This window comes from Pseudomonas sp. OE 28.3 (genome assembly GCF_014268205.2).
Classification (GTDB): domain Bacteria; phylum Pseudomonadota; class Gammaproteobacteria; order Pseudomonadales; family Pseudomonadaceae; genus Aquipseudomonas; species Aquipseudomonas edaphica.
Window position 1 is genome coordinate 4,006,589 of the sequence record NZ_CP077082.1, and the last position, 57,671, is coordinate 4,064,259.

At 59.0% G+C, this 57,671-nt stretch carries 53 protein-coding genes and 1 pseudogene (2 of these 54 running past the window's edge); 35 read left to right on the forward strand and 19 right to left on the reverse strand.

Going from position 1 to position 57,671, the window contains the following annotated elements:
* A protein-coding gene (locus tag HU759_RS17735) for a glucose/quinate/shikimate family membrane-bound PQQ-dependent dehydrogenase (RefSeq protein ID WP_138450606.1) crosses the window boundary here: on the forward strand, nt 1–860 show its end. It extends 1,549 nt beyond the left edge of the window; only the last 860 of its 2,409 coding nucleotides appear in the window; its start codon lies off the left edge, out of view; it ends in the stop codon at nt 858–860.
* 72 nt (nt 861–932) lie between these two features.
* Entirely contained in the window at nt 933–2,198 is a 1,266-nt protein-coding gene (locus tag HU759_RS17740) for a carbohydrate porin (protein ID WP_169988323.1), read from the forward strand.
* Between the two features lie 116 nt (nt 2,199–2,314).
* Here HU759_RS17740 and HU759_RS17745 read toward each other — a convergent pair whose 3' ends face one another.
* Nucleotides 2,315–3,496: a XylR family transcriptional regulator gene (locus tag HU759_RS17745; RefSeq protein WP_186617597.1), complete on the reverse strand. Its 1,182-nt coding sequence runs from the start codon at nt 3,494–3,496 to the stop codon at nt 2,315–2,317.
* 139 nt (nt 3,497–3,635) lie between these two features.
* On the opposite strand from HU759_RS17745, the gene xylA reads away from it, so the two are divergent.
* The 4 genes from xylA (at nt 3,636) to HU759_RS17765 (ending at nt 8,866) form a co-directional block, all read left to right on the forward strand.
* Nucleotides 3,636–4,952: a xylose isomerase gene (xylA, locus tag HU759_RS17750; RefSeq protein ID WP_186617599.1), complete on the forward strand. Its 1,317-nt coding sequence runs from the start codon at nt 3,636–3,638 to the stop codon at nt 4,950–4,952.
* 225 nt (nt 4,953–5,177) lie between these two features.
* Nucleotides 5,178–6,179, forward strand: a complete 1,002-nt coding sequence (xylF, locus tag HU759_RS17755; RefSeq protein WP_017136530.1) for a D-xylose ABC transporter substrate-binding protein — start codon at nt 5,178–5,180, stop codon at nt 6,177–6,179.
* Between the two features lie 5 nt (nt 6,180–6,184).
* Nucleotides 6,185–7,729 (forward strand): D-xylose ABC transporter ATP-binding protein, encoded by a 1,545-nt coding sequence (gene xylG / locus HU759_RS17760; RefSeq protein WP_186617601.1) that lies wholly within the window; start codon nt 6,185–6,187, stop codon nt 7,727–7,729.
* Nucleotides 7,730–8,866 (forward strand): sugar ABC transporter permease, encoded by a 1,137-nt coding sequence (locus HU759_RS17765; RefSeq protein WP_017136532.1) that lies wholly within the window; start codon nt 7,730–7,732, stop codon nt 8,864–8,866.
* A gap of 197 nt (nt 8,867–9,063) precedes the next feature.
* On the opposite strand, the gene HU759_RS17770 is transcribed toward HU759_RS17765, so the two are convergent.
* Nucleotides 9,064–11,628, reverse strand: coding sequence for a hypothetical protein (locus tag HU759_RS17770; protein WP_186617603.1), 2,565 nt, complete (start codon nt 11,626–11,628; stop codon nt 9,064–9,066).
* A 336-nt stretch (nt 11,629–11,964) separates the two neighbouring features.
* On the opposite strand from HU759_RS17770, the gene HU759_RS17775 reads away from it, so the two are divergent.
* Complete coding sequence (locus HU759_RS17775) at nt 11,965–12,276, forward strand: hypothetical protein (protein WP_186354781.1); 312 nt, start codon at nt 11,965–11,967, stop codon at nt 12,274–12,276.
* A 123-nt stretch (nt 12,277–12,399) separates the two neighbouring features.
* Here the strand turns inward: HU759_RS17775 and HU759_RS17780 are convergent, their stop codons facing one another.
* The gene (locus HU759_RS17780; RefSeq protein ID WP_169988316.1) at nt 12,400–13,899 is read right to left on the reverse strand and encodes a CoA-acylating methylmalonate-semialdehyde dehydrogenase; all 1,500 of its coding nucleotides are present in this window, start codon (nt 13,897–13,899) and stop codon (nt 12,400–12,402) included.
* 109 nt (nt 13,900–14,008) lie between these two features.
* Between HU759_RS17780 and HU759_RS17785 the strand changes: the two genes are divergently transcribed.
* The 16 genes from HU759_RS17785 (at nt 14,009) to HU759_RS17860 (ending at nt 33,129) form a co-directional block, all read left to right on the forward strand.
* Nucleotides 14,009–14,947 carry a LysR family transcriptional regulator gene (locus HU759_RS17785; RefSeq protein ID WP_170040176.1) on the forward strand — a complete coding sequence of 313 codons (939 nt, stop codon included), beginning with the start codon at nt 14,009–14,011 and terminating at the stop codon, nt 14,945–14,947.
* 152 nt (nt 14,948–15,099) lie between these two features.
* Complete coding sequence (locus tag HU759_RS17790; protein WP_170040178.1) at nt 15,100–15,366, forward strand: acyl-CoA-binding protein; 267 nt, start codon at nt 15,100–15,102, stop codon at nt 15,364–15,366.
* A gap of 607 nt (nt 15,367–15,973) precedes the next feature.
* Nucleotides 15,974–16,282, forward strand: a complete 309-nt coding sequence (locus HU759_RS17795; protein ID WP_217858122.1) for a hypothetical protein — start codon at nt 15,974–15,976, stop codon at nt 16,280–16,282.
* 399 nt (nt 16,283–16,681) lie between these two features.
* Nucleotides 16,682–16,990, forward strand: coding sequence for a hypothetical protein (locus HU759_RS17800; protein ID WP_069787254.1), 309 nt, complete (start codon nt 16,682–16,684; stop codon nt 16,988–16,990).
* Nucleotides 16,991–17,502: 512 nt separating this feature from the next.
* On the forward strand, nt 17,503–19,368 hold the full coding sequence (locus HU759_RS17805; RefSeq protein ID WP_186617605.1) for a 3-dehydroquinate synthase: 1,866 nt from the start codon (nt 17,503–17,505) through the stop codon (nt 19,366–19,368).
* A 5-nt stretch (nt 19,369–19,373) separates the two neighbouring features.
* Nucleotides 19,374–20,243, forward strand: coding sequence for a UbiA family prenyltransferase (locus HU759_RS17810; RefSeq protein WP_186617701.1), 870 nt, complete (start codon nt 19,374–19,376; stop codon nt 20,241–20,243).
* A complete protein-coding gene (locus HU759_RS17815; protein ID WP_186617607.1) occupies nt 20,240–20,923 on the forward strand; it encodes an EboA domain-containing protein in 684 nt (227 codons plus the stop codon). The genes HU759_RS17810 and HU759_RS17815 overlap by 4 nt, the downstream gene beginning before the upstream one ends.
* A 32-nt stretch (nt 20,924–20,955) precedes the next feature.
* Nucleotides 20,956–21,840 (forward strand): TatD family hydrolase, encoded by an 885-nt coding sequence (locus tag HU759_RS17820; RefSeq protein WP_170040186.1) that lies wholly within the window; start codon nt 20,956–20,958, stop codon nt 21,838–21,840.
* Nucleotides 21,837–23,057, forward strand: a complete 1,221-nt coding sequence (gene eboE, locus HU759_RS17825; RefSeq protein WP_017136540.1) for a metabolite traffic protein EboE — start codon at nt 21,837–21,839, stop codon at nt 23,055–23,057. Before HU759_RS17820 ends, eboE begins: the two co-directional genes overlap by 4 nt.
* The gene (locus tag HU759_RS17830) at nt 23,047–24,483 is read left to right on the forward strand and encodes a nucleotide pyrophosphatase/phosphodiesterase family protein (protein ID WP_170040235.1); all 1,437 of its coding nucleotides are present in this window, start codon (nt 23,047–23,049) and stop codon (nt 24,481–24,483) included. Before eboE ends, HU759_RS17830 begins: the two co-directional genes overlap by 11 nt.
* Nucleotides 24,462–25,601 (forward strand): hypothetical protein, encoded by a 1,140-nt coding sequence (locus HU759_RS17835; protein WP_170040188.1) that lies wholly within the window; start codon nt 24,462–24,464, stop codon nt 25,599–25,601. Before HU759_RS17830 ends, HU759_RS17835 begins: the two co-directional genes overlap by 22 nt.
* Before the next feature lie 10 nt (nt 25,602–25,611).
* A complete protein-coding gene (locus tag HU759_RS17840; protein WP_099547922.1) occupies nt 25,612–27,975 on the forward strand; it encodes a hypothetical protein in 2,364 nt (787 codons plus the stop codon).
* 59 nt (nt 27,976–28,034) lie between these two features.
* Nucleotides 28,035–28,958, forward strand: a complete 924-nt coding sequence (locus tag HU759_RS17845; RefSeq protein ID WP_170040190.1) for a hypothetical protein — start codon at nt 28,035–28,037, stop codon at nt 28,956–28,958.
* A gap of 11 nt (nt 28,959–28,969) precedes the next feature.
* A complete protein-coding gene (locus HU759_RS17850) occupies nt 28,970–30,256 on the forward strand; it encodes a hypothetical protein (RefSeq protein ID WP_177035053.1) in 1,287 nt (428 codons plus the stop codon).
* A 3-nt stretch (nt 30,257–30,259) separates the two neighbouring features.
* A complete protein-coding gene (locus HU759_RS17855; RefSeq protein ID WP_186617610.1) occupies nt 30,260–32,068 on the forward strand; it encodes a hypothetical protein in 1,809 nt (602 codons plus the stop codon).
* An 11-nt stretch (nt 32,069–32,079) separates the two neighbouring features.
* Complete coding sequence (locus HU759_RS17860) at nt 32,080–33,129, forward strand: hypothetical protein (RefSeq protein WP_170040194.1); 1,050 nt, start codon at nt 32,080–32,082, stop codon at nt 33,127–33,129.
* A 260-nt stretch (nt 33,130–33,389) separates the two neighbouring features.
* Here HU759_RS17860 and HU759_RS17865 read toward each other — a convergent pair whose 3' ends face one another.
* Complete coding sequence (locus HU759_RS17865) at nt 33,390–33,686, reverse strand: putative quinol monooxygenase (RefSeq protein WP_099547926.1); 297 nt, start codon at nt 33,684–33,686, stop codon at nt 33,390–33,392.
* 403 nt (nt 33,687–34,089) lie between these two features.
* Here HU759_RS17865 and HU759_RS17870 point away from each other — a divergent pair, with 403 nt between their 5' ends.
* The 3 genes from HU759_RS17870 (at nt 34,090) to HU759_RS17880 (ending at nt 36,708) form a co-directional block, all read left to right on the forward strand.
* Entirely contained in the window at nt 34,090–34,470 is a 381-nt protein-coding gene (locus tag HU759_RS17870) for a DUF1090 family protein (RefSeq protein ID WP_169988296.1), read from the forward strand.
* A gap of 178 nt (nt 34,471–34,648) precedes the next feature.
* Complete coding sequence (locus HU759_RS17875) at nt 34,649–35,014, forward strand: hypothetical protein (protein WP_017136551.1); 366 nt, start codon at nt 34,649–34,651, stop codon at nt 35,012–35,014.
* Nucleotides 35,015–35,262: 248 nt separating this feature from the next.
* On the forward strand, nt 35,263–36,708 hold the full coding sequence (locus HU759_RS17880) for a serralysin family metalloprotease (RefSeq protein WP_170040196.1): 1,446 nt from the start codon (nt 35,263–35,265) through the stop codon (nt 36,706–36,708).
* A 678-nt stretch (nt 36,709–37,386) separates the two neighbouring features.
* Here HU759_RS17880 and HU759_RS17885 read toward each other — a convergent pair.
* Entirely contained in the window at nt 37,387–37,809 is a 423-nt protein-coding gene (locus HU759_RS17885) for an RDD family protein (RefSeq protein WP_017136552.1), read from the reverse strand.
* A 228-nt stretch (nt 37,810–38,037) separates the two neighbouring features.
* On the opposite strand from HU759_RS17885, the gene HU759_RS17890 reads away from it, so the two are divergent.
* From HU759_RS17890 to HU759_RS17915, 7 genes and pseudogenes are all read left to right on the forward strand, one after another.
* On the forward strand, nt 38,038–38,469 hold the full coding sequence (locus HU759_RS17890; protein WP_017136553.1) for a hypothetical protein: 432 nt from the start codon (nt 38,038–38,040) through the stop codon (nt 38,467–38,469).
* Between the two features lie 110 nt (nt 38,470–38,579).
* The gene (locus tag HU759_RS17895) at nt 38,580–38,906 is read left to right on the forward strand and encodes a DUF2388 domain-containing protein (protein ID WP_138452158.1); all 327 of its coding nucleotides are present in this window, start codon (nt 38,580–38,582) and stop codon (nt 38,904–38,906) included.
* Between the two features lie 217 nt (nt 38,907–39,123).
* Nucleotides 39,124–39,534 carry a VOC family protein gene (locus HU759_RS17900; RefSeq protein WP_170040198.1) on the forward strand — a complete coding sequence of 137 codons (411 nt, stop codon included), beginning with the start codon at nt 39,124–39,126 and terminating at the stop codon, nt 39,532–39,534.
* A gap of 991 nt (nt 39,535–40,525) precedes the next feature.
* A complete protein-coding gene (locus HU759_RS17905; RefSeq protein ID WP_017136558.1) occupies nt 40,526–41,086 on the forward strand; it encodes a fasciclin domain-containing protein in 561 nt (186 codons plus the stop codon).
* A 145-nt stretch (nt 41,087–41,231) separates the two neighbouring features.
* A pseudogene (locus HU759_RS30045) lies at nt 41,232–41,408 on the forward strand (integrase); the annotation flags it as partial.
* A gap of 384 nt (nt 41,409–41,792) precedes the next feature.
* Nucleotides 41,793–42,002, forward strand: coding sequence for a hypothetical protein (locus HU759_RS17910; RefSeq protein WP_099489483.1), 210 nt, complete (start codon nt 41,793–41,795; stop codon nt 42,000–42,002).
* A gap of 79 nt (nt 42,003–42,081) precedes the next feature.
* The gene (locus HU759_RS17915) at nt 42,082–42,441 is read left to right on the forward strand and encodes a hypothetical protein (RefSeq protein WP_186617612.1); all 360 of its coding nucleotides are present in this window, start codon (nt 42,082–42,084) and stop codon (nt 42,439–42,441) included.
* Here HU759_RS17915 and HU759_RS17920 read toward each other — a convergent pair.
* From HU759_RS17920 to HU759_RS17950, 7 genes are all read right to left on the reverse strand, one after another.
* Nucleotides 42,422–42,952, reverse strand: coding sequence for a lysis system i-spanin subunit Rz (locus HU759_RS17920; RefSeq protein WP_186617614.1), 531 nt, complete (start codon nt 42,950–42,952; stop codon nt 42,422–42,424). The genes HU759_RS17915 and HU759_RS17920 overlap by 20 nt on opposite strands.
* On the reverse strand, nt 42,949–43,482 hold the full coding sequence (locus HU759_RS17925; RefSeq protein ID WP_186617616.1) for a glycoside hydrolase family 19 protein: 534 nt from the start codon (nt 43,480–43,482) through the stop codon (nt 42,949–42,951). Before HU759_RS17925 ends, HU759_RS17920 begins: the two co-directional genes overlap by 4 nt.
* A 57-nt stretch (nt 43,483–43,539) precedes the next feature.
* Complete coding sequence (locus tag HU759_RS17930; protein WP_186617619.1) at nt 43,540–44,094, reverse strand: tail fiber assembly protein; 555 nt, start codon at nt 44,092–44,094, stop codon at nt 43,540–43,542.
* Entirely contained in the window at nt 44,095–44,829 is a 735-nt protein-coding gene (locus tag HU759_RS29895) for a hypothetical protein (RefSeq protein WP_225932997.1), read from the reverse strand.
* 57 nt (nt 44,830–44,886) lie between these two features.
* Entirely contained in the window at nt 44,887–45,519 is a 633-nt protein-coding gene (locus HU759_RS17940) for a hypothetical protein (protein WP_186617621.1), read from the reverse strand.
* Nucleotides 45,520–45,847: 328 nt separating this feature from the next.
* A complete protein-coding gene (locus HU759_RS17945; protein ID WP_186617622.1) occupies nt 45,848–49,411 on the reverse strand; it encodes a phage tail protein in 3,564 nt (1,187 codons plus the stop codon).
* 58 nt (nt 49,412–49,469) lie between these two features.
* Nucleotides 49,470–50,057 (reverse strand): tail assembly protein, encoded by a 588-nt coding sequence (locus HU759_RS17950; protein ID WP_078825112.1) that lies wholly within the window; start codon nt 50,055–50,057, stop codon nt 49,470–49,472.
* 535 nt (nt 50,058–50,592) lie between these two features.
* On the opposite strand from HU759_RS17950, the gene HU759_RS17955 reads away from it, so the two are divergent.
* Both HU759_RS17955 and HU759_RS17960 read left to right on the forward strand, forming a co-directional pair.
* Nucleotides 50,593–50,910, forward strand: coding sequence for a hypothetical protein (locus HU759_RS17955; RefSeq protein ID WP_186617624.1), 318 nt, complete (start codon nt 50,593–50,595; stop codon nt 50,908–50,910).
* A gap of 81 nt (nt 50,911–50,991) precedes the next feature.
* Nucleotides 50,992–51,231 carry a hypothetical protein gene (locus tag HU759_RS17960; RefSeq protein WP_186617625.1) on the forward strand — a complete coding sequence of 80 codons (240 nt, stop codon included), beginning with the start codon at nt 50,992–50,994 and terminating at the stop codon, nt 51,229–51,231.
* 133 nt (nt 51,232–51,364) lie between these two features.
* Here the strand turns inward: HU759_RS17960 and HU759_RS17965 are convergent, their stop codons facing one another.
* The 7 genes in view from HU759_RS17965 to HU759_RS17995 are tightly spaced (at most 47 nt apart) and all read right to left on the reverse strand, a layout consistent with a single transcriptional unit that may run on beyond the window.
* Nucleotides 51,365–52,162 carry a C40 family peptidase gene (locus HU759_RS17965; protein WP_186617626.1) on the reverse strand — a complete coding sequence of 266 codons (798 nt, stop codon included), beginning with the start codon at nt 52,160–52,162 and terminating at the stop codon, nt 51,365–51,367.
* 2 nt (nt 52,163–52,164) lie between these two features.
* A complete protein-coding gene (locus HU759_RS17970; RefSeq protein ID WP_186617627.1) occupies nt 52,165–52,917 on the reverse strand; it encodes a phage minor tail protein L in 753 nt (250 codons plus the stop codon).
* Between the two features lie 11 nt (nt 52,918–52,928).
* Nucleotides 52,929–53,267 carry a phage tail protein gene (locus tag HU759_RS17975; RefSeq protein WP_138453577.1) on the reverse strand — a complete coding sequence of 113 codons (339 nt, stop codon included), beginning with the start codon at nt 53,265–53,267 and terminating at the stop codon, nt 52,929–52,931.
* Nucleotides 53,267–56,341 carry a phage tail tape measure protein gene (locus HU759_RS17980; RefSeq protein WP_186617628.1) on the reverse strand — a complete coding sequence of 1,025 codons (3,075 nt, stop codon included), beginning with the start codon at nt 56,339–56,341 and terminating at the stop codon, nt 53,267–53,269. Before HU759_RS17980 ends, HU759_RS17975 begins: the two co-directional genes overlap by 1 nt.
* Before the next feature lie 27 nt (nt 56,342–56,368).
* Complete coding sequence (locus HU759_RS17985; RefSeq protein WP_186617629.1) at nt 56,369–56,641, reverse strand: DUF1799 domain-containing protein; 273 nt, start codon at nt 56,639–56,641, stop codon at nt 56,369–56,371.
* 47 nt (nt 56,642–56,688) lie between these two features.
* The gene (locus HU759_RS17990) at nt 56,689–57,069 is read right to left on the reverse strand and encodes a phage tail assembly chaperone (protein ID WP_053256732.1); all 381 of its coding nucleotides are present in this window, start codon (nt 57,067–57,069) and stop codon (nt 56,689–56,691) included.
* A gap of 3 nt (nt 57,070–57,072) precedes the next feature.
* Nucleotides 57,073–57,671 carry the 3' portion of a phage tail protein gene (locus HU759_RS17995; protein ID WP_186617630.1) on the reverse strand. Its footprint extends 58 nt past the window's final position, so the window shows 599 of its 657 coding nt (coding positions 59–657); its start codon lies off the right edge, out of view; it ends in the stop codon at nt 57,073–57,075.

Consider the following 57,671-nt stretch of genomic DNA (forward strand, 5'->3'; position numbering starts at 1 on the left):
CGCTGACCGACGTGAAGGAAGTACCGGTCAAGGCCGCCAACATCCCCAACGAGCCTTACTCGCTGACCCAGCCTAAATCGGTGGGCATGCCGCAGATCGGCGCGCAGACGCTGACCGAATCGGACATGTGGGGCGCCACGCCGTTCGACCAATTGCTGTGCCGTATCGACTTCAAGGGCATGCGCTACGAAGGCCTGTACACCGCGCCGGGCACCGACAAATCGCTGAGCTTCCCGGGTTCTTTGGGCGGCATGAACTGGGGCAGTATTTCCACCGACCCGGTGCACGGCTTTATCTTCGTCAATGACATGCGCCTGGGCCTGTGGATCCAGATGGTGCCGTCGCAGAACAAGGCCCAGGCCGCGTCCGGTGGTGAAGCGCTGAACACCGGCATGGGCGCCGTGCCGCTCAAGGGCACGCCGTATGCGGTGAACAAAAACCGCTTCCTGTCCGTGGCTGGCATCCCGTGCCAGGCACCGCCGTTCGGCACCCTGACGGCCATCGACATGAAGACTCAGCAGATCGCCTGGCAAGTGCCGGTGGGCACTGTTGAGGACACCGGCCCGCTGGGCATCCGCATGCACCTGCCGATCAAGGTCGGCCTGCCGACGCTGGGCGGCACCTTGTCGACCCAGGGCGGGCTGATTTTTATCGCCGGCACCCAGGACTTCTACCTGCGCGCCTTCAACAGCGGCAACGGTGATGAAGTCTGGAAAGCCCGCCTGCCAGTGGGCAGCCAGGGCGGCCCGATGACCTATGTGTCGCCAAAAACCGGCAAGCAGTACATCGTCATCACCGCCGGCGGTGCTCGCCAGTCCACTGACCGTGGCGACTACGTAATCGCCTACGCCCTGCCGTAACGCCCCTCTGTTCGCGCGGTGCTCTCCTGCACCGCGCGCGCCTTTCTATACATGCCGTTTGGAAGACCCCGCATGACCCTCACTTCTCCTATGCCCTTCGGCCGCCTGGCGCTGGGCCTGGCTTTGGCTGCCGCCCTGCCCGTTCAAGCCGACGACACTACCCTGACCGGCGACTGGGGCGGCCTGCGCCGTGAACTCGACGAGCAAGGCATCCGCTTCACCGGCGACTACAGCGGCGAGACCGCCTACAACGCCGACGGCGGTCAACACCGCTCGGCGCGCTACTCGCAAAACATCAAGCTCGGTGTGCAGTTCGACCTCGGCAAGCTCTACGGCTTCACCAACGGCGACCGCATTCAGCTGACCATCAACGACCGGCGCGGCAACAGCGCCTCCGAAGACCTGGTAGGCAACCGCCTGCCGATCCAGGAAAACTATGGCGGCCTCTACACCCGCCTTACCGAGCTGAGCTACGAGCGCACGCTGTTCACGCCCGCGCTGAACATCAAGCTCGGTTACATGGCGATGGGCAACGACCTCGGCGGCCTCGACAGCGGCATCCTGTGCAACTTCATGAACGCCGGTTTCTGCGGGCACCCGCTGAACATGTCCGGCGGCAGCGGCTGGACCAACTACCCGAATGCACGCCTGGGTGCGCGGGTGAAATACGATTTTTCGCCAAACTGGCAGCTGCGTGTGGCGGCATTCAATGTCGACCCCGACAGCAACGGCAACTCCAGCCGCGCCTGGCGCCTGGACCCCAAACACACCACCGGCACCGTAGTGCCGATCGAGCTGGTGTACAAACACGCGGGCACGCTGCCGGGTGAGTACAAGCTGGGTTATTACTACGACAGCTCCGATGTGAAGCGCATTGGCAGCAACAAAGACGTGAACGGTCGCGGCGGTCACTACCTGCTGATCGACCAGGCCGTCTGGGCCTCCAGCACATCCGCAGGCCGTGTGCTGCACGCTTTCGGCCAATACTCGGCCGCCAGCGAAGCCGCCTCGCCGTTCAGCAAGTGGTATGGCGCGGGCGTGGTGCTGTACAAGCCGTTTGAAGGCCGCCCACGCGACACAATCGCCTTGGGTTATGGCCGTGCGGTGCCCAACCCACGCAGCCGTGACGTGCAGGAGTTGGCGGCGTTCAATGCGGGGACGGACTACCCCAACCTGAACAATGCCGAGCAATTGATCGAACTCAGTTATGGCTACCAGGCCACGCCGTGGCTGACGCTGCGCCCGGATGTGCAATACATCATCGAGCCTGGGGCGTTTTCCGGTGAGAGCATCGATAACGCGCTGGTACTGGGGTTGCAGGTCAAAGCCGTATTCTAAAAGCCTGAACACCGTCGAAAATGTGGGAGCTGGCTTGCCTGCGATAGCGCAGTGTCAGTCAGAACACCTGGCGCTGACACACCGTAATCGCAGGCAAGCCAGCTCCCACAGTTGTTCTACGGTGTACTTGCGCCATGCTGGTACTCGCGCGGCGTACAGCCAAACTCTCGCCGAAACACTGTATGCAGGTACTGCGCCGATTTGAAGCCGCAACCCTGGGCAATGTCGGCGATCGCCAGCGCGTGGTTTTCCAGGCTTTTGGCCGCCGCCGCAAGTTTGAAGCGCAGAATCTCGTCATGCACGCTGCACCCACGCACCTTGCGAAAGTGCGACTCCAGGGATGAACGCGACACCCCCACATACGCCGCCACCTGCGCGGTCTTGATGCCCTGGCAGGCGTATTGGCGAATAAACAGCAACGCCTGCATCACATACGGATTGCCCAAAGGTTGATGCAGGCTGGAGGCCTGCACATTGATTGCATCCGGCGGCACCAAAATCTGCGTGCCCGCGCAGGGTTTGCCGTGCAGCATCTGGTGCAGCAACGCGGCGGCCGTGCGGCCCATGGTTTCGGTACCCTGGATGACCGAGCTGAGCGGCACGCGCGTAAGGGTGCGGGTCAGCGGGTCGTTGTCGATGCCGATCAACGCGACCTGTTCCGGCACGGCGATGCCGGCAGTGAGGCAGGCTTGCAGCAATTGCCGGGCGCGGGCGTCGGTGACGGCGATGATGCCGATGGGCTTGGGCAAGGCTTGCAGCCAGGCGATTTGCTGCTCCACCGCGCTGTCCCACAGCGGCGCACTGGTGCCCAGCCCACGGTAAACCTCAACCTGCAAACCATCGCGTTGCATCAGGCGGCGAAAGGCTTTCTCGCGCTCCTGCGCCCAGCGGTTGGCCTGGGCTTCGGGCAGGCTGAAGCAGGCAAAGCGGGTCAGCCCCGCCTCAATCAAATGTTCGTACGCCAACTTGATCAGTGCATGGTTATCGGTGGCCACATAGGGAATGCCCTTGGGGTAGGCGCGTGCATCCTGATAGGAGCCGCCCACTGCCACCACCGGCAAATGAATATCGGCCAGCGCCTCACCGATCAGCGGGTCATCGAAGTCGGCAATGATGCCGTCGCCCTGCCAGCGCTCGATGCCTCTTAAACGGCACAAAAAGTCTTCCTCCAGGAACAAGTCCCAGGACACACGCGTGCTGCTCAGGTAATTGCCGATGCCGGTAATGATGCCGCGATCGTAGATTTTGCTGCCGTTGAACAACAGGGCAATGCGGTGCACGGGCGGTAGGGTTTTCATTGTTTTTATCCTGGGGCCGGTCGCTACAGACTAGCCCTGGCTGGTCAAAATCGCACTACGTCTTGGTGATTTTCATAATCGGCAGTCCCGATGCCGTTGCTAGTATCGGGGCACCACCAAGAACAATAAGGAAAACACCATGCCGTACTTCCCAGGTGTCGAGAAGGTTCGCTTCGAAGGCCCCAGCAGCGACGCCCCTCTCGCCTTTCGCCATTACAATGCCAACAAACTGATCCTCGGCAAGCCCATGCGTGAACACCTGCGCATGGCCGCCTGCTACTGGCACACCTTCGTGTGGCCGGGGGCGGACATGTTCGGCATGGGCACCTTCAAGCGCCCGTGGCAGCGCAGCGGCGAGCCGATGGACGTGGCCATCGGCAAGGCTGAAGCGGCGTTCGAGTTTTTCTCCAAGCTGGGCATTGATTACTACAGCTTTCACGACACCGATGTGGCACCCGAAGGCAGCTCGCTCAAGGAATACCGCAACCACTTCGCGCAGATGGTCGACCACCTGGAGCGCCACCAGGAACAGACCGGCATCCAGTTGCTGTGGGGCACCGCCAACTGTTTCAGCAACCCGCGTTTTGCCGCTGGCGCCGCCAGCAACCCGGACCCGGAGGTATTCGCCTACGCGGCCGCTCAAGTGTTCAGCGCGATGAACGCCACCCAACGCCTCAAAGGTGCCAACTACGTGCTGTGGGGCGGTCGCGAAGGCTATGAAACCCTGCTCAACACCGACCTCAAGCGCGAGCGCGAACAACTCGGGCGTTTTATGCGCATGGTGGTGGAGCACAAGTACAAGATCGGCTTTAAGGGTGACCTGCTGATCGAACCCAAGCCCCAGGAGCCGACCAAACACCAGTACGATTACGACAGCGCCACGGTGTTCGGCTTCCTGCATGAGTTCGGCCTGGAACACGAGATAAAAGTGAATATCGAGGCCAACCACGCCACCCTGGCCGGGCACAGTTTTCACCATGAAATTGCCACCGCCGTGTCCCTGGGGATTTTCGGCAGCATCGACGCCAACCGCGGCGACCCGCAGAACGGCTGGGACACCGACCAATTCCCCAACAGTGTCGAGGAGATGACCCTGGCCACCTATGAAATCCTCAAGGCCGGGGGCTTCAAGAACGGCGGCTACAATTTTGATTCCAAGGTGCGCCGCCAAAGCCTGGATGAGGTTGACCTGTTCCACGGGCATGTCGCCGCCATGGATGTGCTGGCCCTGTCTCTGGAGCGTGCGGCGGCCATGGTGCAAAACGACCGATTGCAGCAGTTCAAGGACCAGCGTTATGCCGGCTGGCAGCAGCCCTTGGGCCAGGCGGTGCTGGCCGGTGAGTTCAGCCTGGCATCGTTGGCCGAGCACGCGTTTGCCCATGAGCTGAACCCGCAGGCTGTGAGCGGCCGTCAGGAGATGCTCGAAGGCGTGGTCAACCGGTTTATCTACACCTGACCGCCTGCTGATTTTGTGGCGAGCGGGCTTGCCCCGCGTTGGGGCGCGAAGCGGCCCCTGTTACTGGCAACTCGGTTTTAACAGATACACCGCATCGCCTGGTTTCAGGGCCGCTTCGCAGCCCAACGCGGGGCAAGCCCGCTCGCCACACAAGCCCGCTCGCCACAGGTACGGTACATTCATCAAATCAGTGTCTTTCCAACAACAATAAAAGGACGCACCACCATGAAAGCATTCAAACGTACCCTGCTCGCCACTGCCCTGGCTCTGCTCGCCCTGCCGGTGATGGCCGACTCGGCCCACCCGAAAATCGGCTTTTCCATCGACGACCTGCGCCTGGAGCGCTGGTCCCGCGACCGCGATTACTTTGTCGCCGCGGCCGAAAAGCTCGACGCCAAGGTGTTTGTGCAGTCGGCCGATGCCAACGAGCAGAAGCAAATCTCGCAGATCGAAAACCTCATCTCTCGCGGCGTTGACGTGATCGTCATCGTGCCGTTCAACGCCACCGTGCTGACCAACGCCGTCGCCGAAGCCAAGAAGGCCGGGATCAAGGTGGTGTCCTATGACCGCCTGATCCTCAACGCCGACATTGACGCCTACATTTCCTTCGATAACGAAAAAGTCGGCGAGATGCAGGCCAACGGCGTGCTGCAAGCGGCGCCCAAGGGCAACTACTTTTTGCTCGGCGGCGCGCCCACCGACAACAACGCCAAAGTGCTGCGCGAAGGCCAGATGAAGGTGCTGCAACCGGCCATCGACAAGGGCGATATCAAGATTGTCGGCCAGCAATGGGTCAAGGAATGGAACCCCACCGAGGCCCTGAGCATCGTCGAAAACGCCCTGACCCGAAACGACAACAAGATCGATGCCATTGTGGCCTCCAACGATGCTACCGCCGGCGGCGCGATCCAGGCCCTGGCTGCGCAGAAGCTGGCGGGCAAGGTGCCGATTTCCGGCCAGGACGCCGACCTCGCCGCCGTCAAGCGCGTGATCGACGGCACCCAGACCATGACCGTGTACAAGCCTCTCAAGCTGATCGCCACCGAAGCCGCGAAGCTCTCGGTACAGCTTGCGCGTAATGAAAAACCTACCTATAGCTCGCAATACGATAATGGCAGCAAAAAAGTCGACACCATCCTGCTCACGCCAACCCCGCTGACCAAGGCCAATATCGACCTGTTGGAGAAGGATGGTTTCTATACCAAAGAGCAGATTGCCGGGCAGTGACCGCCATGGCCGACTACTTGCTGCAAATGGACGGCATCGTCAAAACGTTTGGCGGTGTCAACGCTCTGAACGGCATCGATATCAAGGTACGGCCGGGGGAATGCGTCGGCCTGTGCGGTGAAAACGGTGCCGGCAAATCCACCTTGATGAAGGTGCTGTCGGCGGTCTATCCGTATGGCACCTGGGAAGGGGAAATACTCTGGGACGGGCAGCCACTCAAGGCCCATTCCATCAGCGAAACCGAGGCCGCCGGCATCGTTATCATTCACCAGGAACTGACCCTGGTGCCGGACTTGTCGGTGGCCGAAAACATCTTCATGGGCCACGAATTGACCCTGCCCGGCGGGCGCATGAACTACCCGGCCATGCTGCAGCGCGCCGAAGCGCTGATGCGCGAACTCAAGGTGCCGGACATTAATGTGGCGCTGCCGGTGTCGCAATACGGCGGCGGTTACCAGCAACTGGTGGAAATCGCCAAGGCGCTGAACAAACAGGCGCGCCTGTTGATCCTCGACGAGCCCTCCTCGGCACTGACCCGTTCGGAAATCGAGGTGCTGCTCGACATTATCCGAGGCCTCAAGGCCAAGGGCGTGGCCTGCGTGTACATCTCTCACAAGCTCGATGAAGTGGCGGCCGTGTGCGACACCATCGCAGTGATTCGCGATGGCAAGCACATCGCGACCACGGCCATGGCCGACATGGATATCGCGCAGATCATCACGCAGATGGTCGGCCGCGAGATGAGCAACCTTTACCCCACCGAGCCCCATGCAGTCGGTGAGGTGATTTTCGAGGCGCGCAACGTCACCTGCTATGACGTCGACAACCCCAAGCGCAAACGCGTGGACGATGTTTCTTTCGTGCTCAAGCGCGGGGAAATCCTCGGCATTGCCGGGCTGGTCGGTGCCGGGCGCACGGAACTGGTGTCGGCCTTGTTCGGCGCCTACCCCGGCCGCTACAGCGCCGAAGTGTGGCTGGACGGCCAACTGATCGACACGCGCACGCCGCTCAAATCGATCCGCGCCGGGCTGTGCATGGTGCCCGAAGACCGCAAGCGCCAAGGCATCATTCCTGACTTCGGCGTGGGCCAGAACATCACCCTGGCGGTGCTCGACCGCTACGCGCATATGACCCGCATCGACGCCGAGGCCGAGCTTGGCAGCATCGACCAGCAAATCGCGCGCCTGCACCTCAAGACCGCCAGCCCGTTTTTGCCGATCACCAGCCTGTCCGGTGGCAACCAGCAAAAGGCCGTGCTGGCGAAAATGCTCATGGCCAAGCCCCGCGTGCTGATCCTCGACGAGCCCACACGCGGCGTGGATGTGGGCGCCAAGTATGAGATCTACAAACTGATGGGCGCGCTGGCCGCCGAGGGCGTATCGATCATCATGGTCTCCTCGGAACTGGCCGAAGTGCTGGGGGTTTCCAACCGCGTGCTAGTGATTGGCGACGGCCAGTTGCGTGGAGACTTCATCAACCAGGGGCTCACCCAGGAACAGGTGCTCGCCGCTGCGCTCAGCCAACACAATAAGAATGGGAAAACCGCGTAGATGAACCAGGTCAAACACCTTTTTACCCGCTACAAAATGCTCGCCCTGGTGATCGCAGTGGCGATCATCTGGGTGTTTTTCAGTTGGCAGACCGAAGGCGGCTTTCTCACGCCGCGCAACCTGTCCAACCTGCTGCGGCAGATGTCGATCACCGGGATCCTGGCGTGCGGCATGGTGCTGGTGATCATCAGCGGCGAGATCGATTTGTCGGTGGGTTCACTGCTGGGGTTATTGGGCGGGCTGGCGGCGATTCTGGACGTGGTCTACCACATTCCGCTGCTCGCCAACCTGAGCCTGGTGGCGCTGTGCGGTTTGATGATCGGCCTGGCCAACGGCTACATGACCGCCTACCTGCGCATCCCCTCGTTCATTGTCGGCCTGGGCGGCATGTTGGCGTTTCGCGGGATTTTGCTCGGCATTACCGGCGGTACCACCATTGCGCCGGTGTCGCCGTCGCTGGTGTATGTGGGCCAGGGGTATTTGCCGCATGCCGTCGGTGTGGGGCTGGGCGTGTTGCTGTTTGCCTTGACCCTGTTCCTGACCTGGAAGCAACGGCGCAACCGCGCACTGCATGGCCTGGCGGCGCATTCGTTGGTGCGTGACCTGTTACGCGTGGCTGTGATCGGCGCAGTGCTGGCCGGGTTCGTCACCACCCTCAACAGTTACGACGGCATCCCCGTGCCGGTGTTGCTGTTGCTGGTGCTGCTCGGCGTGTTCAGCTACGTCACCAGCCAGACCGTGTTCGGCCGTCGCGTTTACGCGGTGGGCAGCAATATGGAAGCCACACGCCTGTCGGGCATCAACGTGCAGGCGGTAAAACTGTGGATCTTCGGCATCATGGGCGTGATGTGCGCCCTCGCCGGCCTCGTCAACACCGCGCGCCTGGCTGCGGGTTCGCCGTCGGCGGGCAATATGGGCGAACTGGATGCGATTGCCGCGTGTTTTATCGGCGGCACCTCCATGCGCGGCGGCTCGGGCACGGTGTATGGCGCGTTGCTCGGCGCGCTGGTGATTACCAGCCTGGATAACGGCATGTCGATGCTGGACGTGGACAGCTACTGGCAGATGATTGTGAAGGGCAGCATTCTGGTGCTGGCGGTGTGGGTGGATGTGAGTACGCGGACGGGGCGCCGCTGAGGGGCTCGCAAGTACGGGCAAGCGCCAATGTGGGAGCTGGCTTGCCTGCGATGGCGGTGTAAAAGTGCCAGCCAGTTAGCTGACACTCCGCTATCGCAAGCAAGCCAGTGACCTTTATGGATCGACGGCTTACTTGAGTGACGTGAACACAGGCACCGACGCCGCCGCAGTGTGCGTGGCTACTGCGCTGTTAGCGTTCAAGCAATGCTGCTCCCGTCAAAAAGGCTATACGTATACTCGGGAACCTTCGAGGGCTTGGACAGGTAGACAAATAACTTATTGTCCGCCTCTTGGACAGCCAGGACTTGCATAGGCTCACCTGGTGCTACGGCGACATGGTCAGGCAAAAAGCTGGTGGATAAGTTCTTTTTGGGTAGCGACTCATCAAACACATACACAACCTGTTGAGTGGCGTTACCGCGTTCCTCTGCTTCCTCCGTGGCCCAACTTTCCCATTCAGTGGCATTACGGACGGTCGCCGAAGCAGACTGTACACCCGAGTCTTTAAACACCTGACCTACGCCATTCTTGATCTTTTCAGCGCCCTCTGGCGTGACGAAAGCAGAACGATAGGCTTTGCCTTCGAAACTGTTTAACTCATCGAATTCTTCAAGGAACATATCCAGCTCAACGGTGCGTTCACCCGTTCGCAACGATTCATTGATAGCATTGCTATCCTTATCTATATATTCCCCCACCTCGTCATAATCTTCTGCGTTACTTTCGCTAATGAGCTTCGTCAGTGTGTCTGCAAAGGTTTGGCGTTGTGCTTGGGTAACGGGTGCTGCTGCGTTGCTTTGCTCAGTAATAACAGCGTCCAGCGCTTCACTTGCCTGGGCATATTCCAATGGAATGAACGCTGACTCGACGCCACCACCCACAACGCTCCTGAGTTGCCAAACGCCCGCCTCATCGGGCTTCGCGATAATGCCACTGCTCACCCACTTCGATGGATCAACCGGGTCTGGATTACGCAACAAATAATGCACGCCATCCCCACCATCAGGCGTGTCAGCGACAAAGTACTTTTGCCCTCTAAACTCAATTTCGCGCATCTGCGCAAAGGTTGCAGGTGCGTCAGTAGTTGGGTTTACTGTCGGCGGTGATTCAACAACTACTTCAGCGGTATTTTGCGAAGCGCTGGGGGTTCGCATCAGTTCCAAGTCGCTTTCCGAAGAGTCCGGACTCCATGTGTAATTTTTGCCGGGCGCTGAGACCTCAGAGACGTTGGCTACCCCACGCAGTCCCTCACTCAGCGCAACCTCGTGCGCCAGTTGTAAGCTTGAAATCACCGCTGCGGCAGTGCCGCCAAGGCGATCGGATGACGTCTTGCCATAGATGGAGTCATGGATACCAAAGACGATATTGCCCGCGTTACCGACACCAGGCAGATAACCGAAGGTATTGCCCCAAAGGTCTTTTGCGGCCTTCCAGTTTTGCTGCGAGGAACCAAACACTTGAGTTTGGTCGGACCACACCGCGTTTTTAGCATTCACCTCCTGGTAGTGAGCGGCAATACCGGTATCCAGGTTGCCGTATTTCAACCGATATCCGCTGTCGCGCGACTCGGTGTAATTAAATGTCTCCCACACGGGCACAGCCTCATCTTTAACGAGGCTTCGATAGCCAGGGTAGGTGGCATGGTTGCCTGCAATTAAATTATCCAGCACATCGCCCGCCTTGGGCCAATGCGCATCTTGGGTGCCTTGCCTGTCGCCGGCATTGAAACTGCGCAGCAAATGATTACGGTTTTTTTTAGCCCAACCGGCAAAGTCCCGATCGTCCCATATTTCGGTGACCCCGCCATTCTTCAAATCGATCATCACACCCTTATGGGGTCTGCTTTCCACATTGCCTTTAAACTCTAAGAATGGAACAAAGGCATACCCTGCCAATGGGTAGCCATAAATATTCGGCACAATGACCTGCCCGTTCCTGCGTAACGTGCGCCCCACGGCCGTTTGAGCGGCTTCGCTTAACTGCTCGAAACCTTCCTTGTCATTGGCCAGGCTTTGCAAGGTGCCCCGTACGGCATAGGCGTCAGCTTTGCCTGAACGCTGCGCCAATGCTCCCGTCGTGTCGCGCATGGGCTGGGATATCTCAAGCTCCCAATGACGCTGAAGTTTGTTGCCCATCGACTCCAGATCCGCGACCTTGCTTCTGTCCTGGGGCTCAATATGCATAGATTGGACGTTGACCGTGCCGCCTCGCTCGACTTTATCGTGCGCAAGCGCACCGGCGGCAATTTCCCACGCAAAGTAGGTACGTATATTTTGATTGGTCACATGGGAGGCCCCGTTAAGCTCCCTTACTGACGAGGTGAACGTTACGTTGATTTTTTCATGAGGGTCATAGCCTGCGGCCAGCAACCCACCACTGAAGTAGCCCGCCGGTTCGAGAAATTGGCGAGCCTGCTGGAATTTGACGTTGCGTTCGCCATCGCTGCCATTTTCTATATTGTTGATCGCCGCAACGACACGATCAGCATAGGCATCGATTCGCCGCATACGCTCAGGTAGCTTATAGGCCGCAGTGGGCGCAGTGGGCGCAGTAACGTGGGTTGCACCATAAATGAGCGACTTGTTAAAAATATCTTGTGACAGGGGAGCAGCGGTCGTTTCTGGCTTAAAACTGAGAGAGATACCAATGCCGCCTGCTGTGAAACCAACTGTTTGAACATTACCAGAGCCCTGCGTACCGGCCTCTGGTTCAAGAGCAACCGTTATCGCAGATTGTATAAGTGGAAACATATTTAAACTCATATCAGGATACTCCTTTCAGAATATTTACCCCCCCAAAACATTGAGCATGAACGTGAATTAAACAACTATCACTCTCTGTTCAAATCATATGAAGTTGGGAGCCAGTCCCGGGTGTACTTTTGCCCCTTTGGCATTATTTCCACACCAGCAATCAGATGAGTCGTACCGAAGAATGAACGAGTTCCTTCGATAGAAGTCACGTTTGTTACCTGCTGTTTTTGCACCGCACAGCGTGGAAGTTGAACAGGACAGGCTATCGGTGCACTTGACTGTTGAACGCTCGGTGGGTGGCCTGTCGTCATGCTTTGTAAAGGGCCAGCAAGACGTGTCGGTTCCTTGATCAGACAGGTACTAAACGATGAAAAAATTGTCCCCGACCCACCTGACAATTCCGCCAAAGACCGCGCCGCCTTCAACCGCGCCATCGACCATTACCTACCCACCCCCGGCGTTCACAGTGTTATCGAAGACCTGAGCTTCGAAGATGCCCTGCTCGACAGCGCTTCGGCCACCACGCTCAATTGCAGTGAAATGCTCGCCAGCCCCGAACGGGCGAAGATTCTGGCGGTGTGGCATTTGCTCGAGCTGGCGAGGACTACGGTGGATCGCTCCATTGAGTGCCTGAAGCCCGCCAAGGCTATGGCTTAAATGCGGTAAAAAAATGTGGGAGCTGGCTTGCCAGCGATGGCGGTGTATCAGCCAGAACATCTGGTGCTGATATCGCTATCGCAGGCAAGCCAGCTCCCACATGTGAACTGCGGTGTATTTAAGTTACTTGGACACCGGCATCGCAAACTCAGCGCCCTGCTCAATGCTCTCCGACCAGCGCTGCATGATCGACTTCTGCTTGGTGTAAAAACGCACACCTTCCGTGCCGTAGGCATGCATGTCGCCAAACAGACTCTTCTTCCAGCCACCAAAGCCGTGCCAGGCCATCGGCACCGGAATCGGCACGTTGATGCCGACCATGCCCACTTCGATGCGCCGGGCGAATTCGCGGGCGATGTTGCCGTCGCGGGTGAAGCAGCTGACGCCGTTGCCGAACTCGTGGTCGTTGACCAGCTTGATCGCCTCGGCAAAGTCATTCACGCGCACGCAGGCCAGCACCGGGCCGAAGATTTCTTCGCGGTAGATGCTCATGTCTTGGGTAACGTGGTCGAACAAGGTCGCACCGAGCCAGAAGCCGTTTTCCAAGCCTGCCTCGGTTGGCACGTAATCACGCCCGTCGAGCAGCAATTGCGCGCCGGCTTGCACGCCTTGTTCGATGTAGCCGCTGATGCGTTCCAATGCGGCGCGGGACACGATCGGGCCCATTTCAGCCTTCAAATCGCGGCCGTCGGTGATGCGCAATTGCTTGGCACGCTCGGTCAAGCAAGCGATGACTTTGTCACCCACATCGCCTACCAACACGGCGACGGAAATCGCCATGCAGCGCTCGCCGGCACTGCCGTAGGCGGCGCCCATCAGCGCATCCACGGTTTTTTCGATGTCGGCGTCGGGCATCACCACCATGTGGTTTTTCGCGCCGCCCAGGCCTTGTACGCGCTTGCCGTTGCGCGCGCCGGTTTCGTAGATGTATTGCGCAATCGGCGTGGAGCCGACAAAGCTCATGGCCTTGACGTCCGGGTGTTCGAGCAGTGCATCCACCGATTCCTTGTCGCCCTGCACCACGTTGAACACGCCTTTGGGCAGGCCGGCTTCACGCAGCAGTTCGGCCATGAACAGCGAGGCGCTCGGGTCGGTCGGGCTTGGCTTGAGGATAAAGGTGTTGCCGGCCGCAATGGCGATCGGGTACATCCACATCGGCACCATCACCGGGAAGTTGAACGGCGTGACGCCGGCAACCACGCCCAGCGGCTGGCGCATCGTCCAGTTGTCCATACCACGGGAAACCTGGTCGGAATGCTCGCCCTTGAGCAGGTTGGGAATGCCGCAGGCGAATTCCAGAATATCGATGCCACGGTCAACTTCACCCTGGGCATCGGTAAAGACTTTGCCGTGCTCGGCGACGATGATGCGCGCCAGGTCGTCCTTGCGTTCACGCAGCAGGTGCAGGTACTCGAACAAAACGCGAGCGCGGCGGATCGGCGGCGTGTCGGCCCAACTGGCAAACGCGGCCTGGGCAGCGGCGACGGCTTCACCGACGGTCTGGCGGCTGGCCAGCGCCACGCGGCCGGTGATTTCGCCGGTGGCTGGGTTGTAGACGTCCTGATAGCGATCATCGCGGCTCACGCGTTGGTCGTTGATGTAGTGCTCGATCGTACTGGTCATGGCAGGTGATCCCAGGTGGGTAGCGTTGAGGCACACGATAGGCTTTCAGTTTGTTCCAAACCAGAGCAGAATCCTGAACTTATTGTCCTTGTGAGCGAACAATAGAACCATGGAAAAATCCGAGATCGAAGGGCTGTGGACCCATATTCACTGGTTGTCGGTGCTCGAAGAGCAAGGCACCTACACCGCCGCCGCAGCGCGTCTGGGGGTGAGCAAGTCGGCCGTCAGCCAGCGCATCTCGGACCTGGAAAAGGCCACCGGCACCCGCCTGGTCACCCGCACCACGCGCAGTGTGCGGCTTACCGATGCGGGGCTGTCGTTGACCCGCGAAGTGCGCAGCGCCTACGAACATATCGCCCGCAGTTTCTCGTCGGTGCGCGACTCGGCCGGAGAGATTCGCGGGCTGGTGCGCCTCACCGCGCCGGTGGCGTTTGCCCGGCAGCAGTTGGTGCCGCATCTGTCGGAATTCCTGCAGCAATACCCGCAAGTGCGTATTCAACTGGACGTGTCGGATGCCCTGAGTTCACTGACAGCCGAAGGTTACGACCTGGCGGTGCGCCACGGTTTCCAGGTGCCAGAAACCCACGTGGCCTGGAAGTTGTGCGACACCGGCTCGGTGCTGGTCGCCACCCAGGACTACCTGCAGCGCCACGGCGAACCCCGCGAGCCCAACGACCTCAGTGCCCACAACTGCCTCTACTACCCACGCGGCGCCGACCAGCCGGCCTGGACATTCGAGCGCGGCGGCAAAAAAGTCGAACGCGTCACCGTGCCCATCGCCGGCAGTTTTTCCACCAACAACAGCGAAGCCCTGCGCGACTCGGCGCTCAACCACCTGGGCATCGCCCTGCTCCCGGACTTCAGCGCACAGGCGGCGCTGGCCAGCGGCACGTTGGTGCAAGTGCTCAAGGGCTGGACACTCAAGGGCGCGTTTGCCGATGAGATTTACTTGATCCGCCCGTATTCGCCCCATGTGCCGAAGTCGGTGAGTGCGTTGGTGGGGTACCTGAAGGAGAAACTGTCGAGTGGGTTTCGGTTTGTGGGATGAGGCGAGGTTGTGCGAATAAATCAGCGCCATTAAGCGTGGCGCTTATAGCCAACAGGTATTGATAACTGTGAATTATACCAGGCGTATTGTTTATGCCTGGCACTTACTATTTGTAGCGCACACCTAACCCGGTTTAATACCTTGGAGGCACCATGAGCATTGCAGATTTCGACTCAGCAGTGGAAGCGGTCACACGGTTATCAAAACGACCAGCCGACGATGAACTTCTTGAACTGTATGGGTTACACAAACAATCCACACAGGGTGACAATAACTCTGCAAGGCCTGGCTTCACTGATTTTGCAGGAAAAGCTAAATGGGAAGCTTGGAACAAACTAAAAGGTACGTCACAACGTGAGGCCCAAAATAGGTATATCGAATTAGCGAATAGCCTGATCAACCGAGAGAGCACCTCATAAGGGTCGGCCACCACACTCAATGGCAGTGAAATGCTCGCCAGCCCCGAACGGGCGAAGATTCTGGCGGTGTGGCATTTGCTGGAGCTTGCCCGCACCACGGTGGATCGCTCTATCGAGTGCCTGAAACCTGCAAAAGCAATGGCTTAAACACGGTCAAAAATGTGGGAGCTGGCTTGCCTGCGATAGCGGTGTATCAGACAGAAAATTAGGTGCAGATATACCGCTATCGCAGGCAAGCCAGCTCCCACATTGGATCGTGTGGCTGCTGCTCCGTGTGGCTGATCAGTCAGTGGCCTTTCGACATGGTTTGTAAAGGGCCAGCAAGGCGCGTCGCTTTTAATTGCAGGACGTTTCCTAGACAATCCCTGCCGCCTTGTGCCTGTTGGAATCGATGGCTAGTCTGCGATCCGTCACTGCTCATCAGTGATCGGGTTTAGCAGCCTGACTTCAATAGGTACACGGTTCACCGCTGCGTTTATGGTGGCTGTGCGTGGGGCACCTTCGGGTGCGCTGGTTTTCCTATTGACCGGTCTGCTAACCCGCGTACAGCTACCACCCTCGTTTAGCAGCGTTGGTGATAGCTCTCTGGTTCAATAGGAGTTACACCATGAAAAAAGTCGTCCCCGACCCACCCCGCAATTGCGCCAAAGACCGCGCCGCCTTCAACCGCGCCCTCGACCATTACCTGCCCACCCCCGGCGTTCACAGCGTGATCGAAGACCTGAGCTTTGAAGACGCCCTGCTCTACATCGCCAGCCTGCTCGACAGCGCTTCGGCCACCACACTCAATTGCAGTGAAATGCTCGCCAGCCCCGAACGCGCGAAGATCCTGGCGGTGTGGCATTTGCTGGAGCTGGCCCGCACCAGGGTGGATCGCTCTATCGAGTGCCTGAAACCCGCAAAAGCAATGGCTTAAACACGGTCAAAAATGTGGGAGCAGGCAAGCCAGCTCCCACATTGGATCGTGTGGCTGCTGCTCCGTGTGGCTGATCAGTCAGTGGCCTTTCGACATGGTTTGTAAAGGGCCAGCAAGGCGCGTCGCTTTTAATTGCAGGACGTTTCCTAGACAATCCCTGCCGCCTTGTGCCTGTTGGAATCGATGGCTAGTCTGCGATCCGTCACTGCTCATCAGTGATCGGGTTTAGCAGCCTGACTTCAATAGGTACACGGTTCACCGCTGCGTTTATGGTGGCTGTGCGTGGGGCACCTTCGGGTGCGCTGGTTTTCCTATTGACCGGTCTGCTAACCCGCGTACAGCTACCACCCTCGTTTAGCAGCGTTGGTGATAGCTCTCTGGTTCAATAGGAGTTACACCATGAAAAAAGTCGTCCCCGACCCACCCCGCAATTGCGCCAAAGACCGCGCCGCCTTCAACCGCGCCCTCGACCATTACCTGCCCACCCCCGGCGTTCACAGCGTGATCGAAGACCTGAGCTTTGAAGACGCGTTGCTCTACACCGCCAGCCTGCTCGACAGCGCTTCGGCCACCACACTCAATTGCAGTGAAATGCTCGCCAGCCCCGAACGGGCGAAGATTCTGGCGGTGTGGCATTTGCTCGAGCTGGCCCGCACCACGGTGGATCGCTCTATCGAGTGCCTGAAACCCACCAAGGCAATGGCTTAAACGCGGTAAAAAAATGTGGGAGCTGGCTTGCCTGCGATGGCGGTATATCTGCACCTGATTTTCTAACTTATACACCGCTATCGCAGGCAAGCCAGCTCCCACAATTGACCATCGTCGCACCCACTAAACGGAATAGTTCTCGACAACTACGCGCACATAAACTTGTTATAGCCAGCCGCAATAATTAACCAAACAAACCCCACCGTTATGTAATCAACTTGTTACTTTCAAAGCCCCTCACCAACAGCTTCTTGACGCAGACAAAAAAGCCATACAACTAATTGTAAATATTGAATAATCATCGCCACTCCTGCTCCACTCAAGCGCCCTTTTTAAACTCCCGCCCGCACAAACTTGCAAAACAACCACAACCGGCTAAGTTCATGAATACCGTGAAAGCCATCAGCCATTACGCACAAAACCTGCCAGCCAGGTGAGGGGTTTTATTGCTCTAAAAACGGCGCAAACACAGACACGGAACTTAAGTCTCAATACTCAAAAGGGATGCTTTGATGAAGCGCAGCCGGCGGTATCGTGCATGCTCGAAAAAGGCGCCAGCCGAACACTTTTGGCTGTCATTGGTGTGCTTTTCTGCGCTGGTGATTGCCAGCTTTCTGTTGTTTGAACAACAGATCCAAGACTTCCTGATTCACCTCAACCTGTACCAACCGTCCTCGCCTGCCCAGGCGTTCAACCTGGCACTGCTGCTGGTCGCCCTGCTCGCGCTGGACGTGGTGCTGCCGGTGCCGTCGAGCATGGTGGCGTTGCTGGCGGTGGCCATGCTCGGCAGCGTTGGCGGTTACCTGGTGATTTTTATCGGTCTGTGCCTGGGTGCAGGCTTGGGGTATGCGTTGGGCGCCGGTTATTTTCGTTTGCTGTCCGGCCGCCTTGGCTTGCATCAGCGCTCGCCCGGGCAGTTGGCGTACCGCTTGGGCACGCTGTCGTTGATTTGCCTGCGCGGTGTACCGGTGCTGGCGGAAACCTCGGTGGTGGCCGCCGGGATGCAGCGCTACCCGCTGCGGGCCTTTTTGCTGATCACCACTTTGGCCAATGCCGGCCTGGCGCTGGCCTACACGGCCATCGGCACCTTCCTGATCGAGCAGAATTCATTGCTGGTCACGGTGCTGGCCAGCATGGTGTTGCCGCTGGCGTTTGTGGCGATCTACAGCCTGCTCAAACGCAAGCCAAGTGGGGATCAGCCTCTGCGTGGGCGGTTCACGGTCGCTTATGACTACCCGGTGATCTTCACCGACCACCTGTTCGACCCGCACAACCCATGCTTGCACCAGGAACTCACCGCAGCGCACAGCAGCCCGGTGACAGTGATGGTGTTCGCCGACGAGCAACTGCTGCACAGCGCGCCCGCGTTGCGCGACCAGATCGACGCCTACTTCGCGGCCCATGCCGATCTGCAGTTGCTCGCCGCGCCCATCGCCGTACCGGCCGGTGAATTGAGTAAAACCTCAGAGGTGTTGCAGCAGCTCTACAGCGACATGCTGCAACACGGCCTGGACCGGCATTGCTACGTGCTCGCCCTGGGCGGCGGCGCGGTGCTGGATTCGTTGGGTTACGCCTGCGCGACCTTCCACCGCGGCATCCGGCTGATCCGCATCCCCAGCACAGTGCTGGCCCAGAACGATGCCGGTATCGGCGTCAAAAACGGCATCAATGCCTTTGGCCAGAAGAACCTGCTCGGCGCGTTCTACCCCGCCACCGCCGTGATCAACGACTTCCAGTTGCTCACCAGCCTCACCCACCGCGACCAGATCGCCGGGCTGGCCGAAGCGGTGAAAGTGGCGCTGATCAAGGACGCCGCGTTCTTCGAGTGGATGGAAGCCAATGCCAGCGCCCTCGCCCACTTCGACCACGCGGCCAGCCGCTACGCGATTCGCCGTTGCGCCGAGCTGCACCTGGGGCATATCACCGGCGCCGGTGACCCGTTCGAGCGCGGTAACGGCCGCCCGCTGGATTATGGGCATTGGGCCGCGCACAAACTGGAAAACCTTAGCCACCACCGGCTGCGCCATGGTGAAGCCGTCGCAGTGGGCATGGCGCTGGATGGGCTTTACGCAAACGCACTGGGCCTGTTGAGCGATTCCGAAACTGAGCGGGTGATGAGCCTGCTGCACACGTTGGGCTTCAACCTGTGCCCGCCGGAACTGAGTGTGACCGACGCACAGGGCCGCTCACCGCTGTTGCTCGGCCTGGAGGAATTTCGCCAGCACTTGGGCGGGCAACTGTCGATCCCCATGCTCACCTGCATCGGCCAATCGGTGGACCTGCATGCAATCGACAGCGCAAAAATGCAAACGGCGCTGCAACGGCTGGCGGCCCACAGCAGCCCGGCACTGGCGGCCACCGAGGGCTACGCGCGATGAGCCCGATGAAAACCTGGATGACCCTCGGCCGCGTGTCCAACCTGCCGACGGTGTGGACCAACACCCTGGCCGCCGCCCTGCTCGCCAGCAGTGCCGGGGCCTTGGCGCCGCCCTCCTCGCTGGTGTGGGTGCTGCTGTTGACCACCTTGTCGCTGCTGTACCTGGCCGGCATGTTCTTGAATGACCTGCTGGATGCCGACTGGGACGAACAACACCACAACCCGCGCCCCATTACCCTGGGACTTGCCAGCCGTCAACAAGTCGGCCTGGCCACAACCTTGCTGCTGGTACTCGCGGCAGCGGCGGTGCTGGGCCTGAGCCGCTTGATCGACACGCCGCATTGGTTGCTCGGCGGCGTGGTGCTGCTGGTGGGCTGCATCTTCGGCTACAACCTGCTGCACAAAAAATATGCGCACAGCGTGTGGCTGATGGGCGCCTGCCGCTCGGCGCTGTACCTCACCGCCGCCGCCAGCCTGGCGGTGCCGCCGGAGCCGATCTGGCTCTGCGCGATGCTGCTTGGCGTGTACATCAGCGGCCTGACCTACCTGGCCCGCCAGGAGCACCGCAACCAACTGATCAGCCGCCTGCCGCTGCTGTTGATGCTCAGCCCGCTGGCCCTGGCGCTCTACTCCAACAACCTGTGGTTCTGGCCGGTATTGCTGCTGTGGCTGGGCTGGTTGGGCTGGCATTACTGGAAACACCTGGCCCACCCGCAACAGCGCCAGGTGCGCGCGTTTATCGGCGCAGGTTTGGCCGCGCTGCCGTTGTTCGATGCACTGGTGCTGGCGGTGGCCAATCAGCCATTGGGCAGCCTGGTGTGTGTGCTGGTGTTTTTCCTGCTTCCCCACTTTCAGCGTTGGATCAAGCCGACATGAACATGCGCCCGGATAACCTCGCCGACCTTCGCTTGAGCCTCACCCAACGGCTGGATGCCACGCAGCTGCATTGGTGGTTGCAGGCACATGCAAAGCTTGAAGAACAACCGCATGCTTCCACGGCGGCGCTGCTGTGCGGCCAGTGCAAACGCCAGTTGCCTGCCGCCGTTGTCGCGCCAGCCCGGGCACTGGTGGTGGCCAAGGCGCTGGAACACACGCCGGCAGACTATCAACTGCCGCTGCTGCGCCAACTGTTCCTGTGGGGCGATGACCAGGAAAAAATCGCCCTGCTCAGCGCCCTCGACTGGCTCGACCGCGACGGGATGTGCCTGGAACTGGCGTTGCAGGCCGGGCGCACCAGCAACCCGCAGGTGTTTGCCGCGCTCGCCCTCGACACCGCCTACCCGTCACGTCATTACCCGGAACGCGCCTTTCACCAACTGGTGCTCAAGGCGCTCGGTATGGGCCTCGACATCGGGCGCCTGGTGAACCTGGCGCAACACCACAGCGTGACCCTCAACCAGCTCGCCCTCGACCTGCTCGACGAACAGCTCGCGGCCTCACGCACCGTGTCCCCAGGCTTACCCAAAGCGATCGCCTTTGACCTGCTCAGCCCGGCGCAACTACAGCGCTTGCGCGGCCTGCGCCTGCCGCCCGAATGGCACGCCTACCTGAACTGATGCACATCGCCTTCCCTTGACGAGGATTCACCATGCTCAAGTACTTCGATCCGCATATCCATATGGTCAGCCGCACCACCGACGACTACCAGAACATGGCCGCCGCCGGCATCACCGGGGTGATTGAACCGGCATTCTGGCAAGGCCAGGCGCGCACCAGCCTGGGCAGTTTCGTCGACTATTTCGACACGCTGCTGGGTTGGGAACGCTTTCGCGCGAGCATGTTCGGCATCCACCACTTCTGCACCATCGGCCTGAACCCCAAGGAGGCCAATGACCTGTCGATTGCCAATGAAGTGCTGGAGATTCTGCCGCGTTACCTGGTCAAGGATGGCGTGGTGGCGGTGGGTGAAATCGGCTACGACGACATCACTCCCGAAGAGGACCGCTTCCTCGCCGCGCAACTGGAACTGGCCAAGCAATTCAACCTGCCGGTGCTGGTGCACACGCCGCACCGTGACAAGATCGGCGGCACCAAACGCACCCTCGCCGTCATCCGCGAAGTGGGGATTGCCGAACACCTGGTGATCATCGACCACCTCAACGAACTGACCTTGCCGCTGGTGCTCGACAGCGAGTGCTGGCGCGGCCATTCGATCTACCCCAACACCAAGATGTCGGAGCAGCGCATGGTCGCGTTGCTGCAGGAATACGGCACCGAAAAAATGGTGGTCAACAGCGCGGCGGACTGGGGCATCAGCGACCCGCTCAAGGTGCCCAAGACCGGCCAGGCGATGCTCGCGGCCGGGTTCAGTGCAGCCCAGGTGGAACAGGTGCTGTTCCATAACCCGGTGGACTTTTTTGCCCAGAGCGGCCAACTCGACAAGGCCCTGGTGAGCACGCCGCTGCCCATCGACCAACGCAAGCAATGGCAAGAAAACTCGGCCCTGCGTGGCCAGGACCCGGTGGTCAAATGAGCGCCGCCAAGGGCTGGGCGGCCAGCCAGATCGGCTATTGCAGCAATGTACACCCGGCACGCGACCTGGCCGGGCTGCGCGCCTCCATCACCGAGCATTTTCAGGGCGTGCGCACCTTGCGCGGGCTGGCCCAACAAGACAGCGGCCTGTGGATCTGCGCCCAGGCGGCGGCGCAATTACAGCACGCCCCGGCGCGCACGCAGTTTGTGCAGTTACTCAAGCAAAGCGGCGTGCGCCTGACCTCACTGAACGGTTTTCCCTATGGCGACTTCCACCAGGGCGCGGTGAAGGCCGAGGTGTATTTGCCCAGTTGGGCCGACCCGCAACGGCTGGCTTACAGCCTGGACCTGGCGCGCATCCTTGCCCACGCCCTGCCCGACGATTGCCGCCAAGGGGTAATTTCCACGGTGCCGCTGGGCTATGCCGCAACCTGGAGCAAAGCGCGGCAACTGCGCGCCGATGAACACCTCAGCCAACTCACAGCCGCACTTGCCACGCTGCACCACAAAACCGGCAAGAAAATTGTGTTCTGCCTGGAGATGGAGCCCGACTGTGTGCTGGAAAACACCGAGCAGACCCTCGCATTCTTCCAGCACCGGCAGGCCATGGACCCGAACCATGCCTACCTGGCGCTGTGTTTTGATGTGTGCCACCAAGCGGTGATGTTCGAGGATTGTTATCAATCCCTGGAACGGCTGCGTGCCGCCGGCGTGCCGGTGGGCAAGGTCCAGCTGTCCAATGCGATGATCTGCCACTTGCCGCCCGACGATGCCGTTCGGCGCGAAGCCGTGCTCGACACCCTCGCAAGCTTTGCCGAAGCCACCTACCTGCACCAGGTCAAGGCACTCGATGCACAGGGCCGTCGCGTGGCCTGGGCCGATCTGCCGGCGGCATTGCAAGGTTGCACCGGGTTCAACGAACTGCGCATTCACTTCCATATCCCGCTGTTCAGCGAACACTTGCTGTTGCCCGAGCTGCGCGGCAGCCAGGCGGCCCTGGCCCAGACCTTCGACTACCTGGCCGCCCACACTGAGTTCCGCCCGGTGCTGGAGGTGGAAACCTACAGCTGGGGCGTGTTGCCCGCGCAACTGCGGCCCACCACGCAACAGGCGCAGCTGGAAGGCATCGCCGCCGAGCTGCGTTGGGTCGAGAGCCAATTGCGCCAGCGCAACCTGCTGCAAACCCTGATGCAGGAGGCGTATGCCGATGCGCTCTGAGCAACCGCTGCTGCTGATCAATGTGGTCGGGCTGACGCCGTCGCTGCTGGGCGAGGCGACGCCGCAGATCAACGCGCTGCTCAAGACCGCCAAGATGGCCAGCCTGCAACCGGTGTTCCCTGCCGTGACGTCCACGGTGCAGGCCTCGATCCTCACCGGCGCGCCGCCGTCGCAGCATGGGATCGTCGGTAATGGCTGGTACTTTCGCGACCAGGCCGAAGTGCGTTTCTGGCTGCAACCCAATGCGCTGATCCAGGGCGAAAAGGTCTGGCACACCCTCAAGCGTGAAATGCCGGGCTTTCGCTGCAGCCAGTTGTTCTGGTGGTACAACATGTACGCCGATGTGGACGCCTCCATCACACCGCGCCCGCATTACCCGGCCGATGGGCGCAAGCAATTTGGCCTGTATTCGTCGCCGCCCGGTTTGCATGAGCAGATCGAGGCGCAGATTGGCGAGTTCCCGTTCCATGGTTTTTGGGGGCCGGCGGCGGGCATCGCGTCGAGCCGCTGGATTGTCGATTGCGCCATGGCCGAGTTCCAGATCAGCCGGCCGCACCTGCAATTGATCTACCTGCCGCACCTTGATTACAGCTTGCAGCGCGTGGGGCCTGAGCACCCGTCGATTGCTGATGAAGTGCGCGCCATCGACCACGAAGTCGGGCGTTTGCTGGCCTTTGCCGAGGCCCAGGGTGCGGCGGTGATGCTGCTGTCTGAGTACGGCATCGAAGCCGTCGCGCAGTCGGTGTCGATCAACCGCGTGCTGCGCGCCGAAGGCCTGTTGCAGGTGCGCCAATCCTTGAGCTGGGAACTGCTCGACCCCGGCGCCAGCGCGGCGTTTGCGGTGGCGGACCATCAGGTCGCGCATGTCTACGTAAAGCACGCGCAAGACATCCCGCGCGTCAAAGCCCTGTTGCAGCGCCAGCCCGGCATCGAGCAGGTGCTGGACAAAGCCGAACAACGCGTTTGGCAGCTCGACCATCCACGCAGCGGCGAGCTGGTGGCCGTGGCCGCCGCCGGGTTCTGGTTCGATTACTACTACTGGCTGGACGAACGCAAAGCGCCGGATTTTGCGCGCACCGTGGACATTCACCGCAAGCCCGGCTACGACCCGGTCGAGTTGTTTATCGACCCGGCCATTCGCTTGCCCAAGCTCAAAGTGGCGCGCCGCCTGCTGCAAAAAAAGCTCGGTTTTCGCTACTACATGGACCTGATCCCACTGGACACAGGGTTAGTCCGTGGCAGCCATGGTCGTCTGCCCAGCAGTGCGCAGACCGGCCCGCTGCTGATCACCAATTGCGACCTGGCGTTGCCGCAGCAACTGGCGGCGACGGCAGTCAAGCAACTGCTCCTGGAGCACTTCCTGGGGCGCCCTCACCTCGAACTGGCGAATGCCAAGGAGCTTTCATGCGGCGAGCCTTATCTATAACGGTCCTGAGCGCACTGGCCGGATTGGCCCAGGCACAGGACACCACCCCCTTCGATTGCAGCAACTTTCTGCAGTTTGGAGGCAATCTCGACGCCACCCGGGCCGCCTTCACCCAAGGCCCCGAGACCCTCGCCTGGAACTGGTTTGCCTGCCTGAACCAGCCTGCCGGCCCACAAAGCCCTGACCGGGTCTGGGAAACCCTCAAACCGTCGGACCAGGTCTACCTGCCTAACGGCGCCCAACCGCTGCCGTATGGCCAAAGCGTGCCGCCACCCGCCGCCGTGCTGAGCCAGGCCCAGGCGATGGGCATGAACCCCAACCGAATCTTGCATAACCTCAACGCCACGCAACAGGTGGACGGGCTCATCCTGCAAATGGGCGGCCAGGTGCCGGCAGCCGAGAAAGGCCAGCCGGTGCGCTTCCAACTGCTGATGGGCCAGGACACGTTCGAGTACATCGTGCAGCAGAAGGTCTACAACGTGAACGGCCAGGCCGCACTCACCAGCGACCTGAACTTCCCCTCCACCGCCTGGGAGCTGAAAGCCGCGTGGCTGTGGATCGGTAACGACACGGCCTACCAGCAACAACTGGCCAGCCAGGGTTACTACATTGCCCAGGCCTACTACCAGCAGGGCAAGCAGTATCAGGTTGGCTATGCGGCGCTGAGCGGCTTGCATGTGATCAACAAGCTGAACCCCGATTGGGTGTGGACCACCTTCGAAAACCGTAACAACAGCCAGTACACGGTGACCAACGCCGCACCCGCTGCGCCGATGACCAACAGCACCGGGCCAACAGCGGCGGCGCAGCCGGTGAACGCCACCTTCCAGGCTCAATACCCGGCGTTGGCGCAGTACGAGCTGATCGGCGTGCAATCCAACACCACGCCAACGTTACTGGCCAACTCCCAGCTGGAATCGGCGTTCCAAAGTGAATCTTCATGCTTTGCCTGCCATGGCACCGCGGCCTATTCGCCCAAGCAGGGCTACTTCAATTTCGCCTTGAACAAAGACGGCGGCATCGTCTACCCCACCGCGCCGTTGCCCGCCTCCGACTTTGTCGGCTACCACAAACTGGACTTTGTCTGGTCGCTCAAACGCGCCCAGTGGCAACGTTAAGGAGACTCACATGAGCGTCTTGAATTTCCCGCGTATCTACCTGGGCGGCCATATGTTCTGGAACCCGCCGACGGCCAACAACAACGACATGTACCCGCTGTACGATGCGGTAAAAATGCAGATGAACTGGCCGTTCTTGAAGGCCTTCGACATCACGCCACTGAATGCCGCCAGCACCTTGCTGCCCTGGACCATCGCCCCGCTGCCGCCCGCCAGCGTGCCCGACTACGTGATGCAGGTGCCAGGCAATGCCGGGCAGTTGACCACGCCGATGATCCCTGGCGAGTGGAACCTGTTCGGCGACAATGCCTGCGGCACCGTGAGCTACAACCAGACCCAGTCGGTGATCACCGGCGGCGAGTTACCCGGCGGTGGCTATGTGGACCAGGACCCGCTGATCAACCAGAGCTTCCAGTTGCTCGGCAACCCCTTCGGCGGTGCCCCCAGCTCGCCGGCGCGCTTTGTCGACGTGAGCCCCTGGCAGAACACTTTTACCGCGCTGTACTTCGACAAGCTGGTGCTGGGCAACGCCGAGTGCGGCCTGACGCTCAATCGCCAGTTCCGCATGCTCGACCGTTTCCTCAACTTCAACTGGGCCAACCTCGGTGGCCTGGCCTACGTGACCACCACCTGGCAAACCTGTTTCCCCAAAGAGAACCTGGAATGGGTGATCGGCAATTCCGCCTTGCTGCAAAACCTGCAGACCCAGATGGCGCAGCAAAATGCCAAGGGCTTGATGTTCCGTTTTTCGACCTACCTGACGTGCTACGACAAGAACGGCATCCTCAACAACTACCCGCCGATCGACACCCACTCCTCCAGCGCGGCGGCCCAGGCCCAGGTGCAGGCCATGTACCAACAGGGGCTGGATAACGTCGGCGATATCTTCTTCAACCCGGCCTATAGCCGCACGGTCGGCACCCTGGGCCTGTGGCTCGACGATGAGTTCCCCACCGCCCCCGCCGGCCGGCGCCTGGTACCGGCCGGTGCAGTGCCCATCTACAAGACCTCGCCGGGCACGGCCACCCAGGCGCAGCTCGGGGTGATCTCGGCGCAGGCCCACGACAACACCCTGTCGCTGGACCTGGGCAATGCCTTCCCGTTCTACCCGATCGACAAGACGGCCGACATCCCGGTCGCGGCCAAATTCCAGGCCGGCAATTACCAGATCGGCATCCGCCAGGGCACGCAATTCAGCCCGCTGGCCAGTTTTGGTTATGACGATTATCAACAGGCGGCCTTCGACAAACGCTCGGGCATCCTCGACCTGCCGCTGGGCGTGGACGCCCAGGCACTCCTGCAAACCGGCACCCTGGAACTGCAACAGCCCGGCACCACGCCCGTGATCGCCGCGACCCAGCAGATGTGGACCGCCGAAGTCGTCGAGAGCGCGAGCTTTATCGACGTGGGCGACACCAAAACCCTGCAGGTTATGGTGCAATACGACGGCCTGCCCGCGCCTGCCGGCACCACGTTGTGGGTGGCCGAATACGGCAATGCCTACATGCTGTGTACCACCGACTACTACCTGGCCTTCAGCAACGCGGCGAACTTCACGCTGTTCAACAACGACCCGGCCAACCCGGCGAATAACAGCGCCAATTGGCCGCAATTTCAAGGCGCAACCACGCTGCGCAGCCACGTAACCGAGGGCACCGGTCGCCAATTGATGGCCACGCGGCTGGCGGTGTCAGCCGATCAAATGACGCCGGTGACCTACCAGGAATTTTTACCGACACCTGCGGCAGTGGCCTTAAGCCCGACGCTCACGTTCGCCAACCCGATCGCCATGCAAGGCACCTTGCAAGACCCGCTCAACAATACGGTGCAATACAGCCTGGCGAAGATCCAGACCGACGCCAACGGCATCGCCAACCTGACCGTCACCGCCCAGGCGCCGGGTTTTCCGACCTTGCGTTTCTTTGTGCAGGAAGGTCAGCAGGCACCGGCGATCCCGTTCAGCTTCCCGCTGCCCACGGCCTTCACCGACTTCCTCGCGCCGCTGCGGGTGCTGCCGCTGGAACCGCAGTTGCAGCAGAACTTCGTCAACGCCTGGAACCTGATTTATCAACGCGAAAACGCCGGCCAGCTGATCTGGGAGACCTTCATCTACCCCTTCATCCTGCAGCCGTTTTATTACCTGTACCCGATCATGAGCAAGTTCATGCCGCTCAACTCCTTGTCGCGCATTGAGGGCGCGGTGGACCAACTGATTGTGTTGATCAGCAAGCCCTATCAGGAAGAAAGCACCCTGGCGATGCCCATTACGCGAGACATGCCGCAAAGCCGTCGAGCCGTACTGGAGTTGTGGGCGCAAGCCTTGGTGAAACGCAACTACCCGCCCGTGCAATTGAGCATGAGCGACTACCACTAAGCCACACGCAGGAGCGCCGGGTGGCCTGACGGCTGCCCGGCCCCCCACAGGAGTGTCCTATGAACACCAGCCTTTTGAGCCGACTGTTGCTGCTGTTTGTGCTGCTCAGCCCCGCCGCGTTTGCCGCCGACGACAGCGGCGCCGTGTACTTTACCAATGGTGTACACAACAGCGAAGGGTGCAACGCGCAGAACGGCAACTGCATCGCCAAACGCGCGCCAGGCGAGCCGTCCGATCCGTTTTTTCCGGCGCAATGGATCAGCGACTGGACGATGTACCGGGTCATGAACAACTACGCGAAAAACCCGCCGCCCTATAGCAATCCACCCTCGACCCTCACACCTGCCGACTACACGGTCTCGCGCGGGACGAGCTACTACGACACCACGTATATCCCGCCGGATGGCGACGGCTTCGGCGCGATGATGGAGCACTACGAGAAGTACTGCCTGCCGATCTTCCCGATCAAGAACAACAACTACACCTGCTCGTTCGTGTCCCTGGGCAACAAGGCGTACTTTTTGACTTACCCGCAGGACCGCCCGAAAGACATGCCGGCCTGCTGCATGTTTTCGCCGATGAACCACCCACCGCGCCAGGACTTTATCGAGCACCTGCCCTACAGCGCCGAGCGCAGCAAAAACCTCAACGCCAGCGTGCAGGCCTATGCCCTGGACCTGCAATCACCGTCGGGGCCGATCCTGTTTGGTTATGCCTTCAACAAGCGCCAGACAGGCTCACCACCCTACCGTTCGCCGCAGTCGTTCTTCTTTTCCGGGGACACCAGCGTGGCCAATGCGCCGATCGTGAGCCAGAACTACACCAACTTCCGTATCGCCAAACCCGACCCCAGGCAGACCTGGGACCAAGTGGCTGCGATGTGCCCGTCCAACCCGCCGCCTTGCCAGCTGTTCGAGCCGCCGGCCTCCCAGAGCAACGGCCATAAGGCGCAATGGAACCAGTTGATGCAGCGTAAGCCTTGAGGAAGATCATCATGAAAACACTACTGAGTGTGATGCTGCTGGGGCTGGTCAGCTTGCCGGCCCTGGCGCGCGAAGAGCCGCAGCCGTCGATGCTGGCCACGCAGCTCAACTGCCAGCCACCCACCAGCGCACCCGCCGCGAATGCGCCGCAGGACCAGTTCGATCAATACAGCTGGCAGATGTTCGTCGCCCTGAACTGGCCGGCCCAGGACGGGCAGCGTGGCACGCCCAACTGCAACAAACAGCCTGGGGATTCTGGCTACACCGTGTGGCAGACCTACAAGACGGTCAGTGAGATCTTCCTGCCGGGCGCCGCCAACCCTGGGCCGTGGAACAGCCCGCTGACGGCCCGCAGCCTGGGCATCATTAATATCGCTGCGTTGAAGAACAGTTCGCTGGTCAACTCCATCGACCAGGCGGTCGGTGGCTGGCTGATCGACCAGGCGGGCAACCCGACCTACTACGATATCTCGGCCAACCAGGCGTCCTATAACTACATTGTCGGCAACCGCTTCTACAACGCGAACGTGGTGTCCAAAGCCAATAACATCAGCTTCCCCAATGGGGTGATCGAGATCAAATCGAGCTGGCGCATCCTCACGCCCAGGGACAATGCCAGCCATTACCTGACGCAGATTGCGCGCGTGGCCACCTTCAACAGCCAGGGCCAACGCACCGGGGTGACCGAGGCGTATCTGGGGCTGGTGGGCCTGCATATCATTACCAAGGTCAATGGCTACCCGCAGTGGATCTGGTCGACCTTCGAGCAGATCGAAAACGTGCCGCCCAAGGCCAAGGTCAATGGCCAGTGGGTCGATCAGCCGGTGTCCGGTACGGCGTATTCCTACTACACCCCGTTGGCCCCGGCCGCCACGCTCAACCAGTCGCCGTGCAACTGGCAGACCCAGGGCACGCAACTGGTCTGTGTGCCCAAGCCCGGCACCACATTCAAGACGCCGAACCCGCTTAACCGCGTAACGCCGATTGCCGACGCCACAGGCTGGGTGAATGCCAATTACCAGGCCAACCCCGGCCTGCAACGCAGCGTTTTGAAGTACTACCAGTTGATCACCACCCAGCGCCCGCTGATGCCCAACAACCCGAGCAACCCACTGGGCCAGCCGACACCGGCGCTGTCGGCCAACGTGACCATGGAGAGTTATATCCAGCCCAACAGCAGCTGCATGAATTGCCATTCCATGGCCACGCCGGTGAAGAGCCCGTTCAAGTCTGACTTCTCGTACCTGTTCAAATTTGCCAACCCGCCCGTCACCCCACACGCCACGGACAAGGAATAGACCATGAGCATCCTCAATGGACCACGACTGAATTTCTGGGGCGGCATCCGCACCGACGTGAGCTTGCCGAACAACTCGCCGACCATCCCGTTCAATGGCAACCCGAACTGGCCGCTGTTTGACCTGACCACCTCGACCCTGGCGCCGGGTGCGCAGTCTTATACCGATGACCAACTGAACAACATGATCAACGCGCCGGCCGGCAACTACTACACCGCCGGCGGCTGGAACCACTATGGCCAGCATGTGGTGGACATGCAGAGCGCCCTGATCAGTTCCCAAGGTGTGCCGGGCAACATCAGCACCACCGGCGACCTGATTGGCCAGCCGGTGTATCTGCTCGGCTCGGTAGACCCCGTGACCGGCCAAGGCCCGGTCTCCGGCCCGATGATGGTGGACCTGGACCCCAGCGCCTCGACCACCACGCAGATATTTGTCGGTGGCCTGCAAATTGGTGGCAACGACAATATCCAGTTGCTGATCCGCAACAATGCGGTGTGCAGCAGTTACGACGTGACCGGCCGCGTGCTCGACCCGGCAAAAATGGACGCACCGGGCTCGTTCCATGCCAGTGGCACGTTCCAGTTGACCTTCCCGCTGAGCAGTATCGTCAGTTGGAACCAGAACAGCGCCGGCCTCAAGGCGATCATCCAGGCGCCGGGGGCGACGGGCATTGTCTTGCGTTTTGTGATGTTCGAGATGTGCCCGCAGATGACCACGGCGCAGTTGGACGCCGATTACGCCGCCGGTAAATATACGCCTAACCCGAGCATCGGCCGGGTGATCGGCACCCTGGCCCCGGCGTTTGCCGGCGAACTGCCGGGCTGCCAGCCGGGCCGCCAGATCGTCAACCAGGCCACGGGCAACGCCGCCTATGCGGCGCTGGGCAACAACGGTTTGCTGAGCCTCGATATGGTCAACGTCATCCCCAAGCAAACCTTCCGCGCCGTGCGCGATGACATCACCAGCCCCATCGGGCCGAATGCCAATTACGGGCCGGTGACCATTGCCGCCGGTGCCGCGCCGCTGACGACACTCAATCCCACCGCCAGCCCGCTGGTCAATTACTACGTGTATGGCGGTATCGTTGACCTGCCCCTGAATACCAGCCAACAGCAAGCCGTGAGGACCACGGCGCTGAACATCACCGCCCCCAATGCAGTGAACGGTAAAAAACTCAACGCCACCGAAGCGACGTACCGGGTGTATGCCGACCAGCGCAATGTGTACCTGGAGGACTACCCCACTGGTTTGACCATCACCTTGCGCGTCAGCTACCTGGGCGGACCAGTGCCCAACGCCACCAAGGTGAGCCTCGCAGCCAGCGCGCCGGGGGCTTACGATCAAAAGCAGTATTTTGACTTCCTTAACTTCCCCACGTCTCTGACCGTGAATGCCGGGCAACAGACGGTGAGCTTCCCGGTCACGCTCAAAAGCGGCAGTGCCGGCCAGGCCGGTTTTGTCGCGCTGACCTGCACGGCCAACGGCGTGGACGATGGCGCCTTCTTCACCAACTTGCGCAAATACGCCCAGACTGATTTCGGCATAGCCAAGGGCAGCACCATCACCTGGGCACAGGTTTACCCGAACGTGTTGCGCTTTCACTACCTGGCCTTCCCCGCCATGTCGCGCTACGTACCGCTCAACCAGCCCGACGCGATCATGGGCGCCAAAAACGCGATTTTGGCGCGCACCTCGGACGCCTACAAAGGCACCACGCTGTTCATGCCGGTCGTGCGCTCGATGTCGCCGGCCCAGCGTGCGTTGCTGCGCGCCTACCTCACCGGCAGCCCATGGCAGCCGCCACAATAGGAGCACACCCCATGACCTTGCATATTCCGGCGCAGCCCATTGAGGCACTGCACCCCATTACACTGATCGCCGACGGCCTGCTCAACCCACGCGGCCTGTGCCTGCAAGACGATGGCAGCCTGCTGTTGGCCGAAGCCGGCTCCGGCCTGGCGGACCAGCCCTTCAGCGGCCGCATCAGCCAACTTCAACCCGACCCTGCGCGGCCTGGTGAATACTTGCCCGGCAAAGTCATCGCCCAAGGCTTTCGCAGCATGAACATGCAGGCGCGCATGCTGCGCGATGAAATCATGGGCGTGTCGGACATCGCCTGTGTTGATGGGCGTTGCCTGGCCAGCCTGACCGATTACGTCGGCGGCTCGCAACTGCTCGACCTGCAATACAACCCGCCTGAGCCGGTGTTCCACAGCCGGGGCAATTTGAATGCGCTGTGCTACCACCCCACGCGCCGCAGCTGGCTGGCGGTAAAACCTGATACCAATCAACTGGTGGAGTTCACACAAGGCAGGGACGAACGGGTGCTGGCGCAACTGCCGGAACTCGATCAGGGCCAGGAAGCCGTGCCCGTGACCCTGGTGTACGAACCGCAGACGGATGCAGTGTTGATCAGCCTGTTCTCTGGCGAGCTGCACGGCGACCCGGCGCGCAAGGGCATCGACTTTGCCGACTTTGCCGGCCAAGTGATCCGCGTGCACCCGGCCACCGGGCAGATGGAAGTGGTGATACGCGGCCTGCAATTGCCCACGGGCCTGGCGTTGTGCTCGCGCGGCAGGCTGCTGGTGCTGGAACTGTGCAGCCACCTGCAACAACCGCTGCTGCCGGACTGGAGCGGCGAGCCGCTGCACGGCGGTTTTACCCGATTCAGTGGGCGTTTGCTGCGTTGCAACCTGCACACCCGGGAAGTCGAAGTGCTGGTGCGCGGCCTGGATACGCCGTCCAACTTATGTGTGGTACAGGACGCCGTGCTGATCAGCGAAGGCATGGGCCTGGCCGGGCGGCCAATCCCCACGCCCTACAACACAGTGGTGCCATTGAGCGGCAAGATAAGGCGGGTGCCGCTTTGAAACCATGCCCTACGCAGTCAAGCAAGTCGAATCAGAAATCGAGCTGAAGAAAAGCAACCCGTGGCGAGCAGGCTTGCCCTGCGATGGGCTGCGCAGCAGCCCCAGCCCGCTGTAACTGGCTCACCGAGTCGCCTGATTTGGGGCGGCTTCGCCACCCATCGCAGGGCAAGCCTGCTCGCCACAGTGACAGTGTTCGTCCTTGATTAAAGGGTATCGCGGGTTATTCAAAGACCTTGAAAGCGCTGGCTCTGAAAGCGGCCTTATACCGCGTCCTCCAGCAGCAAGACGGTCGCAGGCCCCGCACGAAACGACGGATTGTGTTGGGCCGCTTCCACCATATGAGGGGCGACATGGTGGGCGTCCAATGCAGCCTTTGAAGCCCATTTTTCGATGAGGACAAAGCTGTCGGGGTTGCCCACCACGGGATGCAAATCATAGTTCAGGCACCCGTGCTCGGCCCGCACCTTAGGTGCCAGCGCCTGAAACGCTGCCAACTGCTGCAAGCCCTTGCCGGGCTGGGTATTGATCATCACGACAAGCCGCACTTCATTTGGCATGAACACACCGTCACTTAGGCTGGATAAGGAAGCAGCACAGTACTTGAGCGTGATGCCTGGGTGCAAAAAACATAATTCACATGCGGATTTCACGCGGTTTTCACAGTGGCGCGCCTAGCCTGAACTCAGCTCCTGAGTGAACACCTTTTAAGCCCGCGCCCCCATCGTGGGCTTTTCTTTGTCTGGTTTTACCTGCGTGCCGAGCGGTTAGAGGTGTAGACAGCCCAGGCCATGCCCCGCCAACAACGTGAAGGCATTCACACTTCCGCAACGCCAGTGTTGAAGCACAAAAATTGCCCCAATAGTATTTCCCTCCACCCGAGCGCCCAACTTTATACGGATATTGCTCTGCGCCAGCTCGGGCGCTGACACGTGTGCAGGCAATCAAACATTGAGGTTTGCCATGCGTCTTACCCAACTCGCACCCGCCGCCGCCCTGTTCAGCCTGTTTACCCTGCCCGCCCACGCCGCCGACCTGACAGCCCTGACGGGCGCGCTGTCCTCCGCCCTGGGTGGCAGCAGCAACAACACCGTCAACACTAATACCAACAACGCCTCCTGCCAGCAGCAGATCCGCGATCTGCAGGCCAACATCAATGCAGCCAACGCCAAAGGCGATACCTTGCGCGCGACAGCCTTTCAGGCGGCCCTGACGCAAACCAATAAAAGCTGCAGTAACGCGCGCTACAACACCCAGGCGCAGGTGGATACCAACCCACAACACCAGCAAAACGTGAACAAGGCTGCGGATGCGATTAATGCCATCGGTGGTTTGTTCAAGTAAGTCGAAATTTGATGTGAGAAGAGCCCGCGGTTGCGGGCTTTTTTACGACCGGTACTTGGCTATCTGCCGTGTGCAGCCCGAGGAGGTAGACATGCTTTAATGCACGCCTATCACCCTGCAAAGGGAATTGCCCGATGAGAAAATACCTCCAGTGCTCGGAGTGTTAAGGATATTTCAAATGAACGGACGCACCTTGCTGGTCGTTATGTTGCTTGCCCACCCCACGCTATCCGTTGCAGCCACCCAACCTGCCGACGGGAAGGTACTCGGGGCAAGCGATGGCCTGATGTACTCCCGGGCGCAATTCACCTGCGGGGCGCTGCCCGCCGATCTCGTCGCCGATTACGTAAAGGCATCCAAGCTGATTGCAGGGCCAAGCGCGGAATACGATGAAGGCTACGAGCAAGTCGTCTCCCGGGGTGAGCGCAATTGGCCGGCCATCCCGAGCGTTGAGCAGCGAGCACTCGAATGCCAGAAGTCGAAAGAGGACCTGGCGATCAAGGTGAAGCTGGCACAACGCTGGTTTCCTGAGGCTTACAAGTAAGCGCTGGAAGTTATTGCCACCCGCTCATATTTATCTAACGGAGCGCCCACTCCATGGTCAGCGACCTCTCACCAAACTGAGGCTCTCAAAATATTTAAGGATATTTCAATACGTTATATATTATATTTAATTTTCAAATAACACTAAACGCATAACTCCTTTATAAAGATCAACACAACAAGAAAACAGCGAACACGTGATAAGCCTATAGCACTCCACGCTCAATGGACACGAAGGAATGTAAACTTATGACTGTCTCAACGAAAAATCTTGTTAATCCAACTGCCTCTTCGGCAGGAATCCAGACGAGTGAAGATTACCAAAGCCTCCTGAATTTTTCACACGCTTATGATCGAGGAGGATTTAATTTAAATGGAAAGCCGTCTTACACCATTACGCAGGCAGCGGATGAAATAACCCGAGGCGGTTACTATTGGGGCGACAATGACCATAACGGCAAATACAATTTCACCTACAGCTTTCTGACTTCAGAAAGTAAATCTTACGCCGCCGAGAAAGTTTCCGGCTTCACCGCTTTCAACGCACAACAAAAGTCCCAGGCAGCCCTTTCGTTTCAATCCTGGTCAGACGTCGCCAATATCTCATTCCGTGAATCTAACAGCGGAGGCGACGCCCATATATCCTTGGGCAACTACAGCAATGATCTGCAGCATGGCGGTGCCCGGTCGGCTTTCGCGTTCTACCCAAACAACAGTGGAAACAGTGACGCATTATTTTATACCAATAAAAGTTACCAAGAAAACTTAACGCCCGCGAACGGGAATTACGGCCGTCAAACTTTAACCCATGAAATTGGTCACACGCTTGGCCTGCAACACCCAGGCGCGTACGATGCCAGCGTGGGACGGCCGTCCTATTCGGATGCGAAATATGCCGAAGATACACACGGCTACTCCGTGATGAGTTACTGGAACGAGAGCAACACCCATCAAAACTTCAGTAAAGGCGGGGGCGAAGCCTATGCAGCCGGCCCGCTGATCGACGACATCGCTGCGATCCAGAAGCTCTACGGCGCCAACTACGCCACCCGCGCCGGCGACACCACCTACGGGTTCAACTCCAATACCGGGCGGGATTTCTACAGTGCCGCCTCCAATACCGACAAGCTGGTGTTCTCGGTATGGGACGGTGGCGGCAACGACACCCTGGACTTCTCCGGCTTCACCCAGAACCAGAAGATCAACCTCACTGAAGGCGCGTTCTCCGACGTCGGCGGCCTGGTGGGTAACGTGTCCATCGCCAAGGGCGTTACCCTCGAGAACGCTTTTGGTGGCGCAGGCAACGACCTGATTATTGGCAACAACACAGCCAACATCATCAAAGGCGGTGCCGGCGACGACATCATCTACGGCGGTGGCGGTGCGGACCAACTATGGGGCGGCGCCGGCAACGACACGTTTGTGTATGGTGCCAGTTCCGACTCCAGGCCAGGGGCTGCAGACAGGATTTTTGACTTCACCTCGGGCTCCGACAAGATCGACCTGTCGGGCATTACCAAAGGTGCAGGCTTGAGCTTCGTCAATGCATTCACCGGGCATGCCGGCGATGCTGTGCTGAGCTATGCCTCGGGTACCAACCTGGGCACCTTGGCGGTGGACTTCTCCGGGCACGGCGTGGCCGATTTCCTCGTCACCACCGTGGGCCAGGCGGCCATCAGCGACATCGTGGCGTGATCTAAAGCGCGGTGCTTCGGCGCCGCGTTCTGAGGAGCCAGAAGTGGATTCTGGCCTTTAGACTAATTGTCGTAGAAGTACCACATTACAGCTATCACGGTGGCAACCCATCCTAGGGTAAGCAAAAATGATAGACCTGCGAGCCGCTTATCCATGGTGCCCTATCAAAAACCGGATGGCCGCAATACGAACGCATCCAATCAGAGTAGTTGAGTGTTCTCAGTGTGCAATATCACGTGCCTGATGATCAGTCCTTGGTCGCCAGCGTCAGTGATTACCATAGCTCAATGAGGGCTACCATCAGGAACCTTTTGCATAATCTGGAATCTGTGCTGCTTGCTTTACATCAATCAGTTAGCGAGCGCCCAGCATGATATTGAGAAACACCTTACTGTGCATTGCGCTTGTCGCCGCCGGCTTCCTTGCCGGGTACGCAGCGAAACCCACCCGCGAACTTCAAGTAACGGCCGGCCAACTCATAGAGTGCGGGCGGGTAATCATGCCGACTCTCGGTATGTGAGCCCTGCGTAATTCTTCTCGCAGGCCTGGTCAGCTATTCTGGCTCGGTCATACGCTGTGCCCAACGCTACCGTTCTTTTGGATGCGAAAGCCCAGCGTGGGCTGGGCTCTTTTTTCGTGAATATTAAGAACCTTAGGGTTTTGCAGCAACGGTCACCGCTATTTCAACCGGACCACTATCGTGGATGCGAGCATGTCGCCTAAGCGTTTGCGTGAGCCAAAGAAAATAAAAATCCAGTCCAAAATGCTCAAAACAGGCGTAGTGATGTTGCGCATAAACGACTGATATAGATTGCAATTAAGATGGCTACGCTCGTCAATGACTGACATCCCCAGCAATTTTTTACCCACGCTTTGACCGTTTGGCATTGCGTCCGAAAACAGGTAATACGCCGCAGCGGATCCAATAGCCAGAATCCCGACCGCGTCTGGAGATACACCCACAAATTCAGCCGTTCTTCCCACGGCGAATAAAACAAAAAAGGTGATTAAGGAGTCAATCCACTGACCTCCCAACCGCCGCCCCAATCCAGCCAAGTTGTCTGGCTTTCGGTACTCGCTTTGAGGGGTGCTCACTTCCATGCGTTGACGCTCCAATAATGTTCGATTTGAAATATCTCAATATGCACAAAGCTCAGCGCGGATATGCTTAAGCCCGTCCTCCGCAGCCGATTCCATTATGGCATATCTTGTTACAACCATTCGCCCGCAGGCACCACCCGCAAAGAACTTCAAACTTTTGTCCTAGTCCCAATGACAGGCGTGCTTTAAACCGTGAGCGCCTGCTGACAACCCATAGAGGTTCACAAAATGAAAATGACACTGCCCGCCCTATTTCTGGGCGTCCTCATTTCGCAAGGAGCAATGGCTGCCGGAGATGGCACAGCCGGCCTTGGAGGCGGCGTTGGTGGTGCACTTGGCAACATCGTAGGTCAACAGCTCGGCGGCTCAACGGGCGCGGCGGTAGGCGCAGGCGTAGGTGGTGCTGCCGGCAGTGCTGTCGGTGCTCAAAAAGGCAATAGAGCGGAAGCTGCATTAGGTGGAGGAATTGGCGGCGCGGGTGGCTCATTGATTGGTAATCGCCTCGGCGGTACAACCGGCTCGACTATCGGTGCAGGTCTCGGCGGCGCGGCGGGTGGCGCGCTGGGAAACAACCTGGCGGACGATGAGAGCAATCATCGATCCGATGGCAGAAAGCACAAAGGCAACAACAAGCATAAACACAAGAACAAGCATCGTTAGGTTCTGACGCTGTTAGATCGAAGCCCGGCCCAGCGCCGGGCTTCTTGTTTCTGGCAGGCGCCCCGCTCTGCTATCGTGGCCCGCTCTGATCGCAGTGGAAGCATCGAAGCATGAATTCATGGAAGACTCTGGCAATCGCCTTACTGGCATCGGTCAGCACACAGGCCGTATCAGGTGACAACGTCAACCCTGTCGCTGCAGGAATATTTATCACCATTTCCTTGCCAACCATTTTAATTGGGGCAACCACATCCCTCACCACCGAGCCGCCAAAGATATTCAAGTCAGCCAAGACTGACGCACTGGCGTTCATAGGTTCGGACGGCGAGATTCGCGGAGCACAGTTTGAGCAAGCCTGCCGACACTATCGATTGAGTTACAGATCACCGCTCATGTCCGATATGCAACTCGCCAAGGCGATCGCGGCGTCCTACTGAGCGCAACCTTTCACATCCCTTTCACACTCGGGCGCTTAGGGTTACCCCAGCTCCTAGAGAACATCCCTTTAAGCCCGCTAATCCCCATCGCGGGCTTTTCTTTGTCTGCGATTTGGAGGGCCGAGACGTGCCCTCGACGTCTTACCCGACGACCGCTATACACGCCCACCTTCAAAATGACACGATAACGCCTTGCCTTCGTAAGCAGGAATACAGGATGTTCAGTCACGTAACCGTTGGGACAAACGATCTTGATAAGGCGTCTACCTTCTATGACGCGGTGCTGATCCCTTTGGGGCTCTGTCGACGGCCTGTAACCCCTGATGGCGGGCCACCTTCGGCATGCTGGATCAAGCCAGATAACGCTCTCCCTCGCTTTTATGTGTACAGCCCTTATGACCGCAATGAGGCCGAAGCAGGGAATGGCAGCATGGTGGCTTTCACTGCACCCTCTCCAAATGCGGTAGATACCGCCTATGCGGCCGGGCTTCTTGCAGGTGGATCTGATGAAGGTGAACCTGGCCAACGCCCCCACTATGGTGATGGTTACTACGGTGCGTACCTGCGTGATCCAGATGGCAACAAGGTGCACATCGCTCATCGTGGAGATTTGCATGTGGCGGGATAGGCGCCGCTCACGGTATTGGCTTGAAGCCCGCCATTGCGCGGGCTGAATGTGCTGAATTGACTGTGTGACCAGGTGCTATCTACCGACTTTCCGAGCGCTAATCAGCAACTGGCATCTACCCGCCATCTGCGGGAGGGATACAGCCACATCAGACAACACGCGGTACATCTCATGCTCGTCCGCAAACGGGTAAACCTCGAGGTTGAGAGCGATCTGAATCTTGCGCAGATCTGTGCCTTCGACGAGCCAGCGCTCAGCGGTGCGAGTCATCGTTGATCCGTTGTCATCCGTCTGCCAGGCAAGAAAGTCGAATAGCCTGGCGACCTGCCGAAAGGATATCGAGTCAGGGATATCGGCAAATGGCCGACCACCAGGAGTGCCTACGAAATTCGGGGCGATTCAGCTACTGCTGTATATCACTGATCACAATCTGCGAGCTCCCCTCGATCCTTTTGACTTCTACAGTCATGCTCCCATGCTCGCCTTTGACCAAGTAAAGGTAAAGATGAAAACCTGGCCCAGTGTCACTTTCATCGTATACAAACCGTTTCAACAAGGTTAAGGAAGCAACATTACCTATCTGAGTAGTCACCTGTTGGTTTGAACGTAAATACTCCTGAAACGCAATATTCGCCTCATCCTTTGCCTCGTAGTATCTCAGCACAAACCCTGCTATCACGACGACCAACACTGTCGCAATTACAGACCTGATTTTTTTGAATCTCGGGCTTTTTAAACTACTCATACTGAATCGTCGCTGATTTGGCAGGCAGGTGGAATGACCATTTTTGACCAAGAACGGACAAATCACAATTGCGCCCCTGCCCAGGCATTCAGTGTGGATGGAATGTCAGGAACAGCGACCGACAGGTTTGAACCGGCAGGCGTTGCGCTTAAAAAGTTATTTTCTGAAAAGGTGCATCCACTTTGATCGTTGGCTCGTAGATTCAATACCCTCACTCGGAGGGCACAAGAGCCAAGGAGATTCATCATGCACGCCTTTTACAAAAAAATTGCTGCTGCAGCCTGCTTCGCGTTTCTCTCCGTTACTGCAACACTCAGCTTTGCTGCCGACACTGTGATGGTCGGAGGCGCAGCGATGTACCCAAGCAAAACCATCGTGGAGAACGCAGTCAATTCAAAGGACCACACCACACTGGTAGCGGCAGTCAAAGCTGCCGGCCTGGTTGATACACTCAACAGCAAAGGTCCTTTTACCGTATTCGCTCCGACAAACGAAGCCTTTGCCAAGCTGCCAGCAGGCACCGTCGAAACTCTGGTCAAGCCTGAGCACAAAGCCGACCTGACTAAAATTCTGACCTACCATGTAGTTGCTGGCACACATACATCAGCACAGCTGATGGCCGACGCCAAGAAGAATGGCGGCACCGTTGTGTTGAAAACAGTTCAGGGGGAGTCGCTGAATATTAAGCTGCACGACGGCAAGCTTTGGGTTGTCGATGCCAAAGGCGGTAAGGCGAGTATCAGCATCGCAGACGTTATGCAGTCCAACGGCGTAATCCACGTTATCGACTCGGTCTTGATGCCTTAAACGCTCTTGAACCCGGCAGGCGTGCAGTTTGCCGGGTGTTGAGGCGCGCATATAGGCAGTTACTGTCAATTCAAGGAAGAGCTATGTCATCGCTACTGTTTTACACAGATGCTAACGAGGCGATCGTAGTTACTGAATTGGGCAGGGAGATCCGGCGCTTGCCGCAAAGATCGGCGGGTATCAGTTCAGGAATATTCGACCCAAAGCGGGGTCAGAAATCGTGGATATTGGCGATGCAAGCCTGTTGCTGGGGCATAGCAATCAGGAAATCGCAAAGCGCGTTTACAGAAGGCTTGGCGCCACTGCGAAGCCGTCAAAATAGAAAAGTTCTGGAACACTTCCATAATAGCTATGGAACGCGGAACAAATACAAACCCGCCACGACCAAACCCCAGAAACGCAAAAGCCCCGCAATCGCGGGGCTTTCGTGTAAATCTTGGCGGGAAACCAGGGATTCGAACCCTGGAGACGCTATTAACGTCCGCCGGTTTTCAAGACTGCCGTGTTAACTATACAAATCAATACGTTAGCTATGGATCGTTTCCGCACTTGGACACTTTTTGCTGGTCTGTAAGCCCCGCAGATCAAAGGGCACATGCACAGTTGCGGAAATGATTTACCCTCTTCCGGCGTCCTGCCGACCGATCACTACCCCCCCCCAAATAACATCGGCTGCTAAGCTGTTCACTCCACCAGAGGAACGCAAATGCCAAACTCAGACCTACTCCCTTCACTGCTCTCAAAGCTTTACGAAAACCAGTTGGCTCTTGAAGCTTCCATCGTGGAAATAGCAAACTGGGTAGAGCAGCGCGGCTCTGCCGACGTGGCTGAGAATGTGCGCGGCGCCTTGCACACCATCGACGAGAACGAAGAGTTCATCAAGCTGACCCTGGCCGTTCTCATGGCGCCAGACTAACTGCCTCTCGTCGCCTCGAATCGCGCCCCAGCAACACCTCGATTACTGTATGCACATACAGCATTCGGATTGACCCACCATGAACCTCGACAAAGACACCTGCGAGTGGCTTGGATGCCCTACGCCCCTGGAAATGTACCAACACCAGTGCGCCCTGCTCGAGGACGAGCTGACCGCGACCCAGAAGCGGCTGACCGAGGCGCGCCGCAATATTGCCGGGCTGGTGCAGATGTGCGACCTGCTGGCCACCGGCAAGGCCGCGGCCGAGGCTGAGCTTAAGAAGGCGCTCGACAACATCGCCCGACTGAATCATGAAACGTGGGAATTGGACGGAAAGGTCCGGGCGCTTGATTCGGTTGCCGGCCAGCGTGATCAACTGCTCAGGGAGAATCAGCGCCTATTGCTGGAGCTGAGCGTGCTCAGGGGGCCACAGCCCTGACATACGCCTGGCACGCACGCAGCGCGATCACGGCGTTATCCCCGTCGTCGGTGATGGCGATAATTCTTTGAGCATGCGCTGGGTCAAGTTGGGCTCGACGGGCTGCATGAACCACGCCGACGGCCCCGGGGGCGGTAGGCACTTCGCAGTCACTGGCTGAATCCGTGGCGTCGAGAAGGACTGACAACCGCACATCAGCAGTAGCAAGGCGGTCACGTAGCAGAGCCTGGTTGCGCTGGGCATCGGATAATTCCTTTGTGTGTTGTTGGTCGGCTGCGCTCGCTCTCTGCTCGGCGGCCAGGCGCTTATCCTGCTCGGCCCGCTGCTGACTCCAGGCCTCGCCCGTGATCGCGTCCAGGTCTTTCTGGTGACTGGCGGATTGCTCTGACAGCTGCTCGGCGAGCTTCTTGCCCATGCGCCAGTCCTGCACCTGCCAGGCAACTCCGGCGGCGCCCGCCATCAGCACCAGGACCAACACCGCCAGACTTGCCAGCCTCTGCACGGGCGTCACGCCAGCACCTTCAGCGCCCTGTCGTACAGCGCCAGGCGATCGTCCTGGCCGGTGAGTCCGCCATTGATGCGCCTGGTGATCTTCGCGAAGTCCTTCTGGTCTGCCAGGGTGTTCAGCCCGCGCGTCGACCAGAACCACGCGGCAGACATCGCGGCGTGCTGTGGCTGCTCGAGCAGCTCCGGTTGATTGATCAGGTCCAGGCCCAGGGCTTCGCCGCACGCCGCGTAGTTCGCCCGGCCGGTAATCTGGATCAGGCCACGGCCACGGAACTTGGAGCCGTCACCGTTAACGGTGTTGCCCAAGTCGGCCCGGCCTTCATAGCCCAGTTGCTGCGCGGTTGGCCCCCAGATCTCGCGCACATAGCGCAGTTGGCCGGACTCATGCCCGACCTGGGCGATGAACGCCGACACACGCAGGGTGCCGACAATGCCGTAACGCCCCATGGCCGTATTCAGTACAGGAACAAAAACGCCGGCTTGGCGGCCGGCGTTCGGGAGGATCTGCAGCAACTGCTGCTCGGTGATCGGCATACTTCTCTCCAGGCGAAAAAAAACCTCCCATGGCGGTCGTGGTATTCAGTCGAGCTGTTATGCAGGAACGTCCGGCCAATCGATGTTGCCCGGGTAGCTGGCCTGCTCTGGAACTCGGTTCAGCGCTACCCGGTATTTCTTCCAGGCCTTCAGCGCAGCGACATCTGTCTCGGTTGCCTCATCAACATCTACGGCATCCTGCAGCGGCGCAACTGCGTAATCGGCATCTGCTCGAAGGCGCGCGATCTCGGCCTGGGCACGCTCAAGAGGATCAAAGGCCGGTGGTACCAGCACCGGCATTTCCTGAGGCAGCAGAGACTCCACTGCGACGTGCAGGGTTATGCTGTGCGCCAGATCAGCTGGCTCACCATCTTTGGCAACGCTCACCGCAAGAACGCCGTCGGTATAGCTGATCGCCACTGAGCAGGCCGCATCCATTTGGTTCAGCACGTAACCCCAACCCTGGGGCGCCGGCGCCATTCCAAGCGTGCCGCGAACCAAGTACTGGCCAGGGCCAGGGTGGTCCGTGGTGATAGTAGCGACCCCCAGAGAGGTGATATCGATTAGAGCGCCAGTTTCCCCAAGGATATTTATTGCTGCGCGAGTAGTCATTTAGATCGCCTTCAAGGTGCCGTCGGCGGCACGGGTGGTATTTCCGGTGTGGTAATACTTGTTCCATCCAGTGAAAGCACCATTGCTCGCAATGGCAAAGTAGCGGGCATTGGTATCGTTCAGGTCCCAAACATCGTGCAGGCAGTAATTGCTGAAAGCCCGCTCTACGCGCATCCCCCAGTATCCGGAGTAAGGCGTTCCGACAACGCTTGTAGGAACCAAATAGGCTCCACCTACAACCGTTGCATCTGCCGCAGATGCAGCTGGGTAGTTGGCAGAGTCAGCGCCCAGCCCGCCATAGCCAACATTAAGCAGTCTGCCGGCACCTGTGTCTGTTGCGCTCGTTACCACGTCAGACCCAATGGAAGTGCCAACCGACGTCCGACCAGTGCCCCCCTTACTCGTTGGCAAAATGTCATAATTCCCAGTTGTGCCAAGAGCCGCCAGCTTCGTGCCGAACTGGTTATTCAGGTTGTTGAAGGCATCCGACAGCATCTTGTCGTAGCCCTGCACCGGCATAATCGCGTAGGCGGCGCCGCTAGCAGTTGGGCCCTTGTACGCAGGCAGGATTGAAATAACCGTAGAGCTGGCGACGTTGGCCACCTCGTATGTGGCTCCATCTGGACCAACGAATGAATCGCCATTCCTGCTGCTCGCCGCAAAATCCACGTTAGTTCCGACGACTGTGGTGCTGCCATTCTGCACAGCAACTGTTCCGGCTCTTTGCCACACCATACTTCTCTCCAGGCAATAAAAAACCGCTCAAGGCGGCATAATTTTTGTTAGCTTAAATCAAGCTATTGGTTTCGCGAATATCAACGGAACAAAGAAGCTATCACCCCTAAAATCCCCAATATTCTGAAGAACTGCTGTAACCACGTTACTGGCGTAATTCCAACCACAGCTCAATTTCGAAAACGTATCATTCCCAGGAAGATCATATGCAATATTGTTTATCAGCATGTAATTCCCAGCACTCAAAGGTGCAGATGCATTCCATGTAAACGTCCACCGACCAACAGATGTATTGGTAGCACCCAAATAATTCCACCCCGTTATGACGCTGGTAATTTGTGCGCAGGGGGTTCCATTATCAAATAGTAGTTTTGAGCCCCCGTCCCATAGCCTCATCCCATAACTGGCCGTCGGTTTAGATTCATAAGCTGCTATGAAATATGTGCCGGGAGTGCTTGATTGATTTAGCCAGCCCGTCCAGTTACCAGGTGCACCTAGCATTCTTATCCATTGGAATGCGCCATTCCCGTCCGGCTTGGCAAAAATTAAAGGGGGTTCCGGAGAGGTAATCGGGACGGGAAAGCTGGCCCCACCTGAATACCTTGCCGAGAACAATACGACCAGCCTTGAAAATTCAGAATCCAACGTTACAACATCTGATCCATTTTTAAACTCCAGCCCGTACGCCATCACCTGTACCTCAATACTAATAGCCTTTGAGTACCAACCCCAATTCGTCCGTTAGACATGTTTCTATTAGAAAACCAAACCGTTACTCCTCCTTGAAGAATTTGCGCATCAAACTGCGACACAGCGGCGCTCTGCCCATCGTTACTGTTTGACCACGCCACATTCGGTAGGCAAATCGCTGTGTGAGTAGACGGGCTTACCCCTGCAATTGGGATGTAGACATTTCGTCCAGAGTTCGTAACGAGCGCCGAGTAAACAACCCTTACGGTAAACGAGTTCTCATCTAGCTCTAGATTGCCTGTAGCACTCCAAATCCTAATACCAGAACTCATTCGCTCAGATCTCCAAGTTGTACGCGCTTAACTCCGTTTACATCCCAGAATCTCAGCGAGCGGTTTGTCATAACGGAACGCCCCTGACCGGCGACGATGCCGTTAATTTCGAAGGTACCGTCCCTCTTAAGAATCCAACCTTTAAGTCCTGGGTCGTAGTCATCAGACTGCAGCGCCTGGCCAATCTTAAGCATGTTGATACTGCCGTTTTCAATGAATGCGGACTTAATGAAAGTCTGGCCGCCAGTGACCGAGAACGGCGAAACCGGCACGCCATTGGCCAAGTTGAGCAACATGAACGTGTCAGCCCTGACCACGAACTGCGACGACACCCCAGAAGGATCGACCTGTAGGCCCAGTCCGAAAGCCGCAGCGTACTTCTGCCCGCCGGCAGTGGTCTCCATCTTCACCGACCAGATCGTCGACAGCTTTCCATTGGTATCGGCAAGCGCTGATGTAGTCTGCTGGATTGCAGCCTTGTTGTTGGCTACCTCGGCGTTGACCTGGGCCACTTGCTGAGCAGAGGCCTGCTTATTGGTGGCTACGGTGCTTTCCAGAATCGTCACGTTGGCGGCGTTTTGGTTTACCTTGGCATCCAGTGTCGTGGTGCGCTGGGCTGATGCTTCCTCGTTTGAGGCGATTACCTTCGCTTGCGTGGCGATTGATGCCGTACTGGCCCATGCCTTCAACGCGTCGATCTTGTCACCATTGCCGCTATCGTCCCTGGCGGCGGCTCGAAGCACGTTTAGCGTAGAACCTTGCGCAGTTACCTTGCCGTCAACGGTTTCGATGCTGGTTTTGTTCAGCGCTACCTGCTGCGCCAAGGCCCCGACAGATCCAACGGTCTGCCCCACGTCCAGCCAGTAGGTAGCATTCGGTGGTGGCTTGTTGGTCGGCACACTGGCAATGGCCTGATACAGCCGCTGCCCTTGGCGAACGGTGTCGCCAGCGACATAGGTTTTCGCTGCGTCGTACAACAGGATGTCGTCGAGTGCGTCGATCTGATCCTGCAGGCCTGGGATTTTTTTGATATCGCTGAGCAGGTCCTGGCCCAGTTCGGTCTTGCTGATCTTGCCGGCGAGCATGTTCAGGATCGGCCCAGCGTCCGAACTTGCCTGGCCCATCACGCCATTCACCACCGGATAGAACGGCCCGATGTTGCCGGTACGGTCCACCAGGCGCGCCCAGAAGAACAACGTTGCGCCTGCCAGCAGTTGCTGCATGCGGTAGTCGGCCTGCGGGTATGCCAGGTCGGCAAGCTTGGTCGCAGCCTGCAGGTTATTCGCCGGGCCATACCACAGCTCGGTGCGCTGGGTATCCTCTGCACCAGCGGGGAAACCCCACTTGATGCTGATGCCGAACAGCTCGCTGGTTGTGGTCAGGAACGACACCGCCGGAGGCAGGCCTACCTTCCCTTCCAGGTTGGTCAGGTTGGAGCTTTTCCAGATCGACGAGATTTCGAAGGCGCTCACCGACCGCACGCGGGCCAAGTAGGCGCCCGAATAGATGCCGGTGACGTCCACGCTCGTCGAGCCGGTACGCTGCACCTTGATCCAGTTCCCGTTATCCTTGCGCCACTCCACGTCATAGGCGACTGCGCCAGGAACAGCGGGCCAAGAGATGTTCATGGTGCTGATCGCGATCCCCTGATTTACCGCGTAGCTCGATGTCAGGGTGACACTGGCAGGCGCCGGAACCACGGTGATCGGGATAACACTGATCGGCCGTTCTTCCAGGCGCGCGCCGGTGTCGATGTGCGCAAACTTGCTCGGGTCGTATTGCACGGCCGAGATTTCGAACACGCCAGGCTCTGGCCGGGCCACGCTCACCACGCGGTAAAGCGGGATGGCCAGGTCGTCAGCATCCAGCGCCCACACCAGTTCAGGTTCGGGCGCCACGGAGTAAGCCACGGTCACGGTGATTTGCCGGCCGTTGACCAACTGCACGGTGCGACCTTCACACTTGCCGTCTGGAAGGTTGAGGATCAGCCGGTCGCCGGGCTTTGCCTGGGTGTCGCGATCCAAGGTGATGACTTTGCCGTTCACCGCCGAGATCCGACCACCGACAGAACGACCAGCCAGCAGTTCGTCGGCGATCGGGATCACATAGCCAGGCAGCGGGATGCGCCCGTCCAAACCGACCTTGAAGGTGACAGCCCGATCCTTGGAGTTGGTGAGCAGTGCCCACTTCCCCCGGCGCTGGGCCTCGGATTCGCGGGTGCAGCCGATAGCGCTGATTTCCAGCGGGTTGTCGCCGTAGCGCCGCTGCAGCTTCTGGTCGGTTACCGCAGTAACGTCGGTGTCGTAGTTGTTCAGTGGGTTGTCGTAGCTGATCAGAGCCCGCGTGTAACGGGTTCGCTCCGATGCGCTCGAATAGGTGAACTTGCCGTCAATGACGTTCGCACGGGTATAGGCGAAATCGAAGTCAGTAGCGCGCGGCATATCTGCCAGCGTGAACACCTGGCCCTGGGCCCAGTAGGTCATGCCACGGTAAATGGTCGAGATATCCTGAAGCAGCGACCAGGCGTCAGCCTTGCTCTGAAGGTTCAAGTTGCAGATGAAGCGCGGCTCTTGCCCGCCCTTCCCGTCCGTCACCATCTGGTCGCAATACTGCGAAATCCTGTACAGCTCCCACTTGTCTACCATCCACGGCTTTATGCGACGGCCAAGGCCGAAGCGGTCGGCAGTAGTTATGTCGTAGGTCATCCAAACCGGGTTATCGGTCCAGGCCTGCTTAAACGTGCCGTCCCAAACGCCCGAGTAGGTGCGAGACACAGGATCGTAATTGCTCGGCACCTGCATCTTCTTCAGCTTGGTCTCTACGGTCACCGCCGGGATGCTGCGGAACTGCTCGGCTGAAAACTCGATGTAGAGCAGCGCGGTATTTGCGTAGCGAATCTTGGCGTCAATCACCTCGGTAAAACCGGCGATCTGCATCGTGTCGGAGATTTTGTTGTTGTTTTGGTTAATGGTCAGGCGCGTGATTTTCATCAACCAGCCAGTGGTCGCCTTTGGCAGATCGATACGGCGTGTGCGCTCGTACAGGCTTGTGGTCTTGCCGTCTACAGCCTCGCTCAGCACCTGCTGATAGGCGCCACCATCGGTCGCAAGCTCGACCTTGTACTCGATCCGATAGCCGTTAATGTTGCCGCCAGAGTCCACCGACTGGAGCGCCGGCCACGCAAAACGAACGCGCACAGCGGAAAGCTGGGTATTGCTGATGGCCCGCACCCACGGCGTGCCGCTGCGCAGTTCGGTGCTGATGGTGGTCTCGTTCTCGACCGAAGGGATGCCCTGGATATAGCTCTGATCCACGGCGCCGGTACGCCACTCCCACTTAACGTTCGGTAAGTTCATATTGCCCTGTGGATCTTGAAGCGGCGTGTTGTCGAGATAGATATCCTTGGCTGTTGGCGTTCCTTCGAACTCGCCCTCCCCTACAGCGATGAGCATCTTGGCGATCGCGACAGAGCGCAGGCTATCTGGCACTTCGGTTGGCGTTTTTGGCTTGTCGGAGCCGCCCTTGGCACCGTAAATGTCCAGCTTCTGTGCTGCGCCCATGCTTTTCTCCAGGCAATAAAAAACCGGCTCATGGCCGGCTGCAGTGCTGCAATTTGGTTTACATCTGGTCTTCGGCGTAGATCGCGGCGCTGATGATCGCCCCGCCAACTCGGCGCTTGCCGTAGCAGAGCGGAACCGGGTTGCCGGAGGCCGTGGTGTTCTTGGCGCTGCCGAAGGCGTAGCCGGGAGTGTTCTCGGGCGCGGCGCTTGTCTTGAGGCCGCCGGCCTGGGGGCTGAGCATCTGTATAACGCCGCCGGCGACGAGACCGATGCCTGCCGGCGCCAGATACGGCGCGGTGACCGGGAACACGTACGAAATAGCGAGCAGGACGACACCAACAATCGTCTGGAGAATCCCTGCTCGCTTGCTACCAGTAATCACTGGGGCAATGCGGATATCTCCTTCCCCGCCAAAAGAAAGCTCACCCTCTCCAATATTCTTTTTACCCCTGAAGACCGCGAACTCTATACCTCGGGACTTCGCATTCGACAAGAATCGCTCAAAGCCAGGAACTTGCACGCAAAGAGCCTTGATTGCCTCTGCCGTGGTTCTCACCGACAGCCTGAAGGATCGGCCGAACTGGCGTAACTGACCAAAAAGAAGGACGGTAGTGAGTGGCTGGTATTCGATTGCGAGCGCTGCCATAGTTTTCTCCGGGCAATAAAAAACCGCCCGTAGGCGGCTCGATGCGGTTGTTCGTTAAAGGCAGTCGCGAACTGCCTTTTCAATTGCTGATCGGCCGTAACCGGGCGCCCAGGACAACCGCTGATAAAGTGCAACACTGCTGCCTTTCGGAGAGCGATTTACCTCAAGAAGTTCCTCAGCCGTCGAGTCGGTCGCTACGATGAGTCTGTAACCACTTGCGGTTTCAGTCATAGTGGCGCCCGAGCGAGCATCCTGCCATTTTGGCATGACGCAAAGTGCGTATTGCTTAGGCTCCTTACTCGAAGACGCGCTGATGGTGGCTTTCCCCGACTTTAGGTCGCCAGGTGTTGTGCACCCCGCCAGCATCGCCACCGCTACCGCCGCTATCAAAATCCGCATGATCGATCCTCGTCCTGAAAGTAGCGACTGTACCCCGGACCTGGCCGGGCATCCAGCGTGGATGGAATGCCAGTGGTACGACTTCGTCGCTTGGTTGTAGGGTAATGCCTCGGGTCGTGGCGACCCAGGAGGCGTAATGGAAAACCCTAACAAGCGCAGGGCTAACGATCTTGCAATAATGCGCAACACCTTAAAGTCCAACCTTTGTAACAATCGCCCCGAGGCGCGACTGGCAATCAAGTCCGCTATGGCTGGTACGTATATGGCCGGTCAAAACGTAGGCATGCGCTTGGTTCCCTACCCCTCTTCAAGCAACGGCGTCTTTAAGGCTACGGACGTCGATTTCGGCGCCATAGACGAATTCATCGAAAACGTCGGATCATCGAACGATGATCTCCTCACCGCAATGGCCAACGATTGGTTCTTGATGTACGACGAGCCACCGAGAATATAAAGGGATTCCCCAGTCCTTTGTCTGCAAGCCCAAGGACTGGGATAGCGCCAATATCGGCGCGGACAACGCAAGGAAGATGAAATGAGTGAAGTTAAGACAGCGGAACAACGCTTGAGCGAACTTGAAGTAGTTGTAAGGACCATAATCCTCTTCAACCAAAACGCCATAGCTGCCGTGAGCCGAAGGGCCACTCAAGGTAATCCAGCCGTAGCAGACGCTCTAATCCAAGACCTCGTGGCTCTGAAGGCTCAACGCCATAGCGATATCGACAAGGATCTATATAACAGTCATATCGACAGCCTAATAGCTCTGGTTATTTGATCCAAATCCGGCCGCGTAATTCAGTCCGCTGCGCTCGCATTTTTTTATGATGACGCGCCAGCGGCCTTTCAGGCTTTGATCGTTTTTAGTGCCGCCTGTTGAGACGTTCTCGACTTTTGCAGCTTCGGAAACCCTACTCATACATTTCTCCCGCGGCCGTGCCGCGTCCTGTTGGTTGTTTTGCGTCTTTGTGCCTGAGGATCAGGCGCGTCCTGTCGTGCCAGGGGCCGCCGAATACGATGATTTCCGACGGCCTGCCGTACAGGTGGTGCAGCATGAACGGGCCTGGGCCAAACACACCTGAATCCTCACCAGACAGCGACGGATCGGTCCCCAGATAAATCCCGGCATGATTGGGGTGAGCGGTTCGCCCAACCTGCATAACGATCATGTCACCGCGCTGCGGTCGGTCGACGCGCACAAAGCCGGCGGCCTCATAGTGCTGCTCGTACAGGCTGGTGTTCTCCGCGCTTTCCCACCAGCCATCGGTGCGCTGGAAGGCTTCGAATTCCAGGCCCCACTCGCGGGCATACCAATCAGCACACACTTGCCAGCAGTCCCATGCACCATGCACGAACGGACGCTTGAGCAGCGGCGTGCTGCCCGTCGGCGTGATCGTGCGCATGTCGCCCTCGGGCCAGGACAGAATGTGCCAGGGCAAGGCCGTGGCCTCGCACATGGCCAAGTCATGCGGTGATGGCCTGCTGGTGGCGTCCGGGTGAGAGTGAACGATGCCGATCACATCACCCTGGTCCTCCGCTGCGGCGTAGTCCTCGGGATCGAGCCGGAACTCTTCGTTCGGCTCAGGGGCGATGTTCCGGCAGGGGTAATACTTCTGCGCCCGGCCGACGGCCAGCAGCAGGCCGCAGCATTCACGCGGATATTCCGCCGCCGCGTGCGCCTGGACGGCCGCGATGATGTGCTTACGCATGGTCAGCTCCGGGCAATGAGGGATACGGCAGGGAATCCACCGAAGGACAGTTCGTTGTTCTCGCCGAAGCGCAGCTTGCAGGACGACAGACAGCCCTTGCACTGGTCCAGGGCCGGATCATCCGTGGGATTGTCCTCGTCATCGAACATGGCCGCGCCGGTGTAGCCGCAATCTGGCCCCCGGTAACCGTTGGTCATCGCCCAGTGGCAGAACGTCGTCATCTGCCGGCCGGGCAAGCCGTGGTTGTCGATCTCGCCCGGGGAAGAGAGCTCCCAAACTACAGCCTCACCGTCCTCACTGGTTTTCTGGTCGATGTACCAGATCTCCAGCGCTTCCTGAGTCGGATCAGCAGTTGGGTTGCCCTCGGAGAAGTTGGCCGCGTCCAGGTACTGCGACAGAGTCTCGCGAACCGTCAGCTTGAACTTGAGCATATCCTCGAAGGCTAGGCATAACGCCGTGACGCGCCCGTTGATGTTGCCAGCGGCGAAGGTTGGTCGAGTAGCTGTGCCATCGCTGCTGGAGCCAATACCTTCAATCTGTACCGGCCAGGCCGCGTACTCGGCGCCCTGCCACCAAATTGACTTGGCCGGCAGATCCTCTTCCAAATGCTCGTAGGCCAGCAGCTCCTCAGGCGTGTGCGGGATGGCGTGCCCATGGAAGCGCAGGTAATCCGCACCGTACTCGGTGCCGTCAATTTCGAACAGACGGACCTCGCCGCCGGGCTCCAGTTTCTGGATGTCCGTGATCAGTGCCATGGGCGGTTATCTCAAGGGTGAAAGGTTTGCTGGAAGGTGGCGGTGATGGCGTAGACCTGGCCACCACGGTGCACAGGCTTGTAACCGTTGCACTTGTAGAGGCCAAGCTCGCCGAGGGGCGGCGTCCAGAGAAAGCCTTTTGCCCCCTTATGCCTGTCGAGGAACTTCCTAATCTCCAGGATACGGGATGCCATACCGGTAAACGTAACCGGCCAGGATTCCGACTGATTATTCAGTCCGTCCTCGACCGACTGCTCATAGCCATCGCCGAACTTTTTGGAACGGACGCGCTGGGTGATTTCCCCCTCCGCGCCCTTCTCCGTTGCCCAGGTGAATCGCTCGATTGCCATCAGCGCCCCTTGATTGCTTTGTTGATGACGCCGCCCTGGCCCATGTCCTTGTTGCGCAGTTGCTGATACTTCTGCTCAACGAACGCAGCCAGTTCTTTGCCAAACAGGTCGTAGCCAGGCGCGTCGGCGGAGGATGATGCGTTGCCGTCTCCGTCGATATGCACTTCGACATTGATCTGCGTTGCGCCAGCCCCGCCGCCGCCCATCGCCATAACCCCCAGCTTGCCGCTGGATGTCCGGGTCAGCGGCATGATCGCCTCCGGCCCCGCCTCGCCAGCGATCCCTGTTTTGCCGTTGGCCATACCGAACGCCGTGGGCTTGCTGACAATGGTGTTGGTAAAGGCGCCACCGTCGGCGAACATCTGTACACCCCCCGACCAGGCGCCACCCAAGGCTTGCGGGAAGTACGAACCGGAATAGCCGCCAGCTGAGGCCCCAAGGTTTGAAGACGCGGCACCAGCAGACCCAGCCGCCAGTCCGTTGCCGCCGGCCGCGCTACCGCCTAGGTAACTCGCTGCCGAGCCCACCAGGCTGCTCAGCAATGCTGAACTCGCCTGGCGTGTTGCAATGCGGCCCATATCAGCGAGAACCGACTTCGTGAAGTCTGCGAACGAGAACTTACCTGTCGTGGCGAAGTTGACGACCGCGTCTTCCATGGAGCTGAAGGCGTTGCCGAACAGGCTTTTCGTCTGCCCGGCGACGTTTCGTGCCGAATCCAAGTAGTTGTCCCACGCCGCTGTTGCGCCCTTGGTCCAATCACCCTGCGCATTTTCCACATCCGCATAGTTTTGCCGAATCTGGTCAGTGGCAGCCTTGTTCGCGTCGGCGAGCGCCTGCGACTTACGCTTGAATTCTTCCTCCGACATATTGCGCGACGGATCGGACTTCTGGTTGGCCAGCTCCAGCGACTGCTGAGCAAACCGGTCTTGCTGGCTGTTCAGCTCGCCGCTGAGTGCGTTTTGGCGGTCACCCTGCCCCACGCCAAGAACCGCGCGCTGCCCGGCAAGCTCCAGGGCTCGCTGTTGCTGCTCCAGTGCCTGCACGTAGGTGCTGATCGCGCGCTCTTGCTTGGCCAGGCGCCCGGTCTCGTTGGTCGCCAGGACTTCAAGCTGACTGTCAGCGTCCTTCTGCGCTTTGACCATCCCTGCGCGCGCGTCAGCGATCTTCTGGTCCAGCTGGATGCTCTGCGCGGCAGTGGTGGACTTCTTGCCCTTGGCGTCCTCCAGAGCGGATATCTCGGCCTCGTAGGCCGCCGTTACCTGGTCGCGCTCATTACCAATCAGGGCTTGGCGCCGTAACAGGTAGTCTGCCTCTGAAATAAGCCCAGACTTTTGCGCCGCGTCCAACTGCTTCTGGTAGTTTTTGTAGTCGGTAGCGATGGCCGCGAGGTTGTTCTTCGCGTCATTGAAGCCGGTCAGATCCACGCTGCCGGCAGCAACCGCGGGGTCTTTGTTCTTGTCCTTAATGTTTTGGATCGTCTTAGCCACATAATCTGGCTGGACGAGCGGACTGTCCGGGTTTGCTTTGCGGAGATTTTCGACGGACCGCTGGTAATCTTTGATCAGCTTGTTGCGTTTCTCTGCATTGGTCAGGTTTGAATCGCTGATTGCCTTGAGCTTCTGCTCGGCATCAATCCCTTCTTGCTGAACACGCACCTGATCCTCTTGGGCTTTGGTTCGCTGACCGCCAACAAAGACCATAAGCTGAAGCTGATACAGTTCCTTCTCAGAAGCCGCGAGTTTCTTTTTGGCGTCCGTGTCATCCGGGTCAGCTTTGAGCACGCTTCGAGCGTAAGCCGCACTTTGGGTAAGTTCAGCGATCCTTTTGGCCGGCCCTTCATCGCGACCAATATTTTTTATCGCGTCGAGGGACTTCTTGGCCTCATCCGTGATGCCTTTCCACGCCCTTTCGATAGTGCCGAGATTCTGAGTGATCTCACCAGCCCTGCCCTTTACGGTGTCGGCGTAAGTGTCGGTCAAGAGCTTCGCTGCACCAATGGTGTCGCCCTGCTCCTTAAGCGCAACAATCTGTGAGTAAACCGAGGCGGTCAGGAAGTGATACTGATCATTCAGAGACTTCGCAGCAGCAACTGGGTCCTCAGCAATCTTTACGAACTCCGCTACCGTCGCATCGACAGACTTCCCCGTCGCTTTCTCCATCGCCAAGGCGGCTTCTGAAATTTCAACGAAGCTCGCACCCGCAATCTTTCCATTGCCTGCCAGCGTCGACAGCACCTCTGCGGCCTGGCCAGTAGTACCGACCGTTGCGCTGATCTGACGCGCCATATCGCTCAGTTGGCCCGCACTCACACCGGCGTAATTGCCTGTGAGGATCAGCGCCTTGTTGTAGTTATCTTGCTCCTCACTGCCTTGATGGTAGGCGTATGCAAGACCGCCTACGGCGGCGGTAGCCAGAGCCAGCGGTGTCAGGATGGCAAGCAAGCCAACAGCCCCTGCACCCGCGCCAGCGCCCAACTGAGCCACGGCGCGAACACCACTACCCCAGTCGCCCGAAGACAATGCATTGCCCAACTGAACAACGTTTTCCTGAGCTTGCCGAGTGCCCAGGCGCAGCTTGTCGAAACCGGTATTGGTTTTTTCGAGCTTTGCGTAATCCTTATCGATATTGCTCAGGGCTTTGTTGTAATCCTCCTGGCTCAAGCGCCCAGCATCCAGATGTTTGCCCAGTTGCTCTACCTGGGTATCCAGCTTGGCCAGGGCCGCGCGAGCCGGGTCGATGGCACCCAACAGACTGTTGAGGGCCTTCTGCTCATCCATGGCCGACTTGGCCAAGGCCACCTGCTGCTTGTCGAGCTGAGCCGAGATCTTCGCTGCCTCGGCCTCGCCATAGGCGCCGGTCTTGGTCAGTTTGGCGAGCGCGTCACGCTGCTTTGCCAGGTCCTGCGTGGTTTTGGCGTTGGTAGAAAGCGATTTCTCCAGCGCCTGCATTTCGTTCATCAGCGAAACAGCGGACTGCTCGGCCCGGCCGCCAGCCTTCGCCATATCATCCAGGCTCGTTTTAGCCTGGATTGCATCGGCCGAGTCGATCTTGACGCCGAGTTCTGCAATGTTCATCGACTCACCTTGAATAAGTGCCCGTGGTTACGGGCTGTTTTCCCTTTCCTCCGCCATGACGCGCAGGGCCTCGCCTTCCAGCACCTGAATGTCAGGGAAGATTTCAGCGAGTTTCTTTTTCTTGATGCCGAGGAACCCGGCTACGTCGCGGATGCAGGTGTAGTCGAGACCGATCGCGCCGCCGGCGCCCGCCCTCCACTGAGTCGACATCCGGTTGAACAGGAAGAACGCCGGCCAGTTGCAGGGCCATACCTCGGTCACCTCTTCAAGGTCACCCGGGGAAAGCCCAAACAGACCCATCAGTTCAGCAGGTGCCGCCGGCGCGTAGAGTGCGCGGGCGGCGTCTGTCAGTTTCCCAGGCGGGCCTGGCTGAATGCGTTCTGGTAGGCGTTCACGACTGCCTCAGCAGCGCCCTGACAGGACTTCACCAATGCCAGGATGCTCTTATCGTCGAACTTGTCATCGAAGCCCCAGCCGACCACCAGGTCCTTGATCTGCTGCGCTTGCTGCTCAGTGTCAGCGGCTACGATTTCGGAAAGCGTAGGCTTATCGCCGAGGGCGGCCTGTGCCTCGTCACGCTTCAGGGTCCATTCATCGAACAAGGCGGCAAGCCCTGGACGATCCCGATACTTGAAGGTGAACTCGATCTTCTCGGGCTCGCCCCCAACGATAGGGATCGACACGAAGGCCTTGAACGTCGGGTTCTGGGCGATTCTGATCTTTGCCATGGGTTATGCCACCGCAGTCAGGTAACGGGTCGGTTCGCCCTGCAGCGCCAGGTTCACGGTCCGGGTCAGCAAGTTGCTGCGAGACACAGTCGGCTGGTTGGAGAACGATGTGAAGGCGCCGTAGAACAGCGTGTCGTTACCTGGCAGGTTCAGGCGCGCGGCCTGAATAGTCTGGCTGGCATCCGCTGCACGCAGGATGGCGTTGAACGCCTGGCCAGGGTCATCTGCAATGGTCAGCGCCAAGCTCGCGGCAGCCTTGTCGGTTGGCATCTGGCGGCCCTGCTTGTCTTCCAGGAACACCACGTCCAGATAGTTCTGGGTGCCGCCGGCGAAAGCCACGTCAGTGATTTGCGGAATCTGCACCCAGGTCAGCACCTTCTTCAGCGAGCCGATGCCGGAGCCGGCCGGATAGACCTGCGCGTCGGTAGTGTCGACCCCTTCGAGGGTGATGGCGGTGGCAGTGGCGGCCTTGACACGCACCACCCGATTGCCCAGGCGAGTCCAGCCGGATGTGACGATCACGATGTCGCCAGCCGAGAGCGTGCCGCCAGTTACAGTGGCCACGGCTTCAGCCGCGTTGCTCAGCGCCGAAAACGGGATGT

Excerpts from the sequence above, each read along its gene's own strand:
- HU759_RS17740 (WP_169988323.1), top strand. The coding sequence starts at position 933 with ATGACCCTCACTTCTCCTATGCCCTTCGGCCGCCTGGCGCTGGGCCTG.
- HU759_RS17745 (WP_186617597.1), bottom strand. The coding sequence starts at position 3,496 with ATGAAAACCCTACCGCCCGTGCACCGCATTGCCCTGTTGTTCAACGGC.
- xylA (WP_186617599.1), top strand. The coding sequence starts at position 3,636 with ATGCCGTACTTCCCAGGTGTCGAGAAGGTTCGCTTCGAAGGCCCCAGC.
- xylF (WP_017136530.1), top strand. The coding sequence starts at position 5,178 with ATGAAAGCATTCAAACGTACCCTGCTCGCCACTGCCCTGGCTCTGCTC.
- xylG (WP_186617601.1), top strand. The coding sequence starts at position 6,185 with ATGGCCGACTACTTGCTGCAAATGGACGGCATCGTCAAAACGTTTGGC.
- HU759_RS17765 (WP_017136532.1), top strand. The coding sequence starts at position 7,730 with ATGAACCAGGTCAAACACCTTTTTACCCGCTACAAAATGCTCGCCCTG.
- HU759_RS17770 (WP_186617603.1), bottom strand. The coding sequence starts at position 11,628 with ATGAGTTTAAATATGTTTCCACTTATACAATCTGCGATAACGGTTGCT.
- HU759_RS17780 (WP_169988316.1), bottom strand. The coding sequence starts at position 13,899 with ATGACCAGTACGATCGAGCACTACATCAACGACCAACGCGTGAGCCGC.
- HU759_RS17785 (WP_170040176.1), top strand. The coding sequence starts at position 14,009 with ATGGAAAAATCCGAGATCGAAGGGCTGTGGACCCATATTCACTGGTTG.
- HU759_RS17790 (WP_170040178.1), top strand. The coding sequence starts at position 15,100 with ATGAGCATTGCAGATTTCGACTCAGCAGTGGAAGCGGTCACACGGTTA.
- HU759_RS17795 (WP_217858122.1), top strand. The coding sequence starts at position 15,974 with ATGAAAAAAGTCGTCCCCGACCCACCCCGCAATTGCGCCAAAGACCGC.
- HU759_RS17800 (WP_069787254.1), top strand. The coding sequence starts at position 16,682 with ATGAAAAAAGTCGTCCCCGACCCACCCCGCAATTGCGCCAAAGACCGC.
- HU759_RS17805 (WP_186617605.1), top strand. The coding sequence starts at position 17,503 with ATGAAGCGCAGCCGGCGGTATCGTGCATGCTCGAAAAAGGCGCCAGCC.
- HU759_RS17810 (WP_186617701.1), top strand. The coding sequence starts at position 19,374 with ATGAAAACCTGGATGACCCTCGGCCGCGTGTCCAACCTGCCGACGGTG.
- HU759_RS17815 (WP_186617607.1), top strand. The coding sequence starts at position 20,240 with ATGAACATGCGCCCGGATAACCTCGCCGACCTTCGCTTGAGCCTCACC.
- HU759_RS17820 (WP_170040186.1), top strand. The coding sequence starts at position 20,956 with ATGCTCAAGTACTTCGATCCGCATATCCATATGGTCAGCCGCACCACC.
- eboE (WP_017136540.1), top strand. The coding sequence starts at position 21,837 with ATGAGCGCCGCCAAGGGCTGGGCGGCCAGCCAGATCGGCTATTGCAGC.
- HU759_RS17830 (WP_170040235.1), top strand. The coding sequence starts at position 23,047 with ATGCGCTCTGAGCAACCGCTGCTGCTGATCAATGTGGTCGGGCTGACG.
- HU759_RS17835 (WP_170040188.1), top strand. The coding sequence starts at position 24,462 with ATGCGGCGAGCCTTATCTATAACGGTCCTGAGCGCACTGGCCGGATTG.
- HU759_RS17840 (WP_099547922.1), top strand. The coding sequence starts at position 25,612 with ATGAGCGTCTTGAATTTCCCGCGTATCTACCTGGGCGGCCATATGTTC.
- HU759_RS17845 (WP_170040190.1), top strand. The coding sequence starts at position 28,035 with ATGAACACCAGCCTTTTGAGCCGACTGTTGCTGCTGTTTGTGCTGCTC.
- HU759_RS17850 (WP_177035053.1), top strand. The coding sequence starts at position 28,970 with ATGAAAACACTACTGAGTGTGATGCTGCTGGGGCTGGTCAGCTTGCCG.
- HU759_RS17855 (WP_186617610.1), top strand. The coding sequence starts at position 30,260 with ATGAGCATCCTCAATGGACCACGACTGAATTTCTGGGGCGGCATCCGC.
- HU759_RS17860 (WP_170040194.1), top strand. The coding sequence starts at position 32,080 with ATGACCTTGCATATTCCGGCGCAGCCCATTGAGGCACTGCACCCCATT.
- HU759_RS17865 (WP_099547926.1), bottom strand. The coding sequence starts at position 33,686 with ATGCCAAATGAAGTGCGGCTTGTCGTGATGATCAATACCCAGCCCGGC.
- HU759_RS17870 (WP_169988296.1), top strand. The coding sequence starts at position 34,090 with ATGCGTCTTACCCAACTCGCACCCGCCGCCGCCCTGTTCAGCCTGTTT.
- HU759_RS17875 (WP_017136551.1), top strand. The coding sequence starts at position 34,649 with ATGAACGGACGCACCTTGCTGGTCGTTATGTTGCTTGCCCACCCCACG.
- HU759_RS17880 (WP_170040196.1), top strand. The coding sequence starts at position 35,263 with ATGACTGTCTCAACGAAAAATCTTGTTAATCCAACTGCCTCTTCGGCA.
- HU759_RS17885 (WP_017136552.1), bottom strand. The coding sequence starts at position 37,809 with ATGGAAGTGAGCACCCCTCAAAGCGAGTACCGAAAGCCAGACAACTTG.
- HU759_RS17890 (WP_017136553.1), top strand. The coding sequence starts at position 38,038 with ATGAAAATGACACTGCCCGCCCTATTTCTGGGCGTCCTCATTTCGCAA.
- HU759_RS17895 (WP_138452158.1), top strand. The coding sequence starts at position 38,580 with ATGAATTCATGGAAGACTCTGGCAATCGCCTTACTGGCATCGGTCAGC.
- HU759_RS17900 (WP_170040198.1), top strand. The coding sequence starts at position 39,124 with ATGTTCAGTCACGTAACCGTTGGGACAAACGATCTTGATAAGGCGTCT.
- HU759_RS17905 (WP_017136558.1), top strand. The coding sequence starts at position 40,526 with ATGCACGCCTTTTACAAAAAAATTGCTGCTGCAGCCTGCTTCGCGTTT.
- HU759_RS17910 (WP_099489483.1), top strand. The coding sequence starts at position 41,793 with ATGCCAAACTCAGACCTACTCCCTTCACTGCTCTCAAAGCTTTACGAA.
- HU759_RS17915 (WP_186617612.1), top strand. The coding sequence starts at position 42,082 with ATGAACCTCGACAAAGACACCTGCGAGTGGCTTGGATGCCCTACGCCC.
- HU759_RS17925 (WP_186617616.1), bottom strand. The coding sequence starts at position 43,482 with ATGCCGATCACCGAGCAGCAGTTGCTGCAGATCCTCCCGAACGCCGGC.
- HU759_RS17930 (WP_186617619.1), bottom strand. The coding sequence starts at position 44,094 with ATGACTACTCGCGCAGCAATAAATATCCTTGGGGAAACTGGCGCTCTA.
- HU759_RS29895 (WP_225932997.1), bottom strand. The coding sequence starts at position 44,829 with ATGGTGTGGCAAAGAGCCGGAACAGTTGCTGTGCAGAATGGCAGCACC.
- HU759_RS17940 (WP_186617621.1), bottom strand. The coding sequence starts at position 45,519 with ATGGCGTACGGGCTGGAGTTTAAAAATGGATCAGATGTTGTAACGTTG.
- HU759_RS17945 (WP_186617622.1), bottom strand. The coding sequence starts at position 49,411 with ATGGGCGCAGCACAGAAGCTGGACATTTACGGTGCCAAGGGCGGCTCC.
- HU759_RS17950 (WP_078825112.1), bottom strand. The coding sequence starts at position 50,057 with ATGGCAGCGCTCGCAATCGAATACCAGCCACTCACTACCGTCCTTCTT.
- HU759_RS17955 (WP_186617624.1), top strand. The coding sequence starts at position 50,593 with ATGGAAAACCCTAACAAGCGCAGGGCTAACGATCTTGCAATAATGCGC.
- HU759_RS17960 (WP_186617625.1), top strand. The coding sequence starts at position 50,992 with ATGAGTGAAGTTAAGACAGCGGAACAACGCTTGAGCGAACTTGAAGTA.
- HU759_RS17965 (WP_186617626.1), bottom strand. The coding sequence starts at position 52,162 with ATGCGTAAGCACATCATCGCGGCCGTCCAGGCGCACGCGGCGGCGGAA.
- HU759_RS17970 (WP_186617627.1), bottom strand. The coding sequence starts at position 52,917 with ATGGCACTGATCACGGACATCCAGAAACTGGAGCCCGGCGGCGAGGTC.
- HU759_RS17975 (WP_138453577.1), bottom strand. The coding sequence starts at position 53,267 with ATGGCAATCGAGCGATTCACCTGGGCAACGGAGAAGGGCGCGGAGGGG.
- HU759_RS17980 (WP_186617628.1), bottom strand. The coding sequence starts at position 56,341 with ATGAACATTGCAGAACTCGGCGTCAAGATCGACTCGGCCGATGCAATC.
- HU759_RS17985 (WP_186617629.1), bottom strand. The coding sequence starts at position 56,641 with ATGGGTCTGTTTGGGCTTTCCCCGGGTGACCTTGAAGAGGTGACCGAG.
- HU759_RS17990 (WP_053256732.1), bottom strand. The coding sequence starts at position 57,069 with ATGGCAAAGATCAGAATCGCCCAGAACCCGACGTTCAAGGCCTTCGTG.